We start from the raw sequence: 57,332 nt of genomic DNA on the forward strand, positions 1-57,332 counted from the left end.
CCGGCTCATCGGTTTCACCGTCGCCAACGAAGCACCAGACCTTCTGCTTGCCCGGTTCGATAAAGCCGCGGTGCTCGAGGTACTTCATAAAGCGCGCCTGATAGATCGCCTGAATTGGGCCCAGGCCCATGGAGACGGTCGGGAACTGCCAGAAGTCGGGCATCAGCCACGGGTGCGGGTACGACGACAGACCTTTGCCGTCGACCTCCTGGCGGAAGTTCTCCATTTGCTCTTCGCTGATGCGGCCTTCCATGAAGGCACGGGCGTAGATGCCGGGCGACGCGTGGCCCTGGAAGAACACCAGATCACCACCGTGTTCCTCGGTCGGGGCCTTGAAGAAGTAGTTGAAGCCGATGTCGTACAACGTGGCACTGGAGGCGAAGGTGGAAATGTGGCCACCCAGATCCGGGTCCTGCTGGTTGGTGCGCATGACCATTGCGAGTGCGTTCCAGCGAACCAGCGAGCGGATGCGGCGTTCCATGAACAGGTCGCCGGGCATGCGGGCTTCGTGGGTTACCGGGATAGTGTTGCGGTACGGCGTGGTGATGGCGTAAGGCAGTGGCGTGCCTGTTCGGCTGGCCAGTTCGCTGAGACGCGTCATCAAATAGTGCGCGCGGTCTTCACCCTCGTTGTCGAGGACGGACTCCAGCGCGTCGAGCCATTCCTGGGTTTCGAGCGGATCAATATCGTCGTGCTTCATTGTGGTCTCCAGACCTTGTGGGTCCTGCAAGTGCCGGAAGCGGTCGTCAGCCTGCCGATCGGTGGATGTCGACCTGGGCTTGCCAAACACCTGTGGGTGTTGTGACAGGGTGTATGGGAATTTGTTCTGTAGTTTTACTACATAAAACCGGCTTTATCTAGTCGTATTTTAGTCTGATCTGTAGTGTTGCTACATTTAGACTATTTGGTCACTCTTCGCTGCTTCCCCGTCAGGACCCATCATGGCAAGCTGCTGATTCGGTTCATGAACAGGATAGACCATGCCCTCGACACTGCCCCCGCTGCCTGACTCCCTGCAGGCTCTTCGTGATCACCATCTCGCTCAGTGGGTTGCCGCGCTGGAGCTAGCCGGCTTAGCCGAGCGCCGTGCTGCGTTGGGCGTGGACTTTGAACCTGAGCTGGCGCAAGTGCTGGCGGGCAGTGATTACGTGGCCGAACAGCTGCGCCGTGATCCTTCTCTGGCCTGGCGTTTGATTGAAGATGGGCGGCTGGCTCGCTCACTTGCTGAGGGTGAAATGCGGGCACTGCTGCGGCAGGTGCTGGAAGGCTGTGAGAGTGAGGAACAACTGGCCCAGCGCCTGCGGCGTTTCCGGCAGTGGCAACAGGTGCGAATCATCTGGCGCGATCTGACCCGCAAAGCTGCCTTGTCGGAGACCACCCGAGACCTGTCGGACCTGGCGGATGCCTGTATCGATGAGGCCTACCAGTGGCTGTACCCGCAGTGCTGTGCCAGTTTTGGCGAGCCGGTCAGCGCTGATGGGGTGCCTCAGCATCTGGTGGTGTTGGGCATGGGCAAGCTGGGGGCAGTCGAGTTGAACCTGTCCTCGGACATTGACCTGATTTTCGCCTATCCGGAAGCAGGCGAAACCCGTGGTGGCCGGCGCAGCCTTTCGAATCAGGAGTTTTTCATTCGCCTGGGCCAGAAGTTGATCAAGGCGCTGGATGCGCCGACAGTTGACGGCTTCGTTTTCCGCGTCGACATGCGCCTGCGCCCCTACGGCGACAGCGGTGCGCTGGTGTTCAGTTTTGATGCGCTGGAACAGTACTACCAGAGTCAGGGCCGCGACTGGGAGCGCTACGCAATGATCAAGGCGCGGGTCGTGGCAGGTGACCAGCAGGCCGGCGCCGAGTTGCTGGCGATGTTGCGGCCGTTTGTCTATCGCCGTTATCTGGACTTCGCCGCCATCGATGCGCTGCGTTCGCTCAAGCAGATGATTCAGCGCGAGGTCCAGCGCAAGGGGCTGCAGGACAACGTCAAGTTGGGCTCTGGCGGTATTCGCGAGGTCGAATTCATTGGCCAGGCATTTCAGTTGATCCACGGCGGGCGTGATCGCAGCCTCCAGCAGCGGCCGATTCTCGGTGTGCTGAAGACGCTGGCGGACAATAATTATCTGCCGGCGGAGGCGGTGCGGGAACTGACCGAAGCCTACTGTTTTCTGCGCGACACCGAGCATGCCCTGCAGGCAGTGGATGACCGGCAGACTCAGATGCTGCCAACCGATCCGCAGGGTCAGGCGCGTATTGCCTGGATGTTGGGTTTTGCCGATTGGGACGCCTTCCGTGAGCGACTTGACGCTGAACGTGGCCGGGTTGCCCGACATTTTGCCGGTGTCATTGCCGACCCGGATGAGGACGAAGACGAACAGCTCTCTGCGCAGACCGATTGGGTGCCCTTGTGGGAGGGGACGTTGGACCAGCCGCAGGCGTTGGAGCAGCTTTCCGAGGCCGGTTACGTCGATGCGGCGGCTGCCTGGAAACGGCTGCAGGACTTGCAGGGTTCGGCCCGGGTGCGGGCAATGCAGCGGGCAGGGCGCGAGCGACTGGATATCTTTATGCCGCGACTGTTGGCGATGGCCTGCGAGCAGGACAACCCGGATCTGGCGCTGGAGCGGGTTTTGCCGTTGATCGAGGCGGTTGCCCGTCGTTCTGCCTATCTGGTGCTGTTGACTGAGAACCCGGGTGCGCTGCGTGAGTTGCTGGTGCTTTGCGCGGCCAGCCCCTGGATCGCAGAGCAGATCGCGCGTTACCCGGTGGTGCTGGATGAGTTGCTCAATGCAGGGCGCTTGTACCGGCCGCCGGTTGCCGAAGAGCTGGCCGACGAGTTGCGCCAGCAACTGCTGCGCATTCCTGAGGACGATCTTGAGCAGCAGATGGAAACCCTGCGTTACTTCAAGCGCGCCCACGTATTGCGTATCGCAGCATCGGAGATTGCGGGCACGCTGCCGTTGATGAAGGTGAGTGACTACCTGACCTGGATGGCCGAGGCGATTCTGCAACAGGTGCTTATACTGGCCTGGCGTGAAATGGTTGCTCGTCATGGGCGCCCGGCACGACCGGATGGCTCGCGCTGCGAGCTGGATTTCATCATTGTTGGCTACGGTAAGGTCGGTGGTATTGAGCTTGGGCATGGGTCTGATCTGGATCTGGTGTTCATCCATGACGGTGATCCGCATGCCGATACCGACGGCCAGCGCCCGATTGAAGGAAGCAAGTTTTTCACCCGGCTTGGGCAGCGGGTGATTCACATGTTGAATACTCAGACGGTCTCAGGCGCCCTGTATGAAGTGGATATGCGGCTGCGGCCATCCGGCGACTCGGGGCTGCTGGTCAGCTCGCTGGCGTCGTTCTCCCGCTATCAGCTGGAAGAGGCCTGGACCTGGGAGCATCAGGCCTTGGTGCGAGCGCGAGCGCTAGTCGGTTGTGAAAAGCTTACCGAGCGCTTTCAGGCGCTGCGGGCGCAGGTGCTGGGGCGTCAGCGTGACGAACAGTTGCTGTTGCGCGAGGTCAGCGACATGCGCCAGAAGATGCGCGACAACCTCGGGACTCAGGCGACGCGGGCGGGGACCACTGCGGATGCGTTTACTGCTGCGCAACTGTTTGATCTCAAGCAGGACGCAGGTGGTATCGTTGACATCGAATTTATGGTGCAATATGCGGTTCTTGCCTGGTCGTGCCGGTACCCCGAATTACTGCGCTATACCGACAACATCAGGATTCTTGATGAGCTGCAAAACGCCGGTCTGATCGCCGGTGAGGACGTCACCAGCCTGCAGGAGGCTTACAAGGCCTACCGGGCTGCAGCTCATCGCCTGGCTCTACAGAATCAGCCGGGCAAAGTAAGCGGCGACCAGTTTCATGATTTCCGACACGGGGTCATCAAGCTCTGGCAGCAGGTGCTGCCTCCCCAGGAGCCGATCCCCGACACTCGGGTGTGATCGGCTAGGGCGCGCTCAGGCAGAAACCAAGAACGCAAGACTGATTGAATAGATACGTATGGAGCTGGCTGCTATGTCGATGGCCGATCGTGATGGTCTAATCTGGTTTGATGGTGAAATGATTCCCTGGCGTGAAGCCAATGTGCACGTGCTCACGCACTCCCTGCACTATGGCATGGGCGTATTCGAAGGCGTCCGTGCCTACAAGACTCCGGATGGTACTGCCATCTTCCGCCTGGGCGCGCACACTGATCGTCTGTTCGATTCTGCCCACATCATGGGCATGAAGATCCCCTTCACCAAGGAGCAGCTGAACGAAGCTCAGCGCGCCGTGGTTCGTGAGAATAATCTGGATACCGCCTACATCCGCCCGCTGGTGTTTTACGGATCTGAAGGCATGGGTATCCGCGCTGACAACCTGAAGGTACATGTGGTTATCGCCGCGTGGCACTGGGGCGCTTACATGGGCGAAGAAGCGCTGGAGCGCGGCATCAAGATCCGCACCAGCTCCTTCACCCGTCACCACGTCAATATCACCATGACGCGTGCCAAGGCCAGCGGTGCTTACATGAACTCCATGCTGGCGCTGCAGGAAGCGGTTTCTGCCGGTGCCGACGAAGCGCTGCTGCTGGATCCGGAAGGCTACGTTGCCGAAGGGTCTGGCGAGAACGTGTTCATCGTCAAGAACGGTACTATCTACACGCCGGAAGTGACTGCCTGCCTGAATGGCATCACCCGCGCGACCGTGCTGGCGCTGGCCTCGCAGTTCAACATCCCGGTGGTCGAGAAGCGCATCACCCGTGACGAGGTCTACATCGCTGATGAAGCTTTCTTCACTGGCACTGCTGCTGAAGTAACCCCGATTCGCGAGCTGGACGGTCGTCAGATCGGTGCCGGCCGTCGTGGTCCGATCACTGAGAAACTGCAAAAAGCGTACTTTGATCTGGTTACCGGCCAGACTGCCGAGCACGCTGAATGGCGGACTCTGGTCGGCTAAGCTGTTGGTGTTGGGCGGCAAAGGGGCGGGTGAACTATTCACTCGCTTGCCGCCCGAAACTGCAGCCGGAAATTGCTCCCTATGAATATTCTGATTATCGGTCCCAGCTGGGTCGGCGACATGGTGATGGCGCAAACGCTGTTCACCTGCCTGAAGCAGCGACACGGTGACGACTGCATGATCGACGTGCTGGCTCCTGACTGGAGCCGGCCAATCCTCGAACGCATGCCGGAAGTACGCAGCGCGCTGAGCTTTCCGCTCGGCCACGGCGCTCTGGAACTGGCTACCCGGCGGCGTATCGGCCGCAGCCTGGCGGGTCAGTACGACCAAGCCATTCTGCTGCCCAATTCTCTCAAGTCTGCATTGGTTCCCTTCTTTGCCGATATCCCGTTGCGCACCGGTTGGCGTGGCGAGATGCGCTACGGTCTGCTCAATGACGTGCGCAAGCTAGACAAGGAAGCCTACCCGCTGATGATCGAGCGCTTTATGGCGTTGGGTTATGAGCCCGGTACCCAGCTGCCGCAACCCTATCCGCGTCCATCCCTGCAGATTGATCCTGCGTCACGCGATGCCGCACTGCAGCACTTCTCGCTGGAACGTGATCGTCCCGTGCTGGCGCTGTGTCCCGGTGCTGAATTTGGCGAAGCCAAGCGCTGGCCGGTGGAGCACTACGCGGCCGTGGCCGAGGCGCGTATCCGCCAGGGCTGGCAGGTTTGGCTGTTCGGCTCGAAGAACGATCACGCGGTGGCCGAGCAGATTCGCGCACGACTGATTCCGGGGCTGCGCGAGGAGTCGACCAACCTGTGCGGAGATACCAGCCTGGCGCAGGCGATCGACCTGCTGTCCTGCGCTGATGCAGTGGTCAGCAACGACTCCGGCCTGATGCATGTGGCTGCAGCGCTGAACCGGCCATTGGTTGCCGTATATGGTTCTACGTCGCCCGGTTTTACTCCACCGCTGGCCGATCAGGTCGAGATGGTCCGGCTGGGGCTCGATTGCAGCCCGTGTTTTGACCGTACCTGCCGGTTCGGACATTACAACTGTTTGCGCGACCTGGCACCTGCACAGGTGAACGCTGCTCTGGATCGACTGGTCGGTGACCTGTTGGTCGATCCTCAGGACGTTTGACCCAGATGCGTGTTTTGTTGATCAAGACGTCCTCGCTCGGGGACGTCATCCATACTCTTCCGGCGCTGACCGATGCTGCCCGAGCCATTCCCGGCATTCGCTTTGACTGGGTAGTGGAGGAGGGATTCGCCGAGATCCCTTCATGGCATCCCGCGGTTGATGCAGTGATTCCGGTGGCTATCCGCCGCTGGCGCAAGAAGCCTTTTCAGGCGGTGCGCAGTGGCGAGTGGGGTAACTTCAAGCGCCGCCTGCGCGAGACCGAGTACGACCTGGTAATTGATGCTCAGGGCTTGCTCAAGAGTGCGTGGCTGACTCGCTACGCTCGCGCCGAGGTGGTCGGGCTGAATCGCGATTCTGCCCGTGAGCCGTTGGCGGCCCGTTTCTATCAGCGGCGGCTGCCGGTACCCTGGGGGCAGCACGCGGTAGAGCGCACTCGCCAGCTGTTTGCCCAGGCGCTCGGCTATGCGCTGGCGGAAGGGATGGGTAATTACGGTCTTGAACGTGCCGCATTGGGCGCCGAAACGGCGGAAACCCCTTACGTTGTGTTGTTGCACGGCACCACGTGGGTAACCAAACACTGGCCTGAACTGTACTGGCGGCAACTGGCCGAGCAGCTGGTCGCAAGTGGTGTTGAGGTGCGCCTGCCGTGGGGCAGTCTTGACGAACAGGCGCGTGCGCTGCGCATCGCCGAGGGGCTCGAGGGCGCGGTTGTGCTGCCCCGATTGCCGCTGCGTGACGTTGCCCGCCAACTGGCCGGAGCGGTTGCGTGTGTCGCGGTTGATACCGGGTTGGGTCACCTGGCCGCCGCGTTGGATGTTCCCACGCTATCGCTGTTCGGGCCAACCAATCCCGGCTTCACCGGTGCCTACGGCAGTGTCCAGCAACATCTGGGCAGTGACTTTGCCTGCGCGCCCTGCCTGCGCAAGCAGTGCAACTATCAGCCTACACCCGATGATGCTGCTCGGTTCGATCTGACCCGCGAGCAGCCGTTATGCTTTACTCGACTTGACCCCGACCGGGTCATGCAGCACCTGCAACCGCTGCTGTCCAACAAGAGAATCGTCTGATGCAGCTGGCCTTTGTGCTTTACAAGTATTTCCCCTTCGGCGGCCTGCAGCGCGACTTCATGCGCATTGCCAAGGTTTGTCAGGAGCGTGGCCACGCCATTCGCGTCTACACCCTGATTTGGGAAGGTGATGTCCCGGAGGGCTTCGAGGTGCTGGTCGCGCCGGTCAAGGCGCTCAGCAATCACCGCCGCAATGAAAAGTTCACCGCCTGGGTTGAGGCGGATCTGGCCAAGCGGCCGGTTGATCGGGTGGTTGGCTTCAATAAGATGCCGGGTCTGGACGTTTACTACGCTGCTGACCCCTGTTTCGAAGACAAGGCACAGACCCTGCGCAATCCGCTGTACCGGATCTCCAGCCGGTATCGGCATTTTGCCGCCTACGAGAAGGCCGTGTTCTCGCCAGCCGTAAACACTCAGATTCTGATGATTTCTGAGGTGCAGCAACCGCTGTTTACCAAGCATTACAAAACCCCGCTGGACCGCTTTCACCTGCTGCCGCCGGGTATTGCGCCGGATCGTCGGGCACCTGCCAACGCGGCTGAGATTCGCGCCGAGTTTAGGGCTGAGTTCGGTCTGGCTGATGATGAGCTGCTGTTGGTGCAGATCGGATCCGGCTTTATCACCAAGGGGGTTGATCGCTCGATTCGTGCGGTGGCGGGGTTGCCCACAGAGTTGCGCAAGCGCACCAAGTTGATGGTCATCGGTCAGGATGATCCGAGTACATTTCAGCGGATTGCTCGTTCACTGGCGGTCGATGATCGGGTGATCTTCATGAAGGGCCGCAGCGATGTGCCGCGGTTTTTGCTGGGCGCTGATCTGCTGATCCATCCGGCCTACAACGAGAATACGGGTACCGTGCTGCTCGAAGCGCTGGTTGCCGGCTTGCCGGTACTAGTGACGGATGTTTGTGGTTACGCCCACTACATCAGCGAGGCTGACTGTGGTCTGGTTGTGCCGTCGCCTTTCAAACAGAGTCAGCTCGACCAGATGTTGACCGACATGCTGAACAACGCTGCGTTGCGCAGGGAGTGGCAAGCCAATGCTCTGCGCTTTGCCGATCAGGCTGACCTGTACAGTCTGCCTGAGCGTGCTGCGGATGTAATTTTGGGGGCGGGCGCGTGAGCGACACCCTGATTCTGCGCGAGCCGTTCCTCAGCCTTTGGGCTGATCGAGATGCCTTCGACGCGGTCGAAGCATTGCAGGGAGAGGTGTTCCGTGAACTGGAAGCACGCCGCACCTTGCGTGCCGAAGTCAATGGCAGCGGCTATTTCGTCAAGATTCACCGTGGTGTCGGCTGGGGTGAGATCTTTAAGAACTGGTCGACTCTGAAGCGGCCGGTACTGGGCGCAGGCCAGGAGTGGCAGGCGATTCAGGCGCTGACCTCAGCGGGCATCAATACCATGACCGCCGTGGCCTTTGGCGAACGTGGCAGTAACCCGGCGGCGCAGCACTCGTTCATCATTACCGAAGAGCTGGCCCCGACCATCAGTCTGGAGGATTACAGCCGTGACTGGCAGAGCAATCCGCCACCAGCCGATATCAAGTGGGCGCTGATTCGCCGGGTCGCCGAGATGACGGCAGCCATGCATCGCGCCGGCGTCAATCACCGCGACTGCTATATCTGTCACTTCCTGCTGCACACCGACAAGCCGATGAGCGCAGACGACTTCAAGCTGTCGATTATTGATCTGCACCGGGCGCAGGTGCGGGCGCAGGTGCCGCGCCGCTGGCGCGACAAGGACCTTGCCGGTCTGTACTTCTCGGCGCTCGAAATTGGTCTGACTCAGCGTGACAAGCTGCGCTTTCTGCGCGCCTATTTTGCGACCCCGTTGCGTGAAACCCTGCGCCTGGAAGCCCCGCTGCTTGCATTGCTGGAGCGCAAGGCGCAGAAATTGCAGGAACGCTTTGAGCGTAAGTACGCGCCGGGGGCAAATGAATGAAGCGCTGGACCTTGAACCCGGAGTACGCGACCGGGGAGAGCGGCCGGCTGTTTGCTGATCTGGATGCGGTGTTTGCGCTGCAGGGTGAGCTGATCACCTTCAGTCCAATTAGCACAGTGCACAAAGTGTTCGTGGGAGACCGTCACTATTACGTCAAGCGGTACACTGCCAACGGAAAAGGCCTTCGGCAATACTTGGGGCGTTGGCGTGTGCAAAGCGAATGGGAAAACCTTCTGACCTTCCACGCATGGGGGATTCCTTCAGTCAGCGTGGTTGGGTTCGGTCTTGAACGGAATTGCGGGAAGTTTGTTAGAGGAGCGCTGATTACTGAGGACCTTGTTGGTACGCGCGATTTGGCGGACCTTGCTTCCTCTGGTGACATTCGCTTGCGAGACCGTTCATGGGTTGCTCATGTTTCACAGCAAGTCGCTTGGGCGACCAAAATGATGCACGATCAAGGCTTTACCCATAATGATCTAAAGTGGCGCAACCTGCTGGTCGATGACCGGCCGTTGGCTAATGTCTATCTGATTGATTGTCCCGGCGGCAGCTTTTGGTGGGGCCCCATGCTTCGCTACCGGATCATCAAGGACTTGGCCTGCCTAGATAAAATTGCCAAGCACCAACTCAGCCGTACCCAAAGGCTGGCGTTTTTCAAGTTGTATCTCGGCAAGCAGCAGCTCGACAGCGCGGACCGCAAGCAGGTCCGCGCGATACTGGATTTCTTCAAGGGCCGAGAATGACGCGTAACCCGTTTATTGCAGTCAACGCACGTGACGTACTGTCCCGCCACGGGCTGGATAGCTTCGAGGCCCTGTGGGCGCTGAAGGTCGATGCCGTTGATGCGCCAAATACTGGTCGTGGCGGCTGGAGCAGTGTCTACCGTCTGGATCTGGAAGACGCCAACGGCCAGCAACAGAGCTTCTTTCTGAAACGACAGGATAATCACCGTACTCGCACGCTCCACCGACCTCTGGGTGAGCCGACGTTTGCACGCGAGTTTCGCGCTATTCAGGGCTATGCCAGGCAGGGGATACCTGCATTGGAGGCGGCGTTCTTCTCCCAGCGCAACGAAAAAGGCCATGCGCAAGCGGTGTTGCTGACAAGGGCGCTGGACGACTACGCGCCGCTGGATGAGTGGTTTGAGCGCTGGAATCAGCTGTCTTCAAATGAAATTCGTACCCTGATTCAATCTGCGGCCGCGTTGGTGCGAGCGCTGCACAATGCCGACCGTATCCACAACTGTTTGTATCCCAAGCACGTGTTTCTCAAGCTGCATAGCGACGGCGCCGGAGCACGTTTCATCGATCTGGAAAAAACGCGTCGGGCGATCTTCGGTCAGCGTGATTTGATCCGCGATCTCGAAACCTTGCACCGACGCAGTGTCGAGCCCACCCGCAGTCAGCGTTTGCGCTTTGTACTGGCGTACTTGGGCAAGCCTCATGTTGATGCCGAAGCTCGTGCCTTTATAGGCGCGCTGCTGCGCCGTACTGCAGGCAAGGGGCGATGAGTCTTACGGCCGAGCTGCGCAGCGCCGGGCGTGAGCCGCCGCTGCATCTGAACCTTCAGCTTGCGCCTGGTGCAGCGAGTGTAGTGCGCTGGTTGCGTATTCTTCCGGCTAAGCGGCTGGTAGCGCAGGTTGAGATAGGTGGTCAGCATCGGCTGCTAAAACTGTTCATTGCTGCGGGCTCTCAGCGGCACTGCGAGCGAGAGGCTTCCGGCTTGCGCGCACTGCATGAGCAAAATATCCCAACCCCCGAGCTTATAGGCGAAGGGGAACTGGAAGGTGGCGGCCGCTACTTGTTGAGTGCCTATCTGGGGGGCGCCGAGACGCTACAGCAACAGTGGGACGCACTGAATACTCGGGAACCCGGGGATGGAGAGGCGTTGGCGTTACTGGGGCAGGCACTCGCGCTGATTGCTACTATGCACAGTCGCGGACTGGTTCAGACCGACCTGCACCTCGGCAACTTCTTGCGCCACCATGAGCAGGTGTATGTGATTGATGGTGATGCTGTGCAGGCCCTGAGTCCCGGTGCGCCGCTCTCAGCGGAGCAGGCAGAGGATAATCTGGCTATTTTCTTTGCCCAGCTAGACCCCGAGTGGGATGCGTTCTGCGAGCTATTGCTGATTGGCTACCTCCAGCACAACCCGCTTGCGCTGAACCCTGACCGTCTGGCAGCCCAGATCGCGCGGGTCCGCCAGCGTCGTCTTGACGACTTTCTCAGCAAGACGCTGAGAGACTGCACCCAGTTCTCGGTCAGTCGTAGCTGGGGACGCTTTACTGCTGTCGTGCGCGAGCAGTGCCAGCGTCTGGCAGTCGTGCTTTCTTCGCCTGATGACGCGCTGGCAATTCAACCCCTGCTGAAGGACGGCGGCAGCAGCACAGTCGGTCAGGTCACCGTAGATGGCGAGACGGTGGTCATCAAGCGTTACAACATCAAGGGGATCGTGCACTGGCTCAAGCGTTTCTGGCGTCCGAGCAGAGCTTGGCACTCCTGGCTCGCGGCGCATCGTTTGCAGTTTTTAGGTATCGCTACTCCAGCTCCGTTAGCTATGGTCGAGCAGCGGTTCGGGCCGCTGCGTCGACGAGCCTGGTTGGTAACGGAATACTGCTCCGGGGTCGACCTGTTGCGCTATCTCGGCGAAGATGGACAAAGGTTGCCGGACGATGCAGCGGCAGCTGCAATGCTGAGGCTTTTTGCTCAACTGGTCCAAGCCAGAATAAGTCACGGTGACCTCAAAGCGACGAACTTGCTGTGGTGGGATGGAAAAGTGGTTCTGATCGATCTGGACGCGATGCAAGCACACGCTAGCGATGCTGGCTGGCAGCGTGCTTGGCAGAAAGATCGACAACGGTTTATCCGGAACTGGCCCGCGGGTAGTCCGCTTGCTGGCTGGTTGGATGAGCGCTTGCCGCGCTTGTAAATTGATTTTGATTTAAGAGAAGAGGACTCCCGTGGGACTTACAGTACTTGGCCTTTCCGGCGCCTTGAGTCACGACCCGTCAGCTGCCCTGTATGTCGACGGTAAACTGATTGCCGCCGTCGAAGAAGAGCGTTTTGTGCGTGATAAGCACGCCAAAAACCGTATGCCCTATGAGTCGGCCAAGTTCTGCCTGGAACAGGCGGGTATTACACCGGCAGACGTCGATGTTGTGTGCATTCCGTTTGCCCCTATCAGCCTGCTCGGCAGCAAAGCCCGCTGGCATTACGCTAAACGCTACTGGTATGCGCCTGACCGCTCGCTGGACGCCATCCTGACCGGTAACCGCCGCTTTAAACGGTATCGCAAGAAGATTCTTTGGTGTCTGGAGCAGCTTGGCTTCGATGCGAAGAAGGTTCGCCTCGAGCCGGTTGAACATCACTTGGCGCACGCCTCCAGTGCCTATCATTGCTCCGGCTTCACTGAGAAAACGGCGATCCTTGGTATCGACGGAAAAGGCGAGTATGCCACTACGTTCTTCGGCTGGGGCGAAAACGGCAAGATCCACAAAATCAAGGAATTCTACGATCCAGATTCGCTGGGCGGCCTCTACGGCGCTATTACTGAGTACCTCGGCTTCGAGATGCTTGATGGCGAGTTCAAGGTAATGGGTATGGCTCCATATGGTGACGCCGCCAAGTATGACTTTTCGCGTCTGGCCAAGTTCGAGAATGGTGAGCTGGTCATCAATACAGACTACGCCAACGTCATCGGCTTCCGTCGCTATAAGGAGAAGGGCAAAGGCTACTACTTCTCACCCAAGTTGATTGAATGGCTGGGGCCGAAGCGCGAAGGCGATATCGCCGATGATCCTTACATTCATTACGCAGCGGCCATGCAGGCGCTGTTTGAGAAGCTGGCGCTGGAGATGATCGACTACTATCTCGGCGACATTCTGAAGGAAACCGGTCGCCTGGCCTTCGCCGGCGGTTGCGCGCTCAATGTAAAACTTAACCAGCGGATTATCGCTCGTCCGGACGTCAAGGAGCTGTTCGTTCAGCCGGCCTCCGGTGATGCGGGCACCGCAGTTGGTGCTGCTGCCTTTATCTCGGTCAAGAACGGTGTTCCGGTAGAGAAGATGGAGCACGTTTATCTGGGGCCGGCATACAGCAACGAAGACATCATCGCAGCCTGCGCACGTCACCCGAACCAGCCGCAATGGGAAAAGATCGACGACGTGCCACAGGAGATCGCCAAGGTATTGGTGGAAGGCAACCCGGTCGCCTGGTTTCAGGGGCGTATGGAGTTTGGTCCGCGCGCATTGGGTGGCCGTTCCATTATCGGTTGCCCGAGCGTAGAGGGTGTGGCTGATCGTATCAACGAGCAGATCAAATTCCGCGAACGCTGGCGCCCATTCTGCCCGTCCATGCTGGATACTGTCGCGCCGCAAATGCTGAGCGTCGATCACCCGTCGCCGTTCATGACCTTTACCTTTGACGTGAAGGAAGGCTGGGCTGAGCGGGTTCCTGAGGTGGTACATGAAGACGGTACAGCCCGCGCCCAGGTGCTCAAGCGCGAATATAACCCGCGCTACTACGACCTGATGAAAGAGCTGGAAGCGATGACCGGCAACGGTGTGGTGCTAAATACCTCGCTGAACCGCCGCGGTGAGCCGATGGTTTGCTCTCCGACCGATGCGCTGAACATGTTCTTTGGGTCTGACCTGCAGTTCTTGATCATGGAAGATATTTTGGTGATGAAGGCAAGGGACGGCGGGAACTGATCCATGGCAGCCAATGGCGTTGTCTACTTTTCCAAGATGTTTCAGGCAGTACCCCACTTGGCGCAGGTAGGACGTGTGCTGCCTGGCACTTTTGTGTCCAGTCGCACGTCTACGCTGCGCGCTTTTCAGCGCCTCTATCCGGACCTGGAGGTCGCGCGCTATTCCAAGCGATTTGGTTTTCTGGTGCGTGGTAACAGGCTCTTGAAGGATGCCGGAGCGATCATCACCGGCTCCCCTTACGGCAGTTTTCTGAAGCCGTACGCTGCGAAAAAGGGCACGGTGTTTCATGGCACCTACATGATGCTAAGTAAGGAGGCCTTGCTGCGCAACAGCCACTTTGACCTGCTCTGTGCCATTGGCCCGCGCATGAAACGCATGCTTGAGCGCTTCCCCGAGGCTGAGCGCCTGAATATTGTCGACACCGGCTTTCTGCCTTTTTGTGAGTACCCTGAACGGTCCCAGCAACAACGCTCTGCGGTGTTACTGCGCTTGGGGTTGGACCCGCAGCGACAGACGGTACTCTACACATCCAGCCGGAGGGGGTTTGGTTCATGGCAGCGCGTGGCCGAGCAATTGGTCAATACTGCTGCTCCTCATTTTAATCTGATTTTGCGACCGCATCCGAGTCAGTCGCTGACCTCTCGTCGTGCCGACAGGGACAGTTTCAGGCGTGTGCGTAGTTTGATTCAGGCGCGTGGCAATGCCTTTCTGGATTTGAGTGAATACGCGTTGTCTGAGGTGCTGTCGGTCTCGGACCTGGTGGTCTCAGACGCTAACTCGCCCAGTGAGGAGGCGTTGTTTTATGATGTCCCGCAGTTGATGATTGAGACGCCTGAGTGTTCGCGGGATGTCATTCGTCAGATAGGGGAGCGCGAAGCAATGCATGTTGATGACCTGTCGCAGCTGCTGACCCTGTATGATTGCGGCCCTAATCTGTATGTCGGTGATCAAACACCGGATTTCTCAACTTTACTGGACAGAGCGATCGCAGATCAGAGTGCCTATGCGGCCCAGCGCGCTGGATATTTCGCGTGGGTATTCGGTACTCGTGATCGCATGGCCAACGAGCGGGTCGCTCGTGCCATCCAAACGCATCTGCTCTGAAGGGGATACCCATGCTGACCAATAAGACTATTCTCATCACCGGTGGCACCGGCTCGTTCGGTAACACCTTTGTCCCCATGACTCTGGAGCGCTTCAATCCGAAGAAAATCATCATTTTCTCCCGTGATGAAATGAAGCAGTGGGACATGGCCAAAAAATATGAAGGCGACCCACGTCTGCGTTTCTTTATCGGCGATGTACGCGACAAGGACCGCCTGTACCGGGCTCTAGACGGCGTGGACTATGTGGTCCACGCTGCTGCAACCAAGATTGTACCTACCGCCGAGTACAACCCCTTCGAGTGCGTGAAGACCAATATCAATGGTGCGATGAACCTGATCGACGCCTGCATCGATAAGGGCGTCAAGGGTGTCGTTGCCCTGTCCACCGACAAGGCCAGCTCGCCGATCAACCTGTACGGTGCAACCAAGCTCGCCTCTGACAAGATGTTTGTTGCCGGTAACTCCTACTCCGGCGAGCACGGCACACGTTTCTCAGTTGTACGCTACGGCAATGTCATGGGCTCGCGCGGCTCGGTCATTCCGTTCTTTATGTCCATCAAGGATAAGGGCGTGCTGCCGATCACCGACGAGCGCATGACGCGTTTCATGATCTCCTTGGAAGAGGGTGTTGAGCTGGTCTGGCACGCGTTTGCTGACATGGAAGGTGGAGAGATCTACGTCAAGAAGATCCCCTCAATGAAAGTAACTGATTTGGCCCGGGTGGTTGCGCCGGATGCCCGTCAGGAGGTCATCGGTATTCGTCCTGGCGAGAAGCTGCACGAGCAGATGATCAGCGCTGAAGACGCCTACTACACCTACGAGTACCCGGAGCACTTCAAGATTCTGCCGACCATCCACGAGTGGGCCACTTGCCCCAAACGGATCAAGGATGGCAAGAAGGTGCCCGAAGGCTTTGTGTATGCCAGTGACAACAACAGCGAGTGGATGACGGACGCTCAGCTGCAAGATTGGATCGATGCCAATCGCGAAAAGATCGGGAGTATCTGATAGATGATCCCCTACGGACGCCAGGAGATCAGTGAGCAGGATATCGAGGCTGTGGTAGCTGTCCTGCGTTCGGATTTTCTGACGCAGGGCCCGATGGTGCCGCAGTTTGAGCAGGCGCTAGCTTCCAAGGTCGGCGCGACTCACGCGGTGGCCGTCAATAGTGCAACGTCGGCGCTGCATATCGCCTGTATGGCGCTTGAGTTGGGGCCGGGCGACTGGCTGTGGACCAGCCCGGTGACCTTTGTGGCATCGGCCAACTGCGCGCTGTATTGTGGTGCTCAAGTCGACTTTGTCGATATTGATCCGCGCACCTACAACCTCTGTCCGGTCGCGCTTGAGCGCAAGCTGATAGACGCCGAGCAACAGGGGCGGTTGCCCAAGGTGGTGGTAGCGGTGCATCTGTGCGGTCAGCCCTGTGACATGCAGGCCATTGGCGCGCTGGCAAAACGCTTTGGCTTTGCCGTGATCGAGGATGCCTCACACGCCATCGGTGGGCGCTATCAGGGTGACTATGTAGGTAGCGGTCGCTTCAGCGACATCACTGTTTTCAGTTTTCATCCGGTGAAGATAATCACCACCGCCGAAGGCGGCATGGCGGTCACCAATGATGAAACGCTGGCGGCGCGCATGGCGCTGTACCGCAGCCACGGCATTACCCGTGATCCGTCGCTGATGGTCGGCGAGTCTGACGGCCCCTGGTATTACCAGCAGATCGAGTTGGGCTTCAATTACCGCATGACCGAACTGCAGGCGGCGCTGGGCGTCAGCCAGTTGGCTCGGCTGGACGACTTTGTTTCCCGCCGTCACGCGCTCGCCCGCCGCTATGACCAGCTGCTGGCGGCGCTGCCCGTTACCTGTCCCTGGCAACACGCCGACAGTTACTCCGGCCTGCATCTGTACCCAATCCGTCTGCAGCTGGAGAAGATTGCCTTGAGCCACCGTGAGGTGTTCGAGCAACTGCGTGAGCGTGGTATTGGGGTAAACCTGCACTACATTCCGGTTCACACCCAGCCGTATTACGCGGCCATGGGCTTTGCTGCCGACGATTTTCCGCAATCGATGGCGTATTACCGAGAAGCCATCAGTTTGCCGATGTACCACTCCCTGACTGAGGCGCAGCAGGATGAAGTGGTCGCGGCCCTGACCGAGGTCTGCCATGGCTGAACTCACCACCGAGCGTGTCTACCTGCGCCCGTTGAGTGCACAAGATGCCACCCAGACCTATGCGGACTGGATGAATGATCCGCAGGTCAACCAGTACCTCGAGACCCGCCACAGTCCGCAGAGCGTTGAAAGCTGTCGCGCGTTTATCGAACAGTGCAACGCGGACCCGGCCAGCCATTTGTTCGGTATCTTCCTGCGGCAGGGTGATCGGCATCTGGGCAACGTCAAGCTCGGTTTCATCAATAACCACTATCAGCGTGGTCAGATTAGCCTCTTTATCGGCGACAAGGCGTTCTGGGGCCAGGGCCTGTCCAGCGAGGTTGTGCGCCTGATTACGGCCTATGGTTTCGAGTCGTTAGGGCTGCACCGGCTTGAGGCTGGCTGCTACGAGGATAACCTGGCGTCGCTGCGCATATTTCTCAAGGCTGGCTATACGGTCGAGGGTTTCATGCGTGAGCATGTCACCCTGAACGGTCGACGTATGGGCTGTTTCTGGCTCGGGAAACTTCACAATGAGCATGCGTGAAGTAACTGGCAAGCTGGCACTGGGTACGGTTCAGTTCGGCCTGCCCTATGGCATTGCCAACCAGCAGGGCCAGGTGAGTGTCGAGGAGGTAGGGCAGATTCTCGAGCGTGCGCGCGAGGCCGGGGTTGATACCTTGGATACGGCGATTGCTTACGGTGAGAGCGAGCGTGTGCTGGGCGAGTTTGATCTGAGCAGCTTTAAGGTGGTGACCAAGCTGTCGGCCATCCCCGATGCCTGCGACGACGTGTCCGGCTGGGTGGAACGCCAATTGGCCGAGTCGCTTGCTCGGCTCGGGCTGCAGCGCGTTGATGCGGTGTTGTTACACCGTCCGGCGCAGCTGCTGGAGCCGCAGGGTGATGCGCTCTACGCTGCGCTGCTGGGGCTGCGCGAGCAGGGCCTGGCGGGGCGTATCGGAGCGTCGGTCTATGATGGCGAAGAGCTGGGCCGTCTGTGCCAGCGTTTTGCACTGGATCTGGTGCAGGCCCCCTACAACATTATTGATCACCGTCTTGATGAGTCCGGTTGGTTGCAGCGCCTGTCTCAGCAGGGTACCGCGTTGCATGTGCGTTCGGTGTTCCTGCAGGGGCTGCTGTTGATGAACCGCGAGCAGCGCCCCGCCAGTTTTGAGCGCTGGCAGTCACTCTGGGACTGCTGGGACAGCTGGCTGGAAGAACACCAGCTGTCGCCGCTGCAAGCCACCCTGCGTTACGCGCTCAACCAGCCGCTTATCGAGCGTGTGGTGGTGGGTGTAGATAGCGCGCAGCAGTGGCAGCAGATTCTTCAGGCGGCTGCAGGCAACTGCCCGCCGGTACCCGCCGAGCTCGGCACTACCGACCCGGCATTGCTTAACCCCGCACTGTGGAAAACAGCATGAAAACCGTTGCAATCGTCCAGGCTCGCATGGGCTCGACTCGCCTGCCGGACAAGGTCATGAAGCCCATCGGCGGCGTGCCGATGATTGAGCTGCTACTGACGCGCCTGGCGCGTGCCCGCGAACTCGATCAGATTGTGGTGGCGACCTCGGTGGATGCGCGTAACGAGCCGCTGGCTGACTGTGTACGTCAGCTCGGTTTTGCCTGTGTTCAGGGCAGCGAACAAGATGTCATGGCGCGTTATCTGCAGGCTGCCAGAGCGCATAAGGCCGATGTCGTCGTGCGTATCACGGGTGATTGTCCGCTGGTTGACCCCGAATTGGTTGATCAAATGATCAGGGGGTATCGCGCTGCTGGCGTGGATTATTACAGTAACGTGGCTCCGCCGAGCTATCCGGACGGGCTGGACATCGAAGTGTTCAGCTTGCGTGCGCTGGAGCAGGCCAGTGAGCAAACGACTGCGGTCTTTGATCACGAGCACGTTACACCCTACCTGCGCGAATCAGGGCACTTTCGCGTGGGCGCAGAGCAGAATGTACAGGATCTGTCCGGCTGGCGCTGGACCGTGGATGAGCCGGCGGACCTTGAGGTGGTTCGCCGCGTGTTTGCGCACTTTGCACCGGACATTCACTTCAGTTGGCAGCAGGTCAAGGCATTGCAGGAGAGCAGCCCTGCGCTGTTCACAGACAACCAAACGCTTATACGTAATGAGGGGGCCACCATGGGCACCGGTCAGAAATTGTGGAAACGTGCCAAACAGGTCATTCCCGGCGGCAATATGCTGCTGTCCAAACGCGCAGAGATGTTCCTGCCTGAGCAGTGGCCGGCTTATTTCAGCAAGGCCAAGGGTTGCACCGTCTGGGACATGGACGGTAAGGCCTACACCGACATGTGCATCATGGGGGTGGGCACCAATATTCTCGGCTACGGGCACCCGGAGGTTGATGATGCAGTGCGCGGCACCATTGATAACGGCAACATGTCGACGCTGAACTGCCCCGAGGAAGTCTGGCTGGCAGAAAAGCTGATCGAGCTGCACCCCTGGGCAGACATGGTGCGTTTTGCCCGCTCCGGCGGTGAAGCCAACGCATTGGCCATCCGTATTGCCCGGGCAGCTACTGGCAAAGACAAGGTGGCGGTCTGTGGTTATCACGGCTGGCACGACTGGTATCTGTCAGCCAACCTGGGCGATGACGAAAACCTGTCTGGTCATCTATTGCCCGGGCTTGAGCCCAACGGAGTGCCGAGCAACCTGAAGGGCACCGTATTCCCCTTCAATTACAACAACTACGCCGAGCTGGAAGCCTTGGTCAATCGCCATGATATCGGTGTGATCAAGATGGAAGTGGTGCGTAACATGGGGCCGGAAGACGACTTCCTGCACAAGGTGCGCAAGCTGGCCACTGATCGTGGCATCGTGCTGATCTTTGACGAGTGTACGTCAGGCTTCCGGCAAACCTTTGGCGGGCTGCACAAGATGTACGGCGTTGAGCCCGATATGGCGATGTTCGGCAAGGCGCTGGGCAACGGTTACGCCATCACGGCGACTATCGGGCGGCGTGAGATCATGGAGGCCGCGCAGACTACCTTCATCAGCAGCACCTTCTGGACCGAGCGTGTCGGCCCGACTGCAGCGCTGAAAACCCTCGAAGTGATGGAACGCGAGCGCTCTTGGGAATACATCACCCAGACTGGCCTGTCGATTCGTGATGGCTGGCAGAAGCTGGCGGACCGCCACGGCCTGCAAATCGATCACTGGGGTCTACCGGCGCTGACCGGATTCTCGTTCCGCAGCCCCAACGTGCTGCAGTACAAGACGCTGGTCAGCCAGGAGATGCTGGCCAAGGGATACTTGGCCAGCAACGCTGTGTACGTCTGCATGGAGCACAGCCAGGACGTTATTGATGGCTACTTTGACTCTCTGGACCCGGTTTTTGCCCTGATCAGCGAGTGTGAGCAGGGGCGTGACGTCGGTGCGCTGCTCAAGGGGCCGGTGTGCCATGGTGGGTTCAAGCGGCTGAACTGATGGGCCTGCAGATCTGTTTTCGTGCCGATGCCGCCTTGTGGATCGGTACGGGACACGTCATGCGTTGCCTGACTCTGGCCGATGCTCTCAGTGCGGCGGGGCATGACTGTCATTTCATCTGCCGCAGCCATCGCGGCCACCTGCTGGATGTCATTCATGGCCGCGGTTATACAACGACCGCGCTGCCTGCGGCGCTGCAGCAGGCTGAACCGGTGGCCGGATCACATGCTCATTGGCTCGGCGTCAGTGCAGAACAGGATGCCACTGATACGGCTGCAGTCTTGCAGTCGAGGGACTGTGACTGGCTGGTGGTCGATCATTACGCGCTGGATGCACAGTGGGAATCGCTTATGCGGGCAAGCTGTTGTCACGTCCTGGTGATTGATGACCTCGCTGATCGCGCGCACGACTGCGACCTGCTGTTGGATCAGACTTACAGCAGACGGCCAGAGGACTACCTCTCTCTGGTACCGGAAAGTGCTCGGCTGCTATGCGGCAGTGCCAGCGCGTTGCTGCGTCCGGATTTTGCTGCACAGCGTGACGCCTCATTGGCCAGGCGCGCTACGCAGCCATACCCGCTGCAGACGATTTTGGTCTCCATGGGCGGTGTTGACGCTGACAATGCCACCGCTGAGGTACTGCGTGGGCTCGCAGCGACCCAGGGCGCTGGTTCCCTGGTGGTGACGGTTGTCATGGGCGGGCAGGCCCCTTGGCTGGGCGAGGTGCAGCAGTTGAGCCAGTCCTTGGCGCTTGATGTGACGGTGCTGGTCGATGTGCGTGATATGGCATCTCTGATGGCGCAGGCTGACCTGGCCATTGGCGCTGCAGGTGCGACCGCCTGGGAGCGCTGCTGCCTGGGTTTGCCGACCTTGATGGCTGTATTGGCGGATAACCAGCGACTGGTCGCAGAGGGGCTGCGCGCTGCTGGCGCGGTGCAATTGTTGCCAGCTGTTAACAGTCTGGCTGCGTCTCTACCTGGTTTGCTTGAGGGGTTACTCGCCGATCCCGAGCAGCTCCGGCACATGAGTCGCCGCGCGGCCGCGCTGGTGGATGGTGGCGGCGCCAGACGGGTTGTGGAGACCATGGAGATGATGTCATGAGTGGCGTGATTGCAGGCAACCTTCGGCCGCTGGCTGAGCCTGACCTGGCGCTGGTGCGTAGCTGGCGTAACCATGAGTCGGTGCGTCGTTATATGTATACCCAGCACGAAATTGCCGAGCAGGAGCATCGTGACTGGTTTGTACGTTGTGAGCAGGACCCGCTGCGCCATCTGCTGGTATATGAGCGTGATGAGCAACCCCGCGGATTTGTGCATTTCACTGTGCAAACTTCCGGCAAGGTAGCGGACTGGGGGTTCTACATCGCGCCAGACGCGCCACGCGGCACCGGCAGCGGGTTAGGTCGCCACGCGTTGCAGCATGGCTTCCAGCGTTTAAAGTTGCACAAGATTTGTGGTCAGGCGCTGGGCTTTAACCAGCGCTCAATCGATTTTCACCGCAAGATGGGCTTCTGTCAGGAGGGTGTGCTGCGAGATCAGCACTTCGACGGGCAGCAGTTTCATGATGTCATTTACTTCGGCCTGCTCGATTCCGAGTGGCAGGTTCGAGGCTGAAGGAGGCTTTCCATGTCTGGCACACCCAGTATCTCCATCGCAGGACGGCGCATTGGGCTCGACGCCGAGCCCTACATCATTGCCGAGCTGTCGGCTAATCATAATGGGCGCCTCGAGACTGCTCTGCAGATTATCGAGCAGGCCAAGCTCGCGGGTGCCGATGCGATCAAACTGCAGACTTACACCGCTGAGACCATCACCCTGAATTGTGATGCCGAGGATTTTCAGATCCGTGGCGGGTTGTGGGATGGTCAATCTCTGTATGAACTCTACCAGCAGGCGCACATGCCCTGGGATTGGCATAAACCGCTGTTCGAGCACGCACGCAAGCACGACATCACTATCTTCAGCTCTCCCTTCGACTTCACTGCGGTGGACTTGCTGGAGGATCTGAACGCCCCTGCCTACAAGATCGCCTCTTTCGAAGCTATCGACTTGCCGCTGATCCGTTATGTCGCGGCAACGGGCAAGCCGATGATCATTTCCACCGGCATGGCAGATGGCGACGAGATTGCCGAGGCGGTGGCGGCTGCACGCGAGGGTGGCTGCCGCGAGCTGGCCATTCTCCACTGCGTCAGTGGCTATCCGGCCCCCGCCGAAGACTACAACCTGCGCACATTGGCAGACATGCGTGAGCGCTTTGGCTTGGTGACTGGCTTGTCAGATCATACGCTGGACAACACCACGGCAATTGCCAGTGTGGTCCTGGGAGCCTCTATCATTGAAAAGCACTTCACTCTGGACCGCAGTGGTGGTGGTCCTGACGACAGCTTCTCGCTTGAGCCAGCCGAGCTGCAGGCGCTGTGCCGCGACAGCAAGACGGCCTGGCGAGCCCTGGGGCAGGTGGATTACGGTCGCAAGTCCAGCGAGCAGGGCAATGCGCGCTTCCGGCGTTCGCTCTACGTTACGCGCGATATGAAGGCTGGCGAGCTGTTCAGTGCCGATAACGTGCGCAGCGTGCGTCCGGGTTTTGGTCTACCACCAAAAATGCTCGATCAGGTAATCGGTCGTCGTGCCAGCCGTGATATTGCCTTTGGTACTGCGCTAAGTCAGGACTTGCTGGACTGAGCTCCGTTTTCAGATACAGCCCCTAGTGTTCGGTGCGGTTGGGATAGATGTGGTTGTCCTTGCGGGTGATGTAGGTAACATTATCCGGCACATCCTTGTTGATGAAGCTCATCGCGCCGATGCGCACGTTGTTGCCGATGCGAATGCCGCTGCCGATGATGCAGCAGTGCGCGCCGATATCAACGTTGTCCCCTAGCTCGATCGGTTTGTTGTTGGCTTCTACCGAGCCGATGGTGGTGCATTGGCGCAGGTTGCAGTCGCGTCCGATGCGCACTCCTGAGTAGACGGTAATCGAGGTTGGGTGGCCTAGCCAAAGTCCCTTGTCTATTTGGGCGCCTAGCATAATTTCCACGCCGTACTTGCGAGCCAGTCCCTTGTTGATGCGTTTGGCCATGGATAGCGTGGTGCGGCCCTGATGGCTATGTAGATATTGTGACAGTCGCAGCCAGAAGAGGCAGTTGTAGGAGTTGTTTCGTGTTACCCGGCGACGTAGTTTCCACCAAGAGAACTTTTTGTCTTCACCTAAAATTTCGTAATGCCAGAAGGATTTCAGGTCGGCAAAGGAGGTGAGCATCGTCAGGTTAACCTCTTGATGAAAACAGCGGGAAGATTGCGCGCGCTTGCTCGCTCACGAGCGACCAGTCCTGCTGGTAACGCAACAGATGGCGATAGTTGCGGTCCCTCATACTTCTCGATAGTGGTCTGCCCAGGCAGCGCAGGTCGGATATGTCGATCAGCCCGAGCTGGCCATCAGGTGTCAGCACGATATTACCCAGATGCAGCGAGCGGAAGTAGACGCCCTTGTCGTGCAGGCTGGTTATGAATTCGGCCAGTTGAGCGAATAGCTGCATTTGCTCCAACGATTGCTCTGTTTTTAGCAGGCCGCGTAGCGTCTCACCGGCCAGAGGGTGATAGTGCACAACGCTACGGTAAGGGTTGAACAGTTTGTAGGTGGCAATCACCTGTGGGCAAGGAATCTGCAGCCTCTGTAGCGCTGCTGCGTTATCGGCAAAGCGTTTTGCCGGTGGAAAAATCAGCGTTTTGGAGAACCAGCTTTTTCGACGAAACAGTTTGAGTATTGTGCCGTCGCTCAGCAAAAGCACCTTTTCTCCGTAGCGGTCCTTCTCAAGAACGCGCGCGTCAGTGCGCCACGAATGAAATTGCTCTTCACTGAGTACCTGCATTATGCCGTTCCAAACGCAAAAGCCAGAGTCTATCGTACTTTTGTCTTGCGAGCTTTGCTTCTCGATGCTTGTGATAGACTGCTTCGCACTTGTTTCATGTATGAAGGTCTCATGACTGACGCTGCCAAAGAAAGCTTTGCCCGTTCAAGCGCTCGTATCTATCTGCGCCTGCTAGGCTACGTAAAACCCTACTGGAAGGCCTTTGCCCTAAGCATCATCGGCTTTGCGATTTTTGCTTCTGCCCAGCCAGCGATGGCCTGGATGCTGAAGTACTTTGTCGACGGGTTGCAAACCGGGGAGAACGCCATGTTTTTTGGCGTTCCGCTGATTTGGGGGTTCCCGGCATTTATTGTCGCGGTGGCGTTCTATCAGGGAGTGGGTTCATACCTGGGTAATTACTTTATCGCCAAGGTGTCGCTGGGCGTAGTGCACGATCTGCGTACTGCGCTGTTCAACAATCTACTGACCTTGCCGAACCGTTATTTCGACAAGCACAACTCAGGGCATCTGGTTTCGCGTATCACCTTCAATGTCACCATGGTCACGGGTGCAGCCACCGACGCGATTAAGGTGGTATTTCGTGAAGGCATGACGGTCGTGTTTCTGTTTGCCTATCTGCTGTGGATGAACTGGATGCTGACGCTGGTGCTGATTGCCATCCTGCCGGTCATCGGCCTGATGGTCACTAGCGCGAGCAAGAAGTTTCGCAAACAGAGCAAGAAGATTCAGACCGCGATGGGGGATGTGACCCATGTGACGTCGGAGACTATTTCCGGTTTCCGGGTGGTGCGCAGTTTTGGGGGCGAACGCTATGAATCCGACCGCTTCCTCAAGGCCAGTACCGAGAATCGTCAGCGCGGGCTGAAGATGGTGCGCACCGGTGCGGTGTTTACCCCTTCGTTGCAGCTGGTGACGTATAGCGCCATGGCTGTCGTAATGTTCCTCGTACTGTTCCTGCGTGGCGATGCAACTGCGGGTGACCTGGTGGCCTATATCACTGCAGCAGGGCTGTTGCCGAAGCCGATTCGTCAGCTATCTGAGGTCAGTGCCAATATTCAGAAGGGTATTGCTGCGGCCGAGAGCGTGTTCGAGCAGTTAGACGAGGACCCTGAGGTCGATACCGGGAGTCGGGAGATTGGACGCGCGCAGGGTCACATTGAAGTGCGCAATCTTTCATTCAGCTATCCGGATACTGACAAAACGGTGCTCAAGGACATCAGCTTCAGGGTCGAGCCTGGACAGATGGTGGCGCTGGTGGGGCGCTCGGGCAGCGGCAAGTCCACACTGGCCAATCTGATTCCGCGTTTCTATCACCACTCGGAAGGTGACATTCTGCTCGACGGCACTCCCATTCAGGATCTGACCCTGCGCAGCTTGCGTCGTCAGATTGCCCTGGTAAGCCAGAATGTCACTCTGTTCAACGATACCGTCGCCAACAATATTGCCTATGGTGATCTGGCGGGTGCGCCGCGTGAGGCTGTGATTGCCGCGGCGGAAGCCGCGTATGCCAAAGAGTTTATTGAGGTCATGCCCGAAGGTTTCGATACGCTGGTTGGCGAGAACGGGGTGCTGTTGTCCGGTGGTCAGCGTCAGCGTCTGGCGATTGCCCGTGCGCTGCTCAAGGATGCTCCTGTGCTGATTTTGGACGAGGCGACGTCGGCGCTGGATACCGAATCAGAGCGTCATATTCAGGGTGCACTGGACCGAGTGATGGAGGGCCGGACTACGCTGGTGATTGCCCACCGTCTTTCGACCATTGAAAAGGCCGACGTGATCATGGTGATGGATCAGGGCCAGATCGTCGAGCGCGGTACACATAGCGAGCTGCTGGCGCTAAACGGCTATTACGCTCGGCTGCATAGCATGCAGTTCGAAGAAGAGAGCGACGAACAACACTAATTTTTGCGTGCGCGATGGCGTGCGTTGCTGAGACAGGTAGGCGAAATAATGAAACTGAGCATGCCCCGATTTGATTCTGCGCCGGTTCTGGTGGTGGGGGACGTCATGCTGGATCGCTACTGGCATGGGCCGACCAGCCGTATTTCTCCGGAAGCCCCGGTACCGGTGGTCAAGGTGGATCAAATTGAGGACCGCCCCGGTGGGGCGGGCAACGTGGCGCTGAATATTGCGGCACTGGGGGCGCCGGCTTGGCTGGTTGGTGTTACCGGCAAGGATGAGGCGGCCCAGAGTCTGCAGCAGCGGCTGAACGCCGCGGGCGTGTATTGCGACTTCCAGCAGCACGAGACGCTGCCGACCATCACCAAGTTGCGGGTCATGAGTCGCCACCAGCAGCTGATTCGTCTCGACTTTGAAGAGCGCTTTGATACCGATGCCGATGCCTTACTGGCTTCGGTACGCGGCCTGCTCGATCGGGTCAAGGTGATGATCCTGTCCGATTACGGTAAGGGGGCGCTGGTCAATCATCAGGCGCTGATCGCTGCAGCGCGTGAGCGCGGCGTTCCAGTGCTCGCAGACCCCAAGGGCAGTGATTTTTCGATCTACCGCGGTGCCAGTCTGATTACTCCGAACCTTTCCGAGTTTGAAGCGGTGGTGGGCCATTGTGCCAGCGAGCAGGAGCTGGTCGAGAAGGGCCTGGCGCTGGTCGACGAGCTGGAGCTAGATGCGCTGCTGGTAACCCGCAGCGAGCAGGGCATGACGCTGCTGCGTAAAGGTGAGGGTGCGCTGCATTTGCCGGCGCGGGCGCGTGAAGTGTTCGACGTGACCGGTGCGGGTGACACGGTGATTTCCACCTTGGCCGCCGGGCTGGCCGCCGGTGAAGACCTGCCGCTCGCTGTGGCGCTGGCCAATCTGGCGGCCAGCATCGTGGTTGGCAAGCTGGGTACCGCTGCGATCAGCGCACCTGAGCTGCGCCGAGCGGTGCAGCAGGAACAGGGCAGCGGTCGTGGTGTGCTGGGTGTTGAGCAACTGTTGCAGGCGCTGGACGATGCACGCGCTCACGGTGAGAAGGTGGTCTTCACCAATGGTTGCTTCGACATCATCCATGCCGGTCATGTTGGCTACCTCGAGGAGGCTCGCTCGCTCGGGGACCGTCTGATCGTCGCGATCAACGATGATGCCTCGGTAACTCGCCTGAAGGGACCGGGTCGGCCGATCAACAGTGTTGACCGGCGAATGACGGTGCTGGCGGGACTCGGCGCGGTCGACTGGGTGATCAGTTTCAGCGAGGACACGCCGGAGCGCTTGCTGGAGCAGGTCAAACCGGACGTTCTGGTCAAGGGCGGTGATTACAGCGTTGATCAGGTGGTTGGCGCACCCATCGTGCAGGCTTATGGCGGCGAGGTGAAGGTGCTCAACTTCGTTGAGAGCTGTTCGACAACCGCCATCGTCGAAAAAATTCGCGAGCGCGGCGAGGACTGATCCGGCTGTTGAGCGGGGCGGGGGCGCTCAGCGCCGCCCTAGCCCCTGATGCAGCGGACAGTTGCCTGCCGCAATCAGCCATCCTTCTTGCGGGGCAAAGGCTTCGCTGAGCAGCAGGTCAGCGCTGGGCTGGGAGATCAGCTCACCACGTTGCAGATGGTACAGCTCGCCGGTTGGCTCATCGTTGCGGTATTCGGCAAGAAACAGCTCCGGGCGCTGGTGGTCCATGCGTGCGACCAGTTCGCCACTCTCCTGATCAAGAAATTCGTCTGCATGCAGAAGGGATGGACTTTCGATATCGTCCGGCAAGCTCAGTTGCATCTGATAGACCAGCTGCAGCGAGCTGGTGGGTAGGTGAACGTAGGCGTGCGGGCGTTCCAGCAGATTCAGTTCGCGGCACAGCACCGGCCGCGCATCCCCTGCGCGGGTGCTCAGCGCAAAATGGCGTTCCTCGTCGCGGATCAGACTGTCGGCATAGGGTTGGGGCAGCCAGGTGTCCTGATAGCGGCCCTGCAGCCAGCCACTGTTCGCTTCGATCAGCAGCTCTTCGGCTATTTCGGTCATGACTGTCAGCAGCGGCACCCTCAGCTCGTGGGACGGCACGTAGCCGGATAGCAGCTTGAGCACTTGGTCGCCGTGGTCTTGGCGATCCTGACGCACCAGCAAGCGAAAGTCGCGCTGCTGCCAGCGCAGATGAAGATCGACGGAGACGCCGAGGTTGGCCAGCGTGGCCTGAAATTGATGCGGGTCATCCAGTCGCAGAGGTTGTCGCAGTTGCTGCATCTGGGCAAAGCTCAGGGGGCTGCCGATCGGCTCGTAGCGCAGGACCTCCGGGCTCGCGGTGACCGCAATTGCCTGGGTCTTGAATGCAACGGGATTCTTCCGAGCAACAATCTGAGTCATGCCTTACTCCATGCTGGACAGTACCGACAGTGCCGCGCTGACATTCTGCGCAAGGTGGCTGGGCGTTATGGTGCCGATGATCGCGCTGGTGACGCCGGGATGGCCGAGCACCAGTTCCAGGCTCTTGCGCACCGGGTCTTCACCATCAAGGCAGAGATGACCGCTGGCCAGCGCCTTTTTGATCAGAATGCCCTTGTTGTGTTGCAGAGCGAAGTCGAGCACGTCGCGTTCGGCTTGCTCGCGAAGATTGTAGGTCACCATGGCGCAGTCGCCCTGCTGCAATGCACGCAGGCCGCCGGCAACGGTCTTGCCGGAGAAACCGTAGGCGAGGATCAGGCCTTCTTGCTTGAGCTGCGCGAGGGTCGGGTAGACCTCTTGGTCAAGCACGTCGAGATCGTTGCCGTCGGAGTGCACCAGCACCAGCTCCAGTCGATCGGTACCGAGGCGCTGCAGTGAGCGCTCGACCGAACGGCGGGTGTGCGCTGTCGAAAAATCAAAGTGCGACTGCCCGTTCTCGAACTCCTCGCCGACCTTGCTGCAGATCACCCAGTTGTCTCGCTGGCCCTTGAGCAGCGGGCCAAGGCGCTCCTCGCTGGTGCCGTAGGCCGGCGCGGTGTCCAGCAGGTTGATGCCGAGGTCGTGGGCTTGAGCCAGGAGATTGCGGACGGCGGCATCGTCCGGCAGTTCGAAGCCGCTGGGGTACTTCACCCCCTGGTTGCGACCAATCTTGACGGTACCCAACCCGAGTGGTGACAGGCGCAGGCCAGTGTCACCCAGGGTGCGATAGAAGGGTTGCAGGCTGCTCATCGAAAACACGCGTCCCAGAGAGGTTCTGCGACCCGTGGTCTCGGCAGGTCAGCCGGCAAGGGTTGCTGGGCACCGGGTGCTATCTGCTGGCGCTCGAGTTCCTGGATGACCAGATCGCTCAGGTTGGGCGCCAGCGCAAGCTTGGTGGGCCAACTGATCAGCGCGTTGCGGCACGGCTGGACGTAGGCGTTGTCCGGGCGCACCAGGCCACTTTGGGCTGGTTCTGCCCGGTTGACGGGCAGGGTGGTCCACTGACACTCGCTCAGGTCAATCCATGGTAGTAGTTCGCGCAGCTCGCGGCGAGCCTGCTCGATCAGTGCGTCGGGGGTTTGATTGACGCCCTGCTCGGCCAGCTCGCCGCCCAGATACCAGCACCACTGGCCGTCGTCGCAAGGGTGGGTTGTGACCGTCAGCCGCGGCTTGGGACTGGCGCCGAGGCAATGTGCGTACAGTGGCGGCAGATTGGCACCCTTGACCAGCACCATCTGCAGCGGACGACGCTGCATGGCCGGTTCGTTGATCCCCCAGTCCTGCAGCAGGGCTTCGGTTCCCTCGCCGGCGGTGAAGACGTAGCGGTGGGCGCGAATCTGGGTATTGCTAAGTTGCACGCCGGCAATATCGCCGTTGTCGGAACGCAGTATGTGCGGGTTGTTATCGCTGATCAGGCTGTCGCCGGCCAGTTCAGCCAGCCGTCGGACGACGTCGGGTACGTCCAGCACCAGCTCGCCGAGCTGGTAGACCTTGCCCTTGAATCCCGGGTCATTGAATACGGTCGGCAGCGCCTTGCCCTTGACCTGATCGACCCTGCCGCGCAGCGCTTTGCTGGCGAAGAAGCCGGCCAGGTTGCTGATCAGGCTGCCCGGAGACCATAGATAGTGATGCTGCGAGAGTACATGAACGCCGCTCAGATCCAGTTCGCCCTCACCGGCCAGGCAGCTGCGCCAGCGGCTGGGCATGTCGGCAATGGCCTCGGTTGCGGCATTGAGTTTGCCGCCCAGCGCGTACTTGATACCGCCGTGGATGATGCCCTGGGATTTGACACTCTGGCCGCCGCCGAGGGCGCCCCGTTCTATCAGCAAGGTGGAATAGCCGGCCTGGCGCAGGCGGGCATTCAGCCACAGCCCGGCGATGCCGCCGCCAATGATGCAGATATCAGTGTCCAGGGTTGTGCTCATGTGCTCCCGCTGCTCAGGTCAAAAAGGCCCTCTAGTATAGTCATTGCAGGTGCCGCTGGTCACATCTGTTACCCTAGTGGCTTGCTGCGCCAGCGCAGACTTCCCAGGACGCCTTGCTGATACAGGACGCTTTCATGGCCCGTCGTCTCTATACCCTGTTTTTCTTTCTCTGCCTGCCGCTGATTCTGCTGCGTCTGCTCTACCGCGCGATCAAGGCGCCGGCCTACGCGCGGCGCTGGGCCGAGCGCTTTGCCTTGGGCGGCGATGTGCGTAGCGGTGGTATTTGGGTGCACGCGGTGTCGGTCGGGGAGAGCATTGCTGCAGCGCCGATGGTGCGCGAGCTGCTCAAGCGCTACCCGGAGTTGCCGATTACCATCACCTGCATGACGCCTACCGGATCCGAACAGATCCGCAAGCTGTTTGCGGGGCAGGTTGGACACGCCTATCTGCCCTACGATCTGCCGTGGTTGCAACGCCGCCTGCTGCGCCGATTGCAGCCGAAGGTCGGCATCATCATGGAAACCGAGCTGTGGCCGAATCTGGTGGCCGAGGCGCGGCGTGCCGGCGTGCCGCTGGTGTTGGCCAATGCCCGACTGTCGGCCCGCTCCGCCCGGGGGTATCAGCGCATCGGTGCGCTGGTGCGGCCGATGTTTGCGGCGCTGGACTGGGTGGCGGTGCAGAGTCAGGCTGAGGCGCTGCGTTTTGTTGAACTGGGCGTCAGTCGTGAGCAGATGCAGGTGACCGGTAGTATCAAATTTGATTTTCGCCCGGACCCGCAGCAGATCCAGCAAGCGCAGGATTTACGTGCGCGCTGGGGTAGCGACCGCCCGGTCTGGATTGCGGCCAGCACGCACGCTGGCGAAGACGAGCAGGTGCTGCGTGCGCATCGGCGCGTGTTGGAACAGGTGCCCGATACGTTGCTGATACTGGTGCCGCGACACCCTGAGCGCTTTGATTCAGTAGCACGTCAGGTCAGTGAAGGCGGGTTCGGTATGGTGCGGCGCAGCAGCGGAGCGCTGCCGGCTGCTGATCAGCAGGTGCTGGTTGGCGATACCATGGGCGAGCTGGTGTTTCTCTACGCCTGTGCCGATCTGGCGTTTGTTGGTGGCTCACTGGTGCCGAACGGCGGTCATAACTATCTGGAGCCGGCCGCGCTGGGACTGCCGGTGCTGTCCGGGCCCCACCGTTTCAACTTTACCGAGATCAGTGAGCTGCTGGAGGGGGCGGGCGCGTTGCAGGTGGTAGATGACGAAGCGGCACTGGCCGCGGCAGTGCAGGACTGGCTGCAGGACGATGCGGCTCGTCAGCGGGCCGGTCAGGCTGGTCAGTCGGTGGTGGTAGATAACCAGGGCGCGCTGGAGCGCTTGCTGACGGGGATCGATCGGTTGTTGAGCTAAATGCTCAGAACAAACAAAAACAGCGCCCTTGGGCGCTGTTTTTGTTTCTGTGTCCCGCGTTCAGAACGTGCTGCTGTCGCTGCTGGTCGGAGCGACTGGAGGCTGCGGCTGGCGGCCCATCGACATCTGGCGGGCCTCCTCTTCGGTTGCCTCCGGGATGAAGTCGCGATCCGGATCGTAGTTGGGATTCAGCCACTGGGACAAGTCCTGCAGATCTTGCGGGCTCAGCGTGCCTGCCGCCTGCTTGAGGCTCAGGTTATTGATGATGTAGTTGTAGCGCACGGTGTTGTAGTCGCGCACGGTGCGGAACAGGTTGCGCTGGGCTTCCAGTACGTCGACCACGTTGCGGGTGCCGACTTCGTAACCGGTTTGGGTGGCGTCGAGCGCCGCCTTGGCGGAAACGATGGCCTGACGGCGCGCTGCTACTTCATCAACGCTGGAGGTGACGGTGCGATACAGATTACGAGTGCTCTCAACCACGCGACGACGCTGGGCTTCGCCGCTTTGTTCTGCCTGGGTCAGGCGGTAAGTGGACTCGCGCACCCTTGAGGTGGTCAGGCCGCCGGTGAACAGCGGCATGCTGAGCTCAACTCCAAAGCTGGTCAGTTCGCTGTCAACGCTGCTCTGGCCTGCTGCCGCGATTGAGGCGCCGCCGTTGTCGTTGCTGTAGCGAACGAATGCATCCACCACCGGCGCGTAACCGGCCTTACTGCTGCGCAGGCTGTCTTCAGCGCTGTCGATAGCATAGCGGCTCGCCTGCAGGGTCAGGTTCTGCTCGGCAGCAGTTTCAACCCACTGCTGCATGCTGGCCGGAGTCGGCGGCAGGATCGGCAGCTCGTGGCTGATACCCACCAGGCTGTCGTAGTCCTGATTGGTCAGACGGGTCAGCGCCTGATAGCTCACATCCAGGTTGGTTTGCGCTGTTAGGCGTGCAGCACGGGCGCTGTCGTAGCCAGCTTGGGCTTCCAGCACGTCGGTGCGAGCCGACAGGCCGACGTCAAAGCGTTCTCGTGCCTGTTCCAGCTGACGAGAGAAGGCTTTCTCTTCTGCTTTCGCGGTGGCCAGATTGTCGGAGGCGCGCAGGACGTCGAAGTAGGCCTGGGAAACTTCAAGGATCAGATTCTGCTGGGTGGCGGAGAACTCCAGTTGCGCCTGCTGGCTGACCGATTTGGCGGCCTGATAGCTGAACCAGCGGTCGGCACGGAATAGTGGTTGGGTCAGGCTGGCCTGGTAGTAGTGAGTGGAATACTCATCACCACCGACGTTGTCGATCTCCAGATCTTGACGTGACGCACCGGCGGCGACACCGATATTGGGCAGCAACTGGGAGCGAGCCTGAGGCAGGGCTTCCTGGCGGGCCATCGCATCGGCTTCTGCCGCGGCGAGGTCGGCGCTGTTCAGCACAGCCTGCTGGTAGATGGTCATCAGATCGGTATTGGCGGCAGCCTGGGCGGAAACTCCGGCCAGCAGCAGTGCAACGGTAAGCGGGCGCAACATGCACAGATCCTTCGCATGAGAGGGGGTCAGGCAAGGCTAAAAGGGTCGGGAGCCGGGGTCAAGCGGCTTTGGGGGACACAATTGGGAACAATCTGTTGTCGCGACTTTTGCTGACATTTTCGCGGATTTTGTCAGCTGACGGCTGCCGCTTTGCACTTGCTGTCGGAATGCGGCTGTCTTGGGCTTGAGGCGCCAGCGGCATGCCTCTAGACTGTGCGGGCATCTTGACGGGGTGCTGCCTGCTTGCAGGGGGCTGAGATGATACCCGTTGAACCTGAACCGGTTAGTACCGGCGTAGGAATCGAGATAGACCGCACGTGGCTGCCCGTCAGGGTGGGCACTGCCGTGGTCATTCGGTTCCCTGCGCGCCTCAACGCAGTGGAGCATGATAATGAACAGCAAGTTGCCTGATACCGCCATCGCCACCTCGGGTGCCGACAGCGCCGCCACCCAACCTTTCCCCAATTCCCGCAAGGTCTATTTGACCGGCTCGCGTCCGGATATCCGTGTGCCGATGCGGGAGATCAGCCTGGCCGACACGCCAACCGACTTCGGCGGTGAGTCCAACGCCCCGGTGCTGGTATATGACACCTCAGGCCCCTACACCGATCCCGAGGTCAGTATTGATCTGCGAGCCGGTTTGGCAGATGTGCGTGGTGCCTGGATCGACGAGCGCGCAGATACCGAAGTGCTTCCCGGGCTGACCTCGGAGTTTGGCGCGGCGCGCCTGGCCGACGCCTCGCTTGACCATATGCGCTTTGCTCACGTTCGCACCCCGCGCCGCGCCAAGGCTGGTTGCAATGTGACGCAGATGCACTATGCGCGGCGCGGCATCATCACGCCCGAGATGGAGTACGTGGCGATTCGCGAGAACATGAAGCTGCAGCAGGCGCGCGAGGCGGGGCTCCTCAAGGAGCAGCATGCCGGTCACAGCTTCGGTGCGAGTATTCCGAAAGAAATTACCCCCGAGTTTGTACGCGAGGAGATCGCGCGGGGCCGAGCGATTATCCCGGCCAACATCAACCATCCCGAACTGGAGCCGATGATCATCGGTCGCAACTTCCTGGTAAAGATCAACGGCAACATCGGTAACTCTGCGCTGGGCTCTTCCATTGAGGAGGAGGTCGAGAAGATGACCTGGGGGATTCGCTGGGGCTCTGATACGGTCATGGACTTGTCGACCGGCAAGAATATCCACGAAACCCGTGAGTGGATCATCCGCAATTCGCCCGTGCCGATTGGGACTGTGCCGATCTATCAGGCGCTGGAGAAGGTCGGCGGCGTGGCCGAGGATCTGACCTGGGAGATCTTCCGTGACACCCTGATCGAGCAGGCCGAACAGGGTGTGGATTACTTCACCATTCACGCTGGCGTGTTGCTGCGCTATGTGCCAATGACCGCCAAAAGGGTTACCGGCATCGTGTCGCGCGGTGGCTCGATCATGGCCAAGTGGTGCCTGGCGCACCATCAGGAGAACTTCCTCTATACCCACTTTGAGGAAATCTGCGAAATCATGAAGGCCTACGACGTCAGTTTCTCGCTGGGTGACGGCCTGCGCCCCGGTTCTATTGCCGACGCCAACGACGAAGCGCAATTTGGCGAGCTGGAAACCCTCGGCGAGCTGACCAAGATTGCCTGGAAGCATGATGTTCAGGTGATGATCGAAGGTCCGGGTCACGTGCCCATGCAGCTGATTAAAGAGAACATGGACAAGCAGCTGGAATGCTGCGACGAAGCACCGTTCTACACCCTTGGTCCGCTGACCACCGATATCGCCCCTGGCTATGATCACATCACCAGCGGTATCGGTGCGGCGATGATCGGCTGGTTTGGCTGTGCGATGCTTTGCTACGTGACGCCCAAGGAGCATCTGGGGCTGCCGAACCGGGATGACGTCAAGACCGGCATCATTACCTACAAAATCGCAGCCCACGCTGCCGATCTGGCCAAAGGGCATCCGGGTGCACAGATTCGTGACAACGCGCTGAGCAAGGCGCGCTTTGAGTTCCGCTGGGAAGACCAGTTCAACCTGGGGCTGGATCCGGACACTGCCCGTGCCTACCACGACGAGACGCTGCCCAAGGAGTCGGCCAAGGTCGCGCACTTCTGTTCGATGTGCGGGCCCAAATTCTGCTCGATGAAAATTACTCAGGAAGTGCGGGAATATGCTGCAGAGCAACGTATTGCAGCAGTGGACCTGGCGGTTGAAGAAGGCATGAAGGCCAAGTCGGCAGAGTTTCGCACCACTGGTTCTCAGCTCTACCACAAGGTATAGCGAAAGCCGTAGGTAAGGGTTCAGGCACGTCTGGACCCTTGCCGACGCCCCAAAAGATATGCGAGCTTAGACGCTCGTCAGCAGGCATTGTCCGATTACGGGTGGTTCTGTCTGCTGAAATCGTTTTTTTTGGGGGTGTTGATTTGTCCTTTACCCGCGCCGACGTGGAAATTATCAGCCGTGAAGACGGCTTTCGGGGTTTCTATCGTCTGGATGTCCTACAGCTGCGCCACCGTTTATTCGACGGTGGCTGGGGCCCGGTGTTGCGACGCGAATTATTTGTGCGTCACGACGCCGTCTGCGTGCTGCCCTACGACCCTTGGCTCGATCAGTTGGTTTTGATTGAGCAGGTGCGGGTCGGTGCGCTGGAAAAGAGCGATAGCCCCTGGATGCTGGAGCTGGTCGCCGGCCTGATTGACACCGATGAGGCGCCGGAGGAAGTGGCCCATCGCGAAGCACAGGAGGAGGCAGGGCTGAGCCTGCTGTCCTTGCACCCGATTACCCGTTATTACCCATCCCCAGGCGGCAGCGACGAACGCGTTTATCTCTATTGCGCGCTGGTCGACAGCCGCGGCGTGGGCGGTATTCACGGTCTTGCGGAAGAAGGCGAGGATATTCGCGTTAGCCTCTGGCCGCGTGCGGAAGCTGTCGCAGCTGTCGAAGATGGTCGTATCGACAATGCTGCCAGCATCATCGCCATGCAATGGCTGCAGCTGCATGCCGATCGGCTGAGAGCCGAAGCGGGGCCACAGCCATGATGCCCCTGCGCAAACCCCGTTACCATGTTGATCTGATCGGTCTGCAGGCGCTGTGCGAGAGCAATTATTGGAAGCTGCTCAAGCTGATGCCGTCCATGCACGAGGAAGACCACCGAAGGATCATCGTCGACGCCGGTGACGGGACTGTGCAGGCGTTGGTGATGCGGGTGCTGGAGCGCTGCCCTTATACGTCGACCCTGCAGCTCTCGCATGAACGTCAACACGAGTGGGTGACACCGCCCAGCATGGAAGTGCGCCTCTACCATGATGCTGGTCTTGCCGAGGTGGTCGCCGCGTACAACAGTCGGCGGTTTCGCGGGGTTTATCCCTACCCGAACGAGCAGATGCTGCAGCCGGACGAGAAATTCCAGCTCAACCAGTTCCTCGGGGAGTGGTTAGGCTACTGCCAGCGCCATGGACAAAGCGCGCAGCCGTTGTCATTTGCAGGTCAGGGTCTGTGACCGAATCGCTGGATTCCTGTAGCGGCAACAGCCAAGATTACACCTGAACAAGGGAGCGAGGAGTGGGGGCACGATGTCGTTAGGGTCGGATTTCGTCTGCGTGGTTCAGTTGACGGACAGTCACCTGTTTTCCGAGATGGGCGCAGATCTGCTCGGGCTGGATACACAGGCCAGTCTGGATGCTGTCATCGATATGGTGCTTGAGCAGACGCCCGAGATGGATGTGGTCCTGGCCACCGGCGATATCACCCAGGATGCCAGTGAAGCGGCCTATCGGCGTTTTATCGCTGCCAGCCAGCGCTTACCTGCGCCGTGCTACTGGATCCCCGGTAACCACGATGATGCCGAGTTGATGACCGAGATCGGTGATCCGCTGGGCCTCAACCGTCAGTGGATCGATGTCGGAAACTGGCGCATTGTGATGCTCGATACCAGCATTTTGGGCGCCGTTCCTGGTCGCCTGGAACCCTCTCAATTGGCTATCGTTGATCAAGCGCTTAGCTCAGTCGGCGATCGTCATGTCATGGTTTGCCTGCACCATCAGCCGGTGAGTATCGGCAGCGACTGGATGGAGCCGATCGGTTTGCTCAATCCGCAGGACCTGCTCAGTCGTATTCAGCACCGGCCAGAGGTGAAGGTGGTACTCTGGGGGCATATTCACCAGCACTTCGATCAGCAGCTTGCTCATCTGCGGCTGCTGGCTACGCCGTCGACCTGTGTGCAGTTCGCTGCCGGCAGCAGCGATTTTGCCGCCGATACGCTGGCGCCAGGCTATCGCTGGCTGCGTCTGTATGACGATGGTCGTATCGAGACTGCTGTGTCCCGTCTACCGGATGGGCTGTTTCTGCCCAACCCGGGAGCGGTCGGCTATTGAGCTGTCGCCGCACGGACGGTGGCAGGCAGCCAGCCCGCCGGATACTATGTGACCCCATGCAAGCTCACTCCGATGGCCGGCGTCAGTCAGTCAGGCAGGCGGGTGGGCGTTGAAGAAATTCAAGAAGGATACCTGCTCACACCATGTCTGATTCGACCTATAACGCGGATGCGCTTGAAGTACTCAGCGGCCTGGACCCGGTGCGACGTCGCCCGGGCATGTACACCGACACCGCGCGTCCCAACCACCTGGCTCAGGAAGTCATCGATAACAGCGTTGACGAAGCGCTCGCCGGGCATGCGCGCACTATCAGTGTGGTGCTGCATCAGGACAACGCTCTGGAGGTCAGCGATGACGGCCGCGGTATGCCGGTGGATATTCACCCGGAAGAAGGCGTTTCCGGTGTTGAGCTGATTCTCACCAGACTGCACGCTGGCGGCAAGTTCTCGAACAAAAACTACCAGTTCTCCGGTGGTCTGCACGGTGTGGGTATCTCGGTTGTGAACGCACTCTCGCTGCGTGTTGAGGTGCGGGTCAAGCGTGATGGCCAGGAGTACGCCATGGCCTTCGAGAACGGCGACAAGGTACGCGAACTGGAGGTGATTGGCACCGTTGGCAAGCGTAATACCGGTACCTCGGTAATTTTCTGGCCGGACGCCAAGTACTTCGACTCTCCCAAATTCAGTGTCAGCCGCCTCAAGCACCTGCTCAAGGCCAAGGCTGTTCTGTGTCCGGGACTCAAGGTTGACTTCGACGACCGCCAGTCCGGCGAAAAAATCAGCTGGTACTACGAAGACGGTTTGCGCGATTACCTTGTGGATGCCTGCGCTGAGTGGCCAAAACTGCCGGAAGAACCCTTCTCAGGCAGCTTCGCGGCCAAGCAGGAGGCGGTCGACTGGGCTGTGTTCTGGCTGCCCGAAGGCGGCGAATTGGTGCAGGAAAGCTACGTTAACCTGATCCCGACTGCGCAGGGCGGTACCCACGTTAACGGCCTGCGCGCCGGCCTGCTGGAGGCCATCCGCGAGTTCTGCGAGTTCCGCAACCTGCTGCCGCGTGGCCTGAAACTGGCGCCGGAAGATATCTGGGAACGCGTCAGCTATGTGCTGTCGCTGAAAATGGCCGAGGCGCAGTTCTCCGGCCAGACCAAGGAGCGGCTGTCGTCTCGGGAATCCGCCGCGTTTGTGTCCGGCGTTGTCAAGGATGCCTTCAGTCTGTGGTTGAACCAGCACGCGGACATCGGCCAACTGATTGCCGAAATGGCCATCAGCCATGCGGGTCGTCGTTTGAAGGCGGGCAAGAAGATTGAGCGTAAGCGCATTACGCAGGGCCCGGCGCTGCCGGGGAAACTGGCTGACTGTGTCGGCCAGGACAGCAAGCGTTCAGAGCTGTTTCTGGTTGAGGGTGACTCGGCCGGTGGCAGTGCCAAGCAGGCGCGTGACAAAGAGTTTCAGGCGATCATGCCGCTGCGCGGCAAGATTCTGAACACGTGGGAAGTTGAGTCCAGCGAGGTGCTGGGCTCACAAGAAGTGCACGACATCGCTGTCGCCATCGGCGTAGACCCCGGAGCGGCCAGCCTGGAACAGCTGCGCTACGGCAAGATTTGCATTCTGGCTGATGCGGATTCGGATGGCCTGCACATCGCCACGCTGCTTTGCGCGCTCTTCGTGCGCCATTTCCGCCCGTTGGTGGAGGCGGGTCATGTGTTCGTGGCGATGCCGCCGCTGTATCGGATTGATATCGGTAAAGACGTTTATTACGCGCTGGATGATGCCGAGAAGCAGGGCATCCTTGATCGCATCGAGGCCGAGGGTAAGCGCGGCAAGATTCAGGTGACGCGTTTCAAGGGGCTGGGCGAGATGAATCCGCTGCAGCTGCGCGAAACGACCATGGCACCGGAAACCCGTCGACTGGTGCAGTTGACCGTTGATGAGACGCAGGACACTGAGCAGCTGATGGACATGCTGCTGGCCAAGAAGCGCTCCTCTGACCGCAAGGTCTGGCTTGAGAGTAAAGGCAATCTGGCCGAGGTGCTGCTTTGATGAGTGGCACCCGTCTGCGCCTGCTGGGCGCATTCCTGATGGTTTTGAGCGGCACCGTATCGGCATTCGAGCGAGCCCCTGAGCTGCAGCTCGAGTCTGCCTTGCCGCTGGATGGTATGCCGCGGGGCAATCTTTCCGCCTTGCAGCGCTGTGACGGGCGTCTGCTCGCGGTGTCTGACCGTGAAGATGCCAGCTTGTTCGTCCTGCAGCGCACGGAGGAGGCCTATACGGCAGAGGTTGAGTCTTTTGTGCTGCCGACAGAGACGCCCTCGATGTTGCCGGTGCAGTTGCTGGCTGGCGCCTGGTTACGTGGCTTGAGTGGGCCGGCGCTGGACTTCGAAGGACTGGCGTGCGACGGGCAGGGCAATCGCTATCTGGTCAGTGAGAGTCAGCTGGGCGTGCTGCGTTTGCCGCCGCCGTCTGATGCGCCTGTGGCGGGTAAGTGGCTGAATCTGGACCCGGCGCTTTACACCGAAGGTGAAGCGCGTGGCTTGTGGCAGCAGATCAATGCGCTGGCCGAAGGCATTGCGATTGACGCAGAGGCCGGAACGCTCTGGCTCGCCGCTGAGCGTCAGGCGCGTGGGCTGATCAAGCTTCAGCATCAGGGTGATGAATGGAAATGCCCTCTCGCTGGTTGTGTGCTGTTGGCTGAACGTCGATTCCTGCCGACGGAACCCTTTGGTCCCGGCATTCTCAATCGTGAGGTCATGCCGGTGGATTTTTCGGATGTCGTTTACTGGCAAGGTCGGCTTTGGACGCTGGAGCGTAATGCCCATCAGGTCTGCCGCCGCAACCCGCTGTCCGGGCAGCGTGAGCGCTGCTGGTCGTTCGCGCAAAGTGTGCTGGTTGAGCCCTATTTCTACCCGGATGCGCCATACGGCCTGGCTGAGGCGCTGCTGATTGACGAGAGCGGGATTGTTGTTGGTCTCGATAACAACGACCGCGCTCGCCCCGATGGTGATCTTCGCCCTTGGTTGTTCCACTTTGCCTTGCCCGGGGACTGGCGTGAGGGCTATCAGCCGTGAACGAGCCTCTGCCCCCATCACAACGCAAGTTGGGGACCGGGATGATGATCCTGGCCTGGGTGGCAGGGCTGTTGCTGGCCGCATACTGGTTCAGTGGGGTAGAGGAGCGTCAGCGCAATCCTAACCAGCGCCCTGAATCGAGCCAGTTGGGCAGTGCGGTCGAAGTGCGGTTGGAACCCAACCGGCAGGGGCATTATCTGCTGCGTGGAGAGATCAACAGTAAGACAGTCACGCTGTTGGTTGATACCGGGGCTAGCTTTGTCGCGGTTCCTGCTGGCCTTGCCGATGAACTGGGGCTGTCACGTGGCCGGCAGTTCATGGTTGATACCGCCAATGGGACCGCTGAAGGCTATGCAACTCGTCTGCAGACGCTGCAGCTTGGCGATATCGTGCTGCGCGATGTAGAGGCCGGCATTGTGCCGGGTATGGCGGGTGAGGAAGTGCTGCTGGGCATGAGCGCCCTCAGACAACTGGATTTTCGTTCGCAGGGCGGCGATCTGCTGCTGCGACAGTACCAATGAGTTATCCGGCGGGCTGCGCATGGCGCGCAGCCGCCTGAGTGGAGAGTAAGCATGAGTGATGGACTGGACCTGAGCCTCGATGGGGTCGAGCGGCGAACGCTGGCGTCCTTTACCGAGGAGGCCTATCTCAACTATTCCATGTACGTCATCATGGATCGGGCGTTGCCACACATCGGCGATGGCCTCAAACCGGTACAGCGTCGTATCGTCTATGCAATGAGTGAACTGGGCCTTTCCGCCAGTTCCAAGCACAAAAAGTCGGCCCGTACCGTCGGTGACGTGCTCGGTAAGTACCACCCCCATGGCGACTCGGCGTGCTACGAAGCCATGGTGCTCATGGCACAACCGTTCTCCTATCGTTATCCGCTGGTGGACGGTCAGGGCAACTGGGGGGCGCCGGATGACCCGAAGTCTTTCGCGGCCATGCGTTATACCGAGGCCCGTCTGGCGCGCTACAGCGAGGTGCTGCTGAGCGAGTTGGGGCAGGGCACGGTCGACTGGCAGCCCAACTTTGACGGCACGATGGACGAGCCCATGGTGCTGCCGGCACGTCTGCCCAATCTGCTGCTCAACGGCACTACTGGCATTGCCGTGGGCATGGCAACGGATATTCCGCCGCATAACCTGAAGGAAGTGGCAGCCGCCTGCATTCGTCTGTTGGATGATCCGGGCGCGGGGCTGGACGAGATTCTGGAGCACATTCAGGGCCCGGACTTCCCCACTGAAGCGGAGATCATCACGCCGCGTCACGAGCTGCTGAAGATGTACGCCAGCGGTCGCGGCTCAGTGCGCTGCCGTGCGGTTTGGACCAAGGAAGACGGCGAAGTGGTAATCACGGCGCTGCCGCATCAGGTGTCCGGGGCCAAGGTGTTGGAACAGATCGCCGCACAGATGCAGAACAAGAAGCTGCCGATGGTGGCAGATCTGCGTGATGAATCTGATCACGAAAACCCGACCCGTATTGTCATCGTCCCGCGCTCCAACCGGATCGATTTGGACGACCTGATGCAGCATCTGTTTGCGACGACTGATCTGGAGCACAGCTATCGGGTCAACATGAACGTCATCGGTACTGACGGCAAACCGGCCGTGAAGGACCTGTGGGGCATGCTGAGCGAGTGGCTGGGCTTCCGGGTTGCGACGGTGCGTCGTCGTTTGCAGTTCCGTCTGGACAAGGTTCTGGCGCGCCTGCACCTGTTGGACGGTTTGCTGGTTGCCTTCCTCAATCTGGATGAAGTCATCCACATCATCCGTACCGAAGAGCACCCCAAGGCCGAATTGATCGCGCGTTTCGACCTCAGCGAGCTGCAGGCTGACTACATTCTTGATACCCGCTTGCGTCAGTTGGCGCGACTGGAAGAGATGAAGATTCGCGCCGAGCAGGATGCGCTGCGCGAAGAGCGTGATGAGCTGCAGAGCATTCTCGGCGACGAGTACAAGCTGCGCACGCTGGTGCGTGATGAACTGGCCGCTGATGCTGAAACCTATGGCGATGAGCGCCGCTCACCGCTGGTAGAGCGCAAAGAGGCGCGCGCGCTGTCGGAAACCGAGCTGGTGCCGTCCGAGCCGGTGACGGTCGTGATGTCAGAGAAGGGCTGGGTCCGCTGCGCCAAGGGCCATGATGTCGATGGCACTGGTCTCAGTTACAAGGCCGGGGACGGCTTCCTGGCACAGGCCAGCGGCCGCTCCAATCAGCAGGCGGTATTTATCGATAGTACGGGCCGGAGTTACTCGCTATCTGCGCACACGCTACCGTCTGCGCGGGGCCAGGGTGAGCCCCTTACTGGTCGATTCAGTCCGCCGTCCGGGGCTGGGTTTGACGCCGTCCTGATGCCTGACGAGCAGGGCTTGTATCTACTGGCCTCGGACGCCGGTTACGGATTCTTGGTCAAGGGTGAAGATATGCTGGCCAAGAATAAGAACGGCAAGGCGTTGCTGAATATTCCTGATGGCGGACGCATCATGTCGCCGCAGGCGGTACGCTATCCGCAGAGTAGCCACCTGGCGGCGGTGTCCAACGAAGGCCGTCTGCTGGTATTTCCGCTGAAGGATTTGCCACAACTGGCCAAGGGCAAGGGTAACAAGATCATTTCTCTGCCTTCGGCGCGGGTGAAATCTCGCGAGGAATTTGTTGCCGGGCTTGCCGTGCTGCCGCCGGGCGCTCAGCTGGTGCTGACCGCTGGAAAACGGACCCTGACGCTGAAGGCCGGAGACCTTGAACACTACAGCGGTGAGCGTGGCAGGCGCGGTAACAAGCTGCCACGTGGTTTCCAGAAGGTTGATTCGGTTGCAGTCGAGCTGACGTCCGCGTCCAGTGCTGAACCGACTGCCGAATAGGAAATGCAGCGCCAGTCTCAGGACTGGCGCTGGTTGTAGAGGGAGCTGAGTTGGCGTTCCAGAAGCGACTGATAGGGCTCCAGCAGGCGCTCAATGCAGAAGGTCCCGGGTTGGCTCGCCAAACGGCGTGCTGACGCGCATTGAGACAGGCCGTCACTGGCTGCCAGCTCGGCGTCCACCAGCAGCAGGTTGCGACTGTGCTGCAGTTGCTCCATGACCCGTAGGCAGGCGTCATGCTGACCCAGTGCCTCGTCGTCCAAGCCCTCCAGGCCGCCGGCATGACCGAGTGCGAGCTGCAGATGCAGCGCGATACCGGTATCGGCAATCTCGATCTGCAAATCGTGACCCAGTACGCGCAGCAGCTCACCGCAGCACAATCCATGTTTCAGTTCCGATCCGTCGCCCGTGCTGTCTTTGAACAACGCGATACTGGTGCCGTCGTGTAGCGTGTGTTGCTCGCCACCATACAGCTGGCAGGCATGCTGTACCTGCTGTCGGTAGCGCTCAAGCAGCTTCATCAAGCGCTCGCGTGGCAGGCGGCGGAGGGCGTCCTGGTTGCCCAGGCGGACGGCGAGCATTGCCTGCTTCTGCATTGGCACGTCGGGAGTGTGGCCGTCTTCTTGTTCGTCTTCCGAGGCTATAACGGCGGAGTCGGGCTGCTCGTCCGAGTCGTCGTTTGCGATTTCGGGCTGCGTTTCAGTCTCTGCCACAGTGGCTGGCGCTGTATCGGAGGAAGCGGTGTCCAGCGCTGGCTCGGGTTGCAGTACCGGTATCGCGGCGTCATCCAGCAGAGGAGGCGTTAATCCTTGCGTTGCCTCTGAATCAGCGCCCAGCTCGACTGTAATCTCTGGCTCTGGCTCTGGCTCTGGCTCTGGCATCAGACCACGGTTATGCAGCAGCGTACGTGACAGATCGCCAAGCTCGTCCCTGCGGGTGCATGCCGGTGCCGGAAAGCTCGGGTTGGCATCCCAGTCGGCCAGTGCTCGCAGTTGCTGGGCCAGATCCCGGCCGCGGTGCCATGCCAGCAGCCCTACGATGCAGCCAATCAGCAGCAGCCCCCAGATCAGGCGCTCCAGCAACAGGTTGGCTGGCTGGATGAACGGGGTGGATGCCAAGGTCAGTTGTACCTGGCCCGTGAGCTGGTCTTGCAGATGTACCGCAGCGATGTAGTTGCCCTGACCCGGGGCGCGCAACTGGCGCGCGGGCTCGCTGCCGGCTTCGGCGATCAATCGGTTGCCCGGTGAATAGAGGCTCACGTGGGCGATCATGGGGTTTTGGTTCCACTGAGCCAGCAGGATATTCAGGCTCAATCGGTCTTCGGCAGCCAAGGGTTCTGCGGCGCTTGCGGCGATCTGGCGCGCCAGTGCGCTGCCCACTCGATCGGCCTGCTGTGCGACATCCTGCTGCAACTGGACCTTGCCCAGCCAGAGTGCCAGCACAAGCAAAAGTAGCAGCGGGGCGGCGACCAATAGTGGCATGGCGCCGGCGAGCGTCAGCGAGCGACGGCGCACGTTGGCGTAGCAGCGCAGGAATAGATTGTCTTGGTTAGGCGTTTTGCGGCTCAAATCGGGGCTCGATGGTTGCGGAGGTATGAATCTCGGGGGATCGGTGAATAACCGGTTTGGCGAGTATAGCTATTCCCCATAGGCGGAAAAAGGCTGATCTGTGAGGTGATGGGCAAATGCGAGTAGAATGGGCGCCCTCACTTTTAACTGGGAGCGAGCGTCTTGAAGGAAATCGTTCTGATCAACATCACCGGACCTGATCGCCCGGGTCTTACCGCGGCTATCACAGGCCTGCTCGCCAGGGCGCGAGTCAACATTCTCGATATTGGTCAGGCGGTCATTCATGACACGCTGTCCTTCGGCATTCTGGTTGAGATGCCTGCCGATCAGGGTAGCTCTGACGTGCTTAAGGAAGTGCTGTTTCGCGGTTATGAACTGGATCAGCAGGTGCGTTTTACCCCTGTCAGTGCGGAAGAGTACGGCCGCTGGGTAACGGGGCAGGGCAAAGTGCGTCATATCGTGACGCTGTTGGCTCGCCGGGTTACCGCGGAGCATATTGCTCGGGTCAGCGAGATTACTGCCCGTTATGGCCTCAACATTGATCATATCGATCGTCTTTCTGGACGCATTCCGGAAGGACTTCCGGAAGATCAGGGCAAGGGCTGTATCGAGTTCTCCGTACGCGGTGAGCCGGAAGACCCGGCGGCGCTGCGGGCCGAGTTCTTGGCAATCGCTCAAGAGTTGAACGTCGATATTGCCTTTCAGCAGGACAGCATCTTCCGGCGAAATCGCCGCCTGGTGGTGTTCGACATGGATTCAACGCTGATCGATGCGGAGGTAATCGATGAGCTGGCCAAGGCGGCGGGTGTCGGTGACGCGGTTGCCGAGATCACCGAGCGAGCGATGCGAGGCGAGCTGGATTTTCGCGCCAGCTTCCGTGAGCGCATGGCGCTGCTCAAAGGGCTTCCAGTCTCTACGCTCGATAGTATCGCCGAGTCGCTTCGTCTGACTGAAGGGGCCGAAACGCTGATCGCTCAGCTACGCCGCCTTGGCTACAAAACAGCGATTCTGTCTGGTGGCTTTACCTACTTTGCCGAGCGTCTGCAGCAGCGCCTGGGCATTGATTACGTCTATGCCAATTCTCTGCCGGTGGAAAACGGCCTGGTTACTGGCGAGGTGCAGGAGCCGATTGTCGATGGGCAGCGCAAGGCTGAGCTGTTGCGTCAGTTGGCGAGTCAGGAAGGGATCAGTCTGGAGCAGACCATTGCGGTTGGCGATGGGGCGAACGACCTGCCAATGCTGTCTATCGCCGGCTTGGGTGTCGCCTTCCGCGCCAAACCGTTGGTCAAGCAATCGGCCAAGCAGGCGATTTCGACACTGGGCCTGGATGGCATTCTCTATCTGCTGGGCTTTCGCGATCGCGAGGGGCAGTAAGCAGGACTGGCGCTGCGAGACTCGCAGCGCCAGCCTTATGTCATGCGGCTCAGTCGGCAGAAAAATCGTAGTTCATGCTGTCGCTGGGCGGTTGCAGGTAATGCCCTTGAATATAGTTCGCACCCGCCTGCCAGAGAGTCGGCATCATTGCTGCGCTGTCGACGTAGGGCACTATAGTCAGCTTGCCTTGGCTGTGCAGCGAGCTGATGATGTCCTTTAGCGTATCGACTGCTTTCGGGTCTGACAGGTCACGCGTGAATGAGCCGTCAATCTTGATGTAGTCCGCGTGCACATGCTTGAGCGCCGCATAGGGGTTCAGCGCGCCGCCGAAATGACTGATCGATACCCTGCAGTGCATCCGGTGCAGCGCTTCGGTATGCATTTTGGCCTGCTTCAGATACGTATTCACATCGGCATCGTGGAACTGGAAGATGATCGCATCGGCGGGCAATCTGGCTTCTTGCAGCTTGCTTGCGATCCACTCGACCATGTCCGGTGCCTGCAGGCTCGCAGCGCTGAGGTTGAGTAGCAGGTGGGTGTCGGCCCCGCGCCCACGGTGATTGCTAAGCAGTTTGACCGCCTGGGTGATCACCCAGCGGTCGATGTCCAGCGCCAGCCCTGCTTCCTGGGCAGCTGGCAGGAAGTCTGCAGCCGGCACTTCCTCGCCTTCATGGTTGAGTAGGCGCAGGAACGTCTCGTAGTTCTCGGCTTCGTCGCCTCGTAGGCTTATGATTGGCTGGAACAGCAGGCGGAATCCGTTGGTTTCCAGTGTGTGTTTAATCAGGGCGATCAGGTTGCCACGGTTGGCTTGCAGGGCTAGTTCTTCAAGCGGGTTGAATACTTTGATGCCGTTGCCGCCAGTGTTGCTCAGTTGGTCTGCCAGGCGGTGGGCTCGATCAATTGCCTCGACCGGATCAGCGTTGGTTTCGCTGATGGACGCTACGCCCATGCTGACCGTAATTCGCACGGTGCGGCTGTTGGTCTCAAACAGGTGAGCCTCGATTTTGGCGCGAAGCTCTTCAAGCTGATCATTTGCCGCTACCGGCTCCAGCCCTTCCAGCAGAATGCTGCAGGCATCATCGGCGAAGCGCGCCATCAGGGTATCTTCGCTGAAGTGGGAGCGCAGCATTTGGGCAAGGTCGGTCAGCAGGAGATCTGCCGCGCCTATACCGATGTCGGCCTGCAGGCTGCTGAATCCATCGATGCTGAGATAGACCAGCGTGCTGGGTTGACCTTGGCGGACGGCCTGGTCGCGAATAGCGTCCAGTTGATCTTGGAAGTAGGCGCGGTTGAACATGCCTGTTACCAAGTCGCGGCTGGCCATGACTTTGAGCTTTTCTTCGAACTCGCTGCTGGCGGTCTCTGCGCGGATCACGACCTGGGTACAGGGCTCACCGTCATAGCTGGCGGGGGAGAAGCTCATCAGTATCGGGAAGCGCTTGCCGTCGCTATCGACGCCTTTGCAGCGCATTTCATTTTGGCCGCCCTCGTTGCCGTAGTTGCGCAGGAAGTCCTTGAACTTACCTTGGTCATCGGCGTCGATCAGGCCGACCATAGGTTCGGCAGCCAGGTCGTCCGGGTCGTCATAACCAAACAGCTCGCCATAGGCGCGGTTGGTATAAATGTGCATGCCGTCGTGTACGTAGGCGATCGCGTCAACGGAGCTGTCGAGCAGCAACTGGCAGCGCTTTTCTGCCTCGCGTAAGGTCTGTTCGACGATGCGCCGTTGACGGCGGGCGTCGAGGTTGGCCAGTTCGCGGCCAACCACTAGTGTCATCAGTGCATCTGCATCGTGCGGTAACGCGTCAGCCATGCCGGAGCGCAGGGCCTCGACACGCATCTCAAGATCGACCTCAGGTTTGAGCAGGATGAACGGGATGTCGCGCGCCTTGCGCTTGATCAGGGTGATCGCGTCCTCCGCTGTGAGGTAGCTGGTCTCGGCTTGCGCGAGGCAGATATCCCACGTTTGCTGGAGGCATTCCTGCAGGTCTTCAATCGAGGTGACGCGATGGGCGCGGGTAGCATGACCTGCGTTGCGCAGCAGGCTGACCATGCGCTCGGCGTTATTCTGCGAGTCGTCGAGGATCAGTAGCTTGATGGCTTGTTTTTCGGTGGCCATGTTTTTCCGGGAGGCGTGGGGGCAACGTGGAAGGTTGCCCCGTACAGATCAGAATTTCGAATCTACAGCGACTTCCAGAGGGAGTCAAAGTCATCCTCAGGGCCTGTAGTCAGAGATGCGCTATTCGTCTCAGTATGCGCCTTCTCCAGAGGGTTCTGATCAATCAACTGATACTCGAATTGACTGAAACTACCGGTCGCAGTGACCCTGTTGTTCAGATTGGCCTTCTCTGTCTTGCCGCCGTGCAGCAGATTTATCTTGCTGTTGACCTGGAAGGGTAGGCGCGGGGTAATGATGGTCGCTGGGCGATCAATCGCAGTTACTGCTGGTAGTAGCAGCGCGCGCAGGTATTGGCTTGGCTCGCCGGTCTTGCGGATTAATTTCGCCGCGCAAGGAGTGCAATGCGGTGCGATCAGCTCGATGCCCATCTGTGTGCCGCCGCCACGAACCTGGCGGATCCAGCGCACTACAGCCAGACTCCAGTCCTGTTCGTTGGCTTCCTGAATGCCCAGTAACTCGCCTGCTTGCAGCTGCTTTGGTACTTCCTTGGGCCAAGTCAGGCAGAAACCGCCGGGGCTATGGTTGACGATGGGCAGGCTGTGGATCGGGTAGTGCTCGTCCCTTTCCTCATCCTGTTCCTCGATGCTGCCATAGTCGATTTGTTCAATCCCGGAGGCGTGCCACTCTACGGACTCTGCACCGTCGAACGCGCCACTCCAGCCGCCTTGCTTGGCTTTTTGGGTGGCATCTGAGAACGGATTCATCTCGGCTTCGCTGGCATCAATCATGCGGGCGAAGCTGCGGCCAGAAATACGGTAATGGGTGGCGCTCATGCCGATGCTGACGCGCAGATGTCCCTGGCTGGGGATGCGGTTGAAGGTGCGTTCGGCGAGGTCGCCCCATGACTGGCTGACGTGCTGCAACAGCTCGATGCCTAGCACGTTCGGGACATGCAGGTCGCCGCGATAGGCAGTCCCTGCGGTCATGAATTCCTTGATTGCATTTACCAGGCGGCGGGTGTCGAGGCCGAGGCTGTTGTCCAGACTCTCGCCGCGAATCAGCGACTTGTAGCGTGGCGGGCAGTCCATCTCTGGATTGATGATGAACAGCGCCTTGTTGTCGTCCGGTGCGACCAGGCGCGTGTAGCGGCTCCAGTCCTCGAGAGTTGCAAACAGCTTGCCCATGGCACTTTGGCGCATCTGGTTGGGCCGCGCGGCACCCATCAGCAGAGCGACGATGTAGCACTGCTCTATGCTCAGCGCCTGGCGGTCGGCGCTCTCGCTGTCCGGCACGGGCGTCTGATGCAGTCCGCGTTTGCGCGCAAGTTGGTAGAGCTGGTGCAGTTCCAGCCAGACGCCGTCTGCGACGGGGCAGTACAGCTGGAACGCGCGCAGCAACGGCCCGCACAGGCCGCGGATGGAGCGCTGCAGCGCCAGCGTCATCAGGTTGGCGTGGTCGCGTGATTTGATGCTGCGTTCCTGGGCAACAATGATCTTGTAGCCGTTGGCGAGGTGGTTTTGCAGCGACTGGGACAGGTTGGCCACCTTGCGGGGCTTGTCTTCAAGGACAATCGACTGACCCAGGTAGTATCTTGATAGCGCTGTACAGACGTAGTGCACTTCCGGGCGAATGCGCTCCAGCATGGCTATACGCTTGTCTGCGGGTACGTTGTACTGGTTAAGCTCAATTAGTCCCTGATACAGCTGGCGTGCCGTTTCACCAATATTGGCTTTCGGCAGGTTGGCCAGCCACTGGGCGATACCTTTCTCGGAGCCTTCCGCAAAGCTCAGATTGCTGAGCGTTTGCTGCGGAATCCGCAGGTGCATTTTTTGCGTTGTGCTATCCATAAAGTCGTGTCCAGTACAAGCGTCGATGGCCTGGTGCGGCTTACTGCTCGCGCCGGTCTTCCGTGGCATCAGTGGGGGGTGCTGTTAATGAGAATACTCTAGCAGTTTAGCCATTAACTGGCTAAGTCCGCATCCTCGTTCAGGACCGGCCGCCGGGAAAAACGTCGCGTTTATCGATTGTTGTGTCCTGAGTCAGCTCAATACTGACCGGAACCTTGCCGGGTTCGCCGGCGACTTCGCGCACCAGCCTGGGTACAAGATAGCCGGGCAGCCGTGTGAGCATGGTGCCTACCAATGTGCGTGCGTCATCATCGCTCACCAGGAAGTGGCTGGCGCCGCGCACTCGATCAAGCAGGTGAAGATAATAGGGCAATATGCCGGCATCGCCTAGTGCTTCGCTTAGGGCCAGTTGGGCTTCGAGGTTGTCGTTAACGCCGCGCAGTAATACGGCCTGGTTGAGCAAAATCACACCGGCTTGGCGCAAGCGGATGGCGGCCTCGTTTGTGGCTGCGTCCAGCTCTGCAGCGTGATTGCAATGCCAGACCATGGTTACCGGCAAGCGGGTGCCGCACAGTGCGTCGATCAACTCAGAGGTGATGCGCTGCGGGATGACGATTGGTAGGCGGGTATGTATTCGCAGGCGGCGTACATGGGGAACGGCGGCAATCTCCCGGGTAAGCCAGGCTAGTCTTCGGTCGTTGGCTGCCAGCGGGTCTCCGCCGCTATAGATGACCTCGCTGATGCTGCTGTCGTTTCTGATGTAGTCGAGAGCCGCGTCCCACTCTGCTGTGCTCAGGTTGTTGTCGTCATAGGGGAAGTGGCGCCGAAAGCAGTAGCGGCAGTTGATCGCGCATCCGCTACTGACGACCAAGAGCAGGCGGCCGTGGTACTTGTGAATGATGCCGGGGCGGGCATTGCTGTGCTGTTCGCCTAGGGGGTCTAGTACGAAGCCGGGCTGCTCTTCCAGTTCTTCGCCAATGGGCAGCACCTGACGCAGCAGCGGGTCGTTGATGTCGCCGGGACGCATGCGCTTGAGGTACGGCTCTGGAACTCGCAGCGAGAAGCTTTTGGCTGCGGCAAGCGCTGCCGGCAGCAGGCTACTGTCGAGCTGCAGTCGATCCAGCAGCTCTGCTGAATTTTTGATGCTGTTGGCGAGGATATTTTGCCAGCTGGCAGACTCAACACGAACTGCAGAACCATGTATCATTGGCGTTTTTCCGCGCATGGGTGTCAGGGTGTCCGACTGACTGCCTCGCACACTGGTGGTGTAGCGCGAGTCGGATCATCCATTCAATTTAAAGTGGGAACTTGTATGGCCAACTATTCTACCAACGAATTCAAACCGGGTCTTAAGGTGATGCTGGACGGTGATCCGTGCTCGATCCTCGAGAACGAATACGTCAAGCCGGGCAAGGGTCAGGCGTTTAACCGCGTTAAGGTCCGTAACCTGAAGACCGGTCGCGTCAACGAACGTACCTTCAAGTCGGGCGACAGCCTGGAAGGCGCTGACGTAATGGATCGCGAAATGGAATATCTGTACACCGACGGTGAGTTCTGGCACTTCATGGCGACCGACGGCTCCTTCGAGCAGTACGGCGCTGACGAGAAAGCGGTTGGTGACTGCATGAACTGGATGAAAGAGCAGGTGATTTACACTGTGACTTTGTTCAATGGTGCGCCGATTGCGGTGACTCCGCCGAACTTCGTCGAGCTGGAAGTGGTTGAAACCGACCCGGGCGTTCGCGGTGATACCTCCGGTGGCGGCAACAAGCCGGCCAAGCTGGTAACCGGCGCTGTCGTGAAGGTGCCGCTGTTCATTAACACCGGCGACGTACTGAAAGTTGATACCCGTTCCAGCGAGTATGTTGGTCGCGCGTAACGGCTTTGGTGGTTGAAGAAACCGGGGCCCGTCCCCGGTTTTTTGTGTCCGTAAATCGAGGTAGGCAGCATGAATCGACCGTGGCAACCGAGTGCAACCATCGACGCTCTGCGTCAGCGCGCGGGCATTATCAATCGTATCCGCGCGTTCTTTGCCGAGCGATGCGTGCTGGAGGTCGATACGCCTAGCCTGTCGCATGCGGCTGTGAGCGACCCGTTCCTGCACCCCTTTTCTGCCGAGTACATCCCGGAGGGCGGTGGGCAGGCAGCCATGCTGTATCTGCATACCTCACCTGAATATCCGATGAAGCGTTTGCTGGCTGCGGGCAGTGGGGCGATCTGGCAGCTGTGCAAGGTCTACCGCAACGGCGAGATCGGCAGGCGCCACAACCCGGAGTTCAGCATGCTCGAATGGTATCGCCCGGGGTTTGATCACCATCAGCTTATGGATGAGGTTGATGCGCTGGTGCGCACGGTGCTTGCAGGCGAGCCGGCGCGGCGGGTTACATACGCTGCCGTGTTTGCGCAACATACCGGCCTGGATATTCATCAATGCAGTGACGCTGAACTGCAGGGGCTGGCTGAGCAGCGATGTGGTTTCCGGGGCGAGTTGTCGCGCGATGGCTATCTGAACTTGTTGTTCTCAGAGTGCGTTGAGCCCCAGTTACAGGCGCCGACCATGGTGTATGCGTTTCCTGCCTCCCAGGCCGCCCTCGCGCAGGTCGTGGAGGGGGATGATCGGGTGCCAAGCGCTGCACGTTTCGAGATGTTTGTTCAGGGAATGGAGTTGGCCAACGGATACTTTGAACTCACTGATGCCAACGAGCAGTTGCGGCGCTTTGAGGTAGATCAGACTCAGCGTGAGGCGCTGGGTCTCGCTACATTGCCGATCGACATGCCACTGGTAGAGGCGTTGCGCTCAGGCATGCCTTCCTGCGCCGGGGTGGCGCTGGGAGTGGATCGGCTGGTGATGCTGGCGCTGGGCGCCAGCACGATTGGCGAGGTGATTGCGTTCGATACGGAGCGTGCCTGATATTCAGGCGACGCTGCCCATCAGTTGTCCCATTTCGACGCTATCGCCGGCCTTGAGTGATTCACTCCAGCGCATCGCATCTGGGCCAAACAGAACGATAGCGGTTGAGCCCAGTTTGAAGCGGCCCATCTCGTCACCTTTTCCCAGGCTCGGTGCGGCTTGACCGTAAGCGGTGCTGCGCAGCTCGCGGCTGGGCGGAGCAACCAGACCGGCCCATACCGTTTCAACCGACGCAACGATCATCGCGCCAACCAGGACGACGGCCATCGGACCGGCTTCGGTATCGAACAGGCACACCACGCGTTCATTGCGGGCGAACAGCTCAGGCACGTTTTCGGCGGTGGTTTGATTGACCGAGAACAGTTTGCCCGGCACGTAGATCATCTCTTTCAGGGTGCCGCCCAGAGGCATGTGCACGCGGTGGTAGTCCCGCGGCGACAGGTACACGGTGGCAAACTCGCCGCCCTGAAATGGTGCTGCCAGCTCGGCATTGCCGCCCAGTAACTCCTGCACGCTGAAGCTGTGACCCTTGGCCTGGAAGATGCGGCCGTGTTCAATCTTGCCGAGCTGGCTGATGGCGCCATCGGCCGGGCAGAGGATGCCTCCGGTGGTCTGGTCCAGCGGGCGGGCATCAGGCTTGAGGGCGCGGGTGAAAAAGTCGTTGAAGCTGCTGTAAGCGGTCGGGTTCTCCTCCAGCGCTTGGCTCATATCGACCTGATAGCGTTTAACAAACCAGGTGATGAACGGGTTCTTGACCCAGGGCCAGGTGCAGTTGGCCAGGCAGCCGGCCAGACGCGACAGCAGATGGTGCGGCAGCAGGTACTGAAACAGGATAAAAAGACGGTCAGGCATGGTGCTTCCTTAAATTTCTACTGCGGTGTCTGGATGGTTGCCCCACTCGGACCATGAGCCTGCATAGGCTTTGACGCGCGGGTAGCCCAGCAGCTTGGCTGCCAGATAGGTGAAGCCGGAACGGTGGTGCGTCTGGCAGTGGGTGACAATTTCCTTGTCTGGCGTGATGCCCAGTTTTTGCAGCTGCTCGGCCATGTCTGAGCGCATGCGCAGGCCGCGCTCCGGGTCCATGCCGGCAGTCCATTCAAAATTGATCGCGCCGGGAATATGGCCGCCTTTGCTGGCAACGACCTTTTCGCCACGGTACTCCTGTGGTGAGCGAGCATCCCAGATAACTCGGTCAGGGTTGTGCAGGTCAGCCATCAGCGCCGTCAGGGTAATGGTGTGATCGTTGTTCGGCGTGATCGTGGGCGTCGTGGGTGTGGCTTGCTGCGGCGCACTTTCCAGCGGTAGTCCATCGGCGATCCAGGCCTTGAGGCCGCCATTGATATAGCTGTAGCGGGTATGGCCAATGCAGTCGAGCATCCAGATAAATCGCCCGGCCCAGCCGCCACCTTCGTCGTCGTAGACGATGTAGTGGATATCTTCCCGGTGACCCAGTTCGGCAAAAATAGCCCGCAACTCAGGCAGGCCGGGAAGTGGCCCTGGTCGTGGTGCTGGCGAGGCGGTGCGAGCAGGGGCCAGATGCACGGCGCCAGGAATATGCCCTGTTTGATATTGCTCGGCACTGCACAGGTCGACGAGGCGAAAGTGCTCGGCATCCAGCGGCAATGTCAGGTCAGCCGGCTCGATCAGTAGTGGCAGCTGTGAGGGCGCCATGGTCAAGGTCTCCTTGATAGGAACGCGCGGGCGATCCGTCGAGAAAAAGTGAATGCTTGGGGCTGCTAGCGGTTCGTGGTGTCCGCGTTTGGCCTATTTTGGCGTAGGGCAAGGCGCGAGTCACGAGGTTTGGCTGTTCCGCGGCCGTCGCCGCTAATGCGGCATCATTGCTTGATGCAGCTAATTTCGCTGCTTGAAGTGGAGCAAGGCCTTGTGCAGGCACTGAGCGGTCTTTACCAGTGCCTGCTGGTGTTTGGCTGGGAGCAGCTGACTGTCGCCGGTGCTGACGAAGATGAGGCCGATCAACTGCTGGTTGTGTACCAGTGGTGTCAGGTGGAATGCGTTGCCCGCGCTCAACTGGACCACCTTGTCGGGCAGGGTGGTCGCGTGGACGGCAAGTTGTCGTTGGTCCAGATCGTGGCAACTCGCGCTGAGCAGCCATTTTGGCCAGATGCCTTCTCGGCTGCTGCCGACAGATGCGCCGGCGACGGGCTGCTTGTTGCTAAAACCACTGGCGACTGCGATAACCAACTGATGGGTGCGCGCGCTAGAGAGTGCTATCCAGCTGGCGGGCAGGCCGAGTCCGTTGATCAGCGCGCTTTGTGCGCATTCCAGTAGTTGCGTGAGGTTGCTGAACGACTCGGGTTGCTTGCTGAGCCGGAGGCACAGAGTGCGCCACAGTTCAGGGTTGTCGGGCGCGCGCGTGCTGCCGGCGGCTGTGCTACGCGCATTTGCCACGCTGGCCGGGTTTGTGGCCTTGCTGGCTTTGGTGACAAGCGGGGCCGGGTGCAGCAGCCGAGCGGCCGGAAGGAAGATGTCGCTCTCGCTGCGCACGCACTGATCGTGAGCGCTGTTGACGGCATTCTCGTGTGTCAGTCGCTGAGCGTCAGCGACGTCGATATTGAGATACAGTGCGGTTAGTTTCTGCCAGCGCAAGGTGTGAATTTTGTACCAGCTGTCATGGGCGCCCAGCGCGATACCGTTGGCGATCAGGGCGCTATTGGCGGGCTGGGTCAGCCAGCGATACAGCTCGCGATCATTGTCCAGTTGGGCTTGCTGTTCCTGCGGGTGTGCGCTGTCGCGGGCAACGTGAAGCGCTTTGACCATCGTCCGCCGATGGCCGTTCAGCGAACGGTAGCCCTGCAGCACCCATGGTGGCAGCCACCAATCCTGAGCAACCAGTTGAACGAGTTTGAAGCCGTCTGCAGTGGTGTCGGCAATTTGGCGACGGCTTACGCCATCGGGCAGAACGCCATCGTTAAGGCGCTCCCAATGCTCGAACAGGTGTGGTTTGAGGTAGGCAAGCGTCCATAGTGGCGAGAGAAATAACAGGGTCGCCAGCGACATCTCGTGCCACAGTCTGGCGATACGGTTTGCGAACAGCCCCTGCGCCTGACTGACAGCGTGCTCGCTGATACTAAGCAGTTGCCGGTAAGCCCAGGGCAATTGCTCCGTCTCTACCGTGGGGATGTCTTTCAGCAGTTGCGCTATGCGTTGAGTTCCAAGCAGCGAACAGGCTTGTTCAAGTGTCAGTACATCAACGTCGCGTTTGCGCGCGGCTGCGCCGGCGGCGCGGCAGATGTGGAGAGCGGCTACTGGTGCACGCATGATCTCCTGCGTCAGCTCATTGATGCTGAGAAGATCACTCTCCAGATGCTCGACCAGAGATTGCTGTTGAGCGGGGCTAATTGGCAGCACGCAGTCATTCAGCTTCTGCCGCAACTCGCCGATAACCTCTGTAGTGCCGTTGTTGGGGTGTGTGCTCATGCGCCTCACAGCTTTATACTAGTCTTCTGCACGACTATAACCTGAAAGGCAGCACTTTGCTGCCCTGCGCGGCAACGCGCTCTGGCTCGTTCTGGATACCTCGAATCTATGTTGAAAATTGGTGGTTTTGTTGTTGTTATCGGCAGTGTGCTGGGAGGCTTCCTGCTGTCGGGCGGGCATATCGCTGCGCTCTGGCATCCCTTCGAGATCCTGATTATTGGCGGCGCAGCCTTTGGCGCTTTCATGGTCGCCAACAGCAGTGCGGTGGTGAAGAAGTGCCTTCGCGCCGCG

At 59.7% G+C, this 57,332-nt stretch carries 48 protein-coding genes and 1 riboswitch (2 of these 49 cut by a window edge); of the genes, 34 read left to right on the plus strand and 14 right to left on the minus strand.

Features of this window, described 5'->3' with window-relative positions:
• A protein-coding gene (gene aceE / locus AAFM31_RS10240) for a pyruvate dehydrogenase (acetyl-transferring), homodimeric type (RefSeq protein ID WP_341707823.1) crosses the window boundary here: on the minus strand, nt 1-700 show its 5' portion. The gene continues 1,958 nt to the left of window position 1, outside the view; only the first 700 of its 2,658 coding nucleotides appear in the window; its start codon is at nt 698-700; the stop codon falls past the left edge of the window.
• Between the two features lie 280 nt (nt 701-980).
• Here aceE and glnE point away from each other — a divergent pair, with 280 nt between their 5' ends.
• From glnE to pseI, 19 genes are all read left to right on the plus strand, one after another.
• Nucleotides 981-3,935 (plus strand): bifunctional [glutamate--ammonia ligase]-adenylyl-L-tyrosine phosphorylase/[glutamate--ammonia-ligase] adenylyltransferase, encoded by a 2,955-nt coding sequence (gene glnE / locus AAFM31_RS10245; RefSeq protein WP_341707824.1) that lies wholly within the window; start codon nt 981-983, stop codon nt 3,933-3,935.
• Nucleotides 3,936-4,008: 73 nt separating this feature from the next.
• Nucleotides 4,009-4,932 (plus strand): branched-chain amino acid transaminase, encoded by a 924-nt coding sequence (locus AAFM31_RS10250; protein ID WP_341707825.1) that lies wholly within the window; start codon nt 4,009-4,011, stop codon nt 4,930-4,932.
• An 81-nt stretch (nt 4,933-5,013) separates the two neighbouring features.
• Nucleotides 5,014-6,060 (plus strand): lipopolysaccharide heptosyltransferase II, encoded by a 1,047-nt coding sequence (waaF, locus tag AAFM31_RS10255; RefSeq protein WP_341707826.1) that lies wholly within the window; start codon nt 5,014-5,016, stop codon nt 6,058-6,060.
• Between the two features lie 5 nt (nt 6,061-6,065).
• Entirely contained in the window at nt 6,066-7,127 is a 1,062-nt protein-coding gene (gene waaC / locus AAFM31_RS10260; protein ID WP_341707827.1) for a lipopolysaccharide heptosyltransferase I, read from the plus strand.
• Nucleotides 7,127-8,248, plus strand: coding sequence for a glycosyltransferase family 4 protein (locus AAFM31_RS10265; RefSeq protein ID WP_341707828.1), 1,122 nt, complete (start codon nt 7,127-7,129; stop codon nt 8,246-8,248). The genes waaC and AAFM31_RS10265 overlap by 1 nt, the downstream gene beginning before the upstream one ends.
• Entirely contained in the window at nt 8,245-9,066 is an 822-nt protein-coding gene (gene rfaP, locus AAFM31_RS10270) for a lipopolysaccharide core heptose(I) kinase RfaP (RefSeq protein WP_341707829.1), read from the plus strand. The genes AAFM31_RS10265 and rfaP overlap by 4 nt, the downstream gene beginning before the upstream one ends.
• Nucleotides 9,063-9,809, plus strand: a complete 747-nt coding sequence (locus AAFM31_RS10275) for a lipopolysaccharide kinase InaA family protein (RefSeq protein WP_341707830.1) — start codon at nt 9,063-9,065, stop codon at nt 9,807-9,809. The genes rfaP and AAFM31_RS10275 overlap by 4 nt, the downstream gene beginning before the upstream one ends.
• Complete coding sequence (locus tag AAFM31_RS10280; RefSeq protein WP_341707831.1) at nt 9,806-10,576, plus strand: lipopolysaccharide kinase InaA family protein; 771 nt, start codon at nt 9,806-9,808, stop codon at nt 10,574-10,576. The genes AAFM31_RS10275 and AAFM31_RS10280 overlap by 4 nt, the downstream gene beginning before the upstream one ends.
• On the plus strand, nt 10,573-11,994 hold the full coding sequence (locus AAFM31_RS10285; RefSeq protein WP_341707832.1) for a lipopolysaccharide kinase InaA family protein: 1,422 nt from the start codon (nt 10,573-10,575) through the stop codon (nt 11,992-11,994). Before AAFM31_RS10280 ends, AAFM31_RS10285 begins: the two co-directional genes overlap by 4 nt.
• 31 nt (nt 11,995-12,025) lie before the next feature.
• Nucleotides 12,026-13,774 carry a carbamoyltransferase gene (locus AAFM31_RS10290; RefSeq protein ID WP_341707833.1) on the plus strand — a complete coding sequence of 583 codons (1,749 nt, stop codon included), beginning with the start codon at nt 12,026-12,028 and terminating at the stop codon, nt 13,772-13,774.
• A gap of 57 nt (nt 13,775-13,831) precedes the next feature.
• Nucleotides 13,832-14,878, plus strand: a complete 1,047-nt coding sequence (locus AAFM31_RS10295) for a hypothetical protein (RefSeq protein ID WP_341707834.1) — start codon at nt 13,832-13,834, stop codon at nt 14,876-14,878.
• An 11-nt stretch (nt 14,879-14,889) separates the two neighbouring features.
• The gene (pseB, locus tag AAFM31_RS10300; protein WP_341707835.1) at nt 14,890-15,888 is read left to right on the plus strand and encodes a UDP-N-acetylglucosamine 4,6-dehydratase (inverting); all 999 of its coding nucleotides are present in this window, start codon (nt 14,890-14,892) and stop codon (nt 15,886-15,888) included.
• A 3-nt stretch (nt 15,889-15,891) separates the two neighbouring features.
• Nucleotides 15,892-17,052, plus strand: coding sequence for a UDP-4-amino-4,6-dideoxy-N-acetyl-beta-L-altrosamine transaminase (gene pseC / locus AAFM31_RS10305; RefSeq protein ID WP_341707836.1), 1,161 nt, complete (start codon nt 15,892-15,894; stop codon nt 17,050-17,052).
• Nucleotides 17,045-17,578: a GNAT family protein gene (locus AAFM31_RS10310; RefSeq protein WP_341707837.1), complete on the plus strand. Its 534-nt coding sequence runs from the start codon at nt 17,045-17,047 to the stop codon at nt 17,576-17,578. The genes pseC and AAFM31_RS10310 overlap by 8 nt, the downstream gene beginning before the upstream one ends.
• Nucleotides 17,565-18,452: an aldo/keto reductase gene (locus AAFM31_RS10315; protein WP_341707838.1), complete on the plus strand. Its 888-nt coding sequence runs from the start codon at nt 17,565-17,567 to the stop codon at nt 18,450-18,452. The genes AAFM31_RS10310 and AAFM31_RS10315 overlap by 14 nt, the downstream gene beginning before the upstream one ends.
• On the plus strand, nt 18,449-20,476 hold the full coding sequence (locus tag AAFM31_RS10320; RefSeq protein WP_341707839.1) for an aminotransferase class III-fold pyridoxal phosphate-dependent enzyme: 2,028 nt from the start codon (nt 18,449-18,451) through the stop codon (nt 20,474-20,476). Before AAFM31_RS10315 ends, AAFM31_RS10320 begins: the two co-directional genes overlap by 4 nt.
• A complete protein-coding gene (gene pseG, locus AAFM31_RS10325) occupies nt 20,446-21,576 on the plus strand; it encodes a UDP-2,4-diacetamido-2,4,6-trideoxy-beta-L-altropyranose hydrolase (RefSeq protein ID WP_341707840.1) in 1,131 nt (376 codons plus the stop codon). Before AAFM31_RS10320 ends, pseG begins: the two co-directional genes overlap by 31 nt.
• On the plus strand, nt 21,573-22,088 hold the full coding sequence (gene pseH, locus AAFM31_RS10330) for a UDP-4-amino-4,6-dideoxy-N-acetyl-beta-L-altrosamine N-acetyltransferase (RefSeq protein WP_341707841.1): 516 nt from the start codon (nt 21,573-21,575) through the stop codon (nt 22,086-22,088). Before pseG ends, pseH begins: the two co-directional genes overlap by 4 nt.
• A gap of 12 nt (nt 22,089-22,100) precedes the next feature.
• Nucleotides 22,101-23,156 (plus strand): pseudaminic acid synthase, encoded by a 1,056-nt coding sequence (gene pseI, locus AAFM31_RS10335; protein WP_341707842.1) that lies wholly within the window; start codon nt 22,101-22,103, stop codon nt 23,154-23,156.
• Nucleotides 23,157-23,178: 22 nt separating this feature from the next.
• On the opposite strand, the gene AAFM31_RS10340 is transcribed toward pseI, so the two are convergent.
• Nucleotides 23,179-23,730 (minus strand): serine acetyltransferase, encoded by a 552-nt coding sequence (locus AAFM31_RS10340; RefSeq protein WP_341707843.1) that lies wholly within the window; start codon nt 23,728-23,730, stop codon nt 23,179-23,181.
• Between the two features lie 7 nt (nt 23,731-23,737).
• Nucleotides 23,738-24,340 carry a lipopolysaccharide kinase InaA family protein gene (locus AAFM31_RS10345; RefSeq protein ID WP_341707844.1) on the minus strand — a complete coding sequence of 201 codons (603 nt, stop codon included), beginning with the start codon at nt 24,338-24,340 and terminating at the stop codon, nt 23,738-23,740.
• Between the two features lie 111 nt (nt 24,341-24,451).
• Here AAFM31_RS10345 and msbA point away from each other — a divergent pair, with 111 nt between their 5' ends.
• Nucleotides 24,452-26,239, plus strand: coding sequence for a lipid A export permease/ATP-binding protein MsbA (gene msbA / locus AAFM31_RS10350; RefSeq protein ID WP_341707845.1), 1,788 nt, complete (start codon nt 24,452-24,454; stop codon nt 26,237-26,239).
• Between the two features lie 48 nt (nt 26,240-26,287).
• The gene (gene hldE / locus AAFM31_RS10355) at nt 26,288-27,718 is read left to right on the plus strand and encodes a bifunctional D-glycero-beta-D-manno-heptose-7-phosphate kinase/D-glycero-beta-D-manno-heptose 1-phosphate adenylyltransferase HldE (protein WP_341707846.1); all 1,431 of its coding nucleotides are present in this window, start codon (nt 26,288-26,290) and stop codon (nt 27,716-27,718) included.
• Between the two features lie 27 nt (nt 27,719-27,745).
• On the opposite strand, the gene AAFM31_RS10360 is transcribed toward hldE, so the two are convergent.
• Genes AAFM31_RS10360 through AAFM31_RS10370 form a run of 3 tightly spaced genes read right to left on the minus strand, consistent with a single transcriptional unit; the run spans nt 27,746 to nt 30,603 of the window.
• Complete coding sequence (locus AAFM31_RS10360) at nt 27,746-28,621, minus strand: metal ABC transporter ATPase (RefSeq protein WP_341707847.1); 876 nt, start codon at nt 28,619-28,621, stop codon at nt 27,746-27,748.
• 3 nt (nt 28,622-28,624) lie between these two features.
• A complete protein-coding gene (locus AAFM31_RS10365) occupies nt 28,625-29,428 on the minus strand; it encodes an aldo/keto reductase (RefSeq protein ID WP_341707848.1) in 804 nt (267 codons plus the stop codon).
• Entirely contained in the window at nt 29,425-30,603 is a 1,179-nt protein-coding gene (locus tag AAFM31_RS10370; RefSeq protein ID WP_341707849.1) for an FAD-dependent oxidoreductase, read from the minus strand. The genes AAFM31_RS10365 and AAFM31_RS10370 overlap by 4 nt, the downstream gene beginning before the upstream one ends.
• A gap of 134 nt (nt 30,604-30,737) precedes the next feature.
• On the opposite strand from AAFM31_RS10370, the gene waaA reads away from it, so the two are divergent.
• Nucleotides 30,738-32,000, plus strand: a complete 1,263-nt coding sequence (gene waaA, locus AAFM31_RS10375; RefSeq protein ID WP_341707850.1) for a lipid IV(A) 3-deoxy-D-manno-octulosonic acid transferase — start codon at nt 30,738-30,740, stop codon at nt 31,998-32,000.
• Nucleotides 32,001-32,060: 60 nt separating this feature from the next.
• Here waaA and AAFM31_RS10380 read toward each other — a convergent pair whose 3' ends face one another.
• Nucleotides 32,061-33,497 carry a TolC family outer membrane protein gene (locus AAFM31_RS10380; RefSeq protein WP_341707851.1) on the minus strand — a complete coding sequence of 479 codons (1,437 nt, stop codon included), beginning with the start codon at nt 33,495-33,497 and terminating at the stop codon, nt 32,061-32,063.
• 218 nt (nt 33,498-33,715) lie between these two features.
• A riboswitch (TPP riboswitch) is annotated at nt 33,716-33,815 on the plus strand.
• A 73-nt stretch (nt 33,816-33,888) separates the two neighbouring features.
• Here AAFM31_RS10380 and thiC point away from each other — a divergent pair.
• The 8 genes from thiC (at nt 33,889) to parC (ending at nt 43,787) form a co-directional block, all read left to right on the plus strand.
• Nucleotides 33,889-35,772, plus strand: coding sequence for a phosphomethylpyrimidine synthase ThiC (gene thiC, locus AAFM31_RS10385; RefSeq protein WP_341707852.1), 1,884 nt, complete (start codon nt 33,889-33,891; stop codon nt 35,770-35,772).
• A 143-nt stretch (nt 35,773-35,915) separates the two neighbouring features.
• Nucleotides 35,916-36,530 (plus strand): NUDIX domain-containing protein, encoded by a 615-nt coding sequence (locus AAFM31_RS10390; protein WP_341707853.1) that lies wholly within the window; start codon nt 35,916-35,918, stop codon nt 36,528-36,530.
• Entirely contained in the window at nt 36,530-36,991 is a 462-nt protein-coding gene (locus tag AAFM31_RS10395; RefSeq protein ID WP_341707885.1) for a DUF1249 domain-containing protein, read from the plus strand. Before AAFM31_RS10390 ends, AAFM31_RS10395 begins: the two co-directional genes overlap by 1 nt.
• Nucleotides 36,992-37,064: 73 nt before the next feature.
• Entirely contained in the window at nt 37,065-37,865 is an 801-nt protein-coding gene (gene cpdA, locus AAFM31_RS10400; RefSeq protein WP_341707854.1) for a 3',5'-cyclic-AMP phosphodiesterase, read from the plus strand.
• 143 nt (nt 37,866-38,008) lie between these two features.
• On the plus strand, nt 38,009-39,904 hold the full coding sequence (parE, locus tag AAFM31_RS10405) for a DNA topoisomerase IV subunit B (RefSeq protein WP_341707855.1): 1,896 nt from the start codon (nt 38,009-38,011) through the stop codon (nt 39,902-39,904).
• Nucleotides 39,904-40,929, plus strand: a complete 1,026-nt coding sequence (locus AAFM31_RS10410; RefSeq protein ID WP_341707856.1) for a DNA topoisomerase IV — start codon at nt 39,904-39,906, stop codon at nt 40,927-40,929. Before parE ends, AAFM31_RS10410 begins: the two co-directional genes overlap by 1 nt.
• A 41-nt stretch (nt 40,930-40,970) precedes the next feature.
• Complete coding sequence (locus AAFM31_RS10415; RefSeq protein ID WP_341707857.1) at nt 40,971-41,450, plus strand: TIGR02281 family clan AA aspartic protease; 480 nt, start codon at nt 40,971-40,973, stop codon at nt 41,448-41,450.
• A gap of 51 nt (nt 41,451-41,501) precedes the next feature.
• Nucleotides 41,502-43,787, plus strand: a complete 2,286-nt coding sequence (parC, locus tag AAFM31_RS10420) for a DNA topoisomerase IV subunit A (RefSeq protein ID WP_341707858.1) — start codon at nt 41,502-41,504, stop codon at nt 43,785-43,787.
• Nucleotides 43,788-43,804: 17 nt separating this feature from the next.
• On the opposite strand, the gene AAFM31_RS10425 is transcribed toward parC, so the two are convergent.
• Nucleotides 43,805-45,352, minus strand: coding sequence for a histidine kinase (locus AAFM31_RS10425; protein WP_341707859.1), 1,548 nt, complete (start codon nt 45,350-45,352; stop codon nt 43,805-43,807).
• A gap of 162 nt (nt 45,353-45,514) precedes the next feature.
• On the opposite strand from AAFM31_RS10425, the gene serB reads away from it, so the two are divergent.
• Nucleotides 45,515-46,726: a phosphoserine phosphatase SerB gene (gene serB, locus AAFM31_RS10430; RefSeq protein WP_341707860.1), complete on the plus strand. Its 1,212-nt coding sequence runs from the start codon at nt 45,515-45,517 to the stop codon at nt 46,724-46,726.
• Between the two features lie 49 nt (nt 46,727-46,775).
• On the opposite strand, the gene AAFM31_RS10435 is transcribed toward serB, so the two are convergent.
• The 3 genes from AAFM31_RS10435 to epmB all read right to left on the minus strand — a co-directional run bounded on the left by AAFM31_RS10435 (nt 46,776) and on the right by epmB (nt 51,899).
• Nucleotides 46,776-48,845 carry an EAL domain-containing protein gene (locus AAFM31_RS10435; protein ID WP_341707861.1) on the minus strand — a complete coding sequence of 690 codons (2,070 nt, stop codon included), beginning with the start codon at nt 48,843-48,845 and terminating at the stop codon, nt 46,776-46,778.
• Nucleotides 48,846-48,907: 62 nt separating this feature from the next.
• Nucleotides 48,908-50,692 (minus strand): molecular chaperone, encoded by a 1,785-nt coding sequence (locus tag AAFM31_RS10440; protein ID WP_341707862.1) that lies wholly within the window; start codon nt 50,690-50,692, stop codon nt 48,908-48,910.
• 139 nt (nt 50,693-50,831) lie between these two features.
• Nucleotides 50,832-51,899 carry an EF-P beta-lysylation protein EpmB gene (gene epmB, locus AAFM31_RS10445; RefSeq protein ID WP_341707863.1) on the minus strand — a complete coding sequence of 356 codons (1,068 nt, stop codon included), beginning with the start codon at nt 51,897-51,899 and terminating at the stop codon, nt 50,832-50,834.
• Between the two features lie 105 nt (nt 51,900-52,004).
• Between epmB and efp the strand changes: the two genes are divergently transcribed.
• Together efp and epmA are read left to right on the plus strand one after the other, a co-directional pair.
• Nucleotides 52,005-52,571, plus strand: coding sequence for an elongation factor P (gene efp, locus AAFM31_RS10450; protein WP_341707864.1), 567 nt, complete (start codon nt 52,005-52,007; stop codon nt 52,569-52,571).
• Between the two features lie 69 nt (nt 52,572-52,640).
• On the plus strand, nt 52,641-53,603 hold the full coding sequence (epmA, locus tag AAFM31_RS10455) for an elongation factor P--(R)-beta-lysine ligase (RefSeq protein ID WP_341707865.1): 963 nt from the start codon (nt 52,641-52,643) through the stop codon (nt 53,601-53,603).
• Between the two features lie 3 nt (nt 53,604-53,606).
• Here epmA and asd read toward each other — a convergent pair whose 3' ends face one another.
• The 3 genes from asd to AAFM31_RS10470 all read right to left on the minus strand — a co-directional run bounded on the left by asd (nt 53,607) and on the right by AAFM31_RS10470 (nt 57,041).
• Nucleotides 53,607-54,455 (minus strand): archaetidylserine decarboxylase, encoded by an 849-nt coding sequence (gene asd, locus AAFM31_RS10460; RefSeq protein WP_341707866.1) that lies wholly within the window; start codon nt 54,453-54,455, stop codon nt 53,607-53,609.
• A gap of 9 nt (nt 54,456-54,464) precedes the next feature.
• The gene (locus AAFM31_RS10465) at nt 54,465-55,274 is read right to left on the minus strand and encodes a rhodanese-like domain-containing protein (RefSeq protein ID WP_341707867.1); all 810 of its coding nucleotides are present in this window, start codon (nt 55,272-55,274) and stop codon (nt 54,465-54,467) included.
• A gap of 180 nt (nt 55,275-55,454) precedes the next feature.
• Nucleotides 55,455-57,041: a hypothetical protein gene (locus tag AAFM31_RS10470; protein WP_341707868.1), complete on the minus strand. Its 1,587-nt coding sequence runs from the start codon at nt 57,039-57,041 to the stop codon at nt 55,455-55,457.
• A 108-nt stretch (nt 57,042-57,149) separates the two neighbouring features.
• Here AAFM31_RS10470 and motA point away from each other — a divergent pair, with 108 nt between their 5' ends.
• Nucleotides 57,150-57,332: the 5' portion of a flagellar motor stator protein MotA gene (gene motA, locus AAFM31_RS10475; RefSeq protein WP_341707869.1), read on the plus strand. Its footprint extends 672 nt past the window's final position; 183 of the gene's 855 nt are visible here — the first part of the coding sequence; the start codon lies at nt 57,150-57,152; its stop codon lies beyond the right edge, outside the window.

This window comes from Halopseudomonas sp., assembly GCF_038130085.1.
GTDB lineage: Bacteria > Pseudomonadota > Gammaproteobacteria > Pseudomonadales > Pseudomonadaceae > Halopseudomonas.

What these genes read in the sequence shown, in the direction of transcription:
- glnE (WP_341707824.1), top strand. Translation starts at nt 981, where the DNA reads ATGCCCTCGACACTGCCCCCGCTGCCTGACTCCCTGCAGGCTCTTCGT.
- AAFM31_RS10250 (WP_341707825.1), top strand. Translation starts at nt 4,009, where the DNA reads ATGTCGATGGCCGATCGTGATGGTCTAATCTGGTTTGATGGTGAAATG.
- waaF (WP_341707826.1), top strand. Translation starts at nt 5,014, where the DNA reads ATGAATATTCTGATTATCGGTCCCAGCTGGGTCGGCGACATGGTGATG.
- waaC (WP_341707827.1), top strand. Translation starts at nt 6,066, where the DNA reads ATGCGTGTTTTGTTGATCAAGACGTCCTCGCTCGGGGACGTCATCCAT.
- AAFM31_RS10265 (WP_341707828.1), top strand. Translation starts at nt 7,127, where the DNA reads ATGCAGCTGGCCTTTGTGCTTTACAAGTATTTCCCCTTCGGCGGCCTG.
- AAFM31_RS10275 (WP_341707830.1), top strand. Translation starts at nt 9,063, where the DNA reads ATGAAGCGCTGGACCTTGAACCCGGAGTACGCGACCGGGGAGAGCGGC.
- AAFM31_RS10280 (WP_341707831.1), top strand. Translation starts at nt 9,806, where the DNA reads ATGACGCGTAACCCGTTTATTGCAGTCAACGCACGTGACGTACTGTCC.
- AAFM31_RS10285 (WP_341707832.1), top strand. Translation starts at nt 10,573, where the DNA reads ATGAGTCTTACGGCCGAGCTGCGCAGCGCCGGGCGTGAGCCGCCGCTG.
- pseB (WP_341707835.1), top strand. Translation starts at nt 14,890, where the DNA reads ATGCTGACCAATAAGACTATTCTCATCACCGGTGGCACCGGCTCGTTC.
- pseC (WP_341707836.1), top strand. Translation starts at nt 15,892, where the DNA reads ATGATCCCCTACGGACGCCAGGAGATCAGTGAGCAGGATATCGAGGCT.
- AAFM31_RS10310 (WP_341707837.1), top strand. Translation starts at nt 17,045, where the DNA reads ATGGCTGAACTCACCACCGAGCGTGTCTACCTGCGCCCGTTGAGTGCA.
- AAFM31_RS10315 (WP_341707838.1), top strand. Translation starts at nt 17,565, where the DNA reads ATGAGCATGCGTGAAGTAACTGGCAAGCTGGCACTGGGTACGGTTCAG.
- AAFM31_RS10320 (WP_341707839.1), top strand. Translation starts at nt 18,449, where the DNA reads ATGAAAACCGTTGCAATCGTCCAGGCTCGCATGGGCTCGACTCGCCTG.
- pseH (WP_341707841.1), top strand. Translation starts at nt 21,573, where the DNA reads ATGAGTGGCGTGATTGCAGGCAACCTTCGGCCGCTGGCTGAGCCTGAC.
- pseI (WP_341707842.1), top strand. Translation starts at nt 22,101, where the DNA reads ATGTCTGGCACACCCAGTATCTCCATCGCAGGACGGCGCATTGGGCTC.
- AAFM31_RS10340 (WP_341707843.1), bottom strand. Translation starts at nt 23,730, where the DNA reads ATGCTCACCTCCTTTGCCGACCTGAAATCCTTCTGGCATTACGAAATT.
- AAFM31_RS10345 (WP_341707844.1), bottom strand. Translation starts at nt 24,340, where the DNA reads ATGCAGGTACTCAGTGAAGAGCAATTTCATTCGTGGCGCACTGACGCG.
- msbA (WP_341707845.1), top strand. Translation starts at nt 24,452, where the DNA reads ATGACTGACGCTGCCAAAGAAAGCTTTGCCCGTTCAAGCGCTCGTATC.
- hldE (WP_341707846.1), top strand. Translation starts at nt 26,288, where the DNA reads ATGAAACTGAGCATGCCCCGATTTGATTCTGCGCCGGTTCTGGTGGTG.
- AAFM31_RS10360 (WP_341707847.1), bottom strand. Translation starts at nt 28,621, where the DNA reads ATGACTCAGATTGTTGCTCGGAAGAATCCCGTTGCATTCAAGACCCAG.
- AAFM31_RS10365 (WP_341707848.1), bottom strand. Translation starts at nt 29,428, where the DNA reads ATGAGCAGCCTGCAACCCTTCTATCGCACCCTGGGTGACACTGGCCTG.
- AAFM31_RS10370 (WP_341707849.1), bottom strand. Translation starts at nt 30,603, where the DNA reads ATGAGCACAACCCTGGACACTGATATCTGCATCATTGGCGGCGGCATC.
- waaA (WP_341707850.1), top strand. Translation starts at nt 30,738, where the DNA reads ATGGCCCGTCGTCTCTATACCCTGTTTTTCTTTCTCTGCCTGCCGCTG.
- AAFM31_RS10380 (WP_341707851.1), bottom strand. Translation starts at nt 33,497, where the DNA reads ATGTTGCGCCCGCTTACCGTTGCACTGCTGCTGGCCGGAGTTTCCGCC.
- thiC (WP_341707852.1), top strand. Translation starts at nt 33,889, where the DNA reads ATGAACAGCAAGTTGCCTGATACCGCCATCGCCACCTCGGGTGCCGAC.
- AAFM31_RS10395 (WP_341707885.1), top strand. Translation starts at nt 36,530, where the DNA reads ATGCCCCTGCGCAAACCCCGTTACCATGTTGATCTGATCGGTCTGCAG.
- cpdA (WP_341707854.1), top strand. Translation starts at nt 37,065, where the DNA reads ATGTCGTTAGGGTCGGATTTCGTCTGCGTGGTTCAGTTGACGGACAGT.
- parE (WP_341707855.1), top strand. Translation starts at nt 38,009, where the DNA reads ATGTCTGATTCGACCTATAACGCGGATGCGCTTGAAGTACTCAGCGGC.
- AAFM31_RS10410 (WP_341707856.1), top strand. Translation starts at nt 39,904, where the DNA reads ATGAGTGGCACCCGTCTGCGCCTGCTGGGCGCATTCCTGATGGTTTTG.
- AAFM31_RS10415 (WP_341707857.1), top strand. Translation starts at nt 40,971, where the DNA reads ATGATGATCCTGGCCTGGGTGGCAGGGCTGTTGCTGGCCGCATACTGG.
- parC (WP_341707858.1), top strand. Translation starts at nt 41,502, where the DNA reads ATGAGTGATGGACTGGACCTGAGCCTCGATGGGGTCGAGCGGCGAACG.
- AAFM31_RS10435 (WP_341707861.1), bottom strand. Translation starts at nt 48,845, where the DNA reads ATGGCCACCGAAAAACAAGCCATCAAGCTACTGATCCTCGACGACTCG.
- AAFM31_RS10440 (WP_341707862.1), bottom strand. Translation starts at nt 50,692, where the DNA reads ATGGATAGCACAACGCAAAAAATGCACCTGCGGATTCCGCAGCAAACG.
- epmB (WP_341707863.1), bottom strand. Translation starts at nt 51,899, where the DNA reads ATGATACATGGTTCTGCAGTTCGTGTTGAGTCTGCCAGCTGGCAAAAT.
- efp (WP_341707864.1), top strand. Translation starts at nt 52,005, where the DNA reads ATGGCCAACTATTCTACCAACGAATTCAAACCGGGTCTTAAGGTGATG.
- epmA (WP_341707865.1), top strand. Translation starts at nt 52,641, where the DNA reads ATGAATCGACCGTGGCAACCGAGTGCAACCATCGACGCTCTGCGTCAG.
- asd (WP_341707866.1), bottom strand. Translation starts at nt 54,455, where the DNA reads ATGCCTGACCGTCTTTTTATCCTGTTTCAGTACCTGCTGCCGCACCAT.
- AAFM31_RS10465 (WP_341707867.1), bottom strand. Translation starts at nt 55,274, where the DNA reads ATGGCGCCCTCACAGCTGCCACTACTGATCGAGCCGGCTGACCTGACA.
- AAFM31_RS10470 (WP_341707868.1), bottom strand. Translation starts at nt 57,041, where the DNA reads ATGAGCACACACCCCAACAACGGCACTACAGAGGTTATCGGCGAGTTG.